The sequence below is a fragment of the Streptomyces sp. NPDC037389 genome, from assembly GCF_040636475.1.
GTDB lineage: Bacteria > Actinomycetota > Actinomycetes > Streptomycetales > Streptomycetaceae > Streptomyces > Streptomyces hesseae.
This window is the reverse complement of the sequence record NZ_JBEZUS010000002.1, coordinates 1-56,110: the sequence shown is the minus strand read 5'-3', so window position 1 is coordinate 56,110 and position 56,110 is coordinate 1. Positions and strand designations below refer to the sequence as shown.

Annotated in this window: 48 protein-coding genes and 4 pseudogenes (1 of these 52 cut by a window edge); 25 read left to right on the top strand and 27 right to left on the bottom strand. The window is 71.5% G+C overall.

Features of this window, described 5'->3' with window-relative positions:
• The 4 genes from AB0E98_RS03815 to AB0E98_RS03800 form a co-directional block, all read left to right on the top strand.
• Positions 1–301 carry the 3' portion of a hypothetical protein gene (locus tag AB0E98_RS03815; protein ID WP_361698271.1) on the top strand. The gene continues 50 nt to the left of window position 1, outside the view, so only the last 301 of its 351 coding nucleotides appear in the window; its start codon lies off the left edge, out of view; it ends in the stop codon at positions 299–301.
• Positions 302–327: 26 nt separating this feature from the next.
• Positions 328–666, top strand: a complete 339-nt coding sequence (locus tag AB0E98_RS03810; protein ID WP_361698269.1) for a hypothetical protein — start codon at positions 328–330, stop codon at positions 664–666.
• Positions 667–841: 175 nt separating this feature from the next.
• Positions 842–1,015, top strand: coding sequence for a hypothetical protein (locus tag AB0E98_RS03805; RefSeq protein WP_361698267.1), 174 nt, complete (start codon positions 842–844; stop codon positions 1,013–1,015).
• An 89-nt stretch (positions 1,016–1,104) separates the two neighbouring features.
• Positions 1,105–1,980, top strand: a complete 876-nt coding sequence (locus AB0E98_RS03800) for an HEXXH motif-containing putative peptide modification protein (protein WP_361698265.1) — start codon at positions 1,105–1,107, stop codon at positions 1,978–1,980.
• 9 nt (positions 1,981–1,989) lie between these two features.
• Here the strand turns inward: AB0E98_RS03800 and AB0E98_RS03795 are convergent, their stop codons facing one another.
• The gene (locus AB0E98_RS03795) at positions 1,990–2,661 is read right to left on the bottom strand and encodes a pentapeptide repeat-containing protein (RefSeq protein WP_361698263.1); all 672 of its coding nucleotides are present in this window, start codon (positions 2,659–2,661) and stop codon (positions 1,990–1,992) included.
• A gap of 115 nt (positions 2,662–2,776) precedes the next feature.
• Complete coding sequence (locus tag AB0E98_RS03790; RefSeq protein WP_361699310.1) at positions 2,777–2,983, bottom strand: winged helix-turn-helix domain-containing protein; 207 nt, start codon at positions 2,981–2,983, stop codon at positions 2,777–2,779.
• A 176-nt stretch (positions 2,984–3,159) separates the two neighbouring features.
• Between AB0E98_RS03790 and AB0E98_RS03785 the strand changes: the two are divergent.
• Positions 3,160–4,212: pseudogene (locus AB0E98_RS03785) on the top strand (IS5 family transposase).
• 13 nt (positions 4,213–4,225) lie between these two features.
• Here AB0E98_RS03785 and AB0E98_RS03780 read toward each other — a convergent pair.
• Both AB0E98_RS03780 and AB0E98_RS03775 read right to left on the bottom strand, forming a co-directional pair.
• Positions 4,226–4,702: a GNAT family N-acetyltransferase gene (locus AB0E98_RS03780; RefSeq protein ID WP_361698261.1), complete on the bottom strand. Its 477-nt coding sequence runs from the start codon at positions 4,700–4,702 to the stop codon at positions 4,226–4,228.
• 220 nt (positions 4,703–4,922) lie between these two features.
• A complete protein-coding gene (locus AB0E98_RS03775) occupies positions 4,923–5,366 on the bottom strand; it encodes a phage tail protein (RefSeq protein ID WP_361698259.1) in 444 nt (147 codons plus the stop codon).
• A 433-nt stretch (positions 5,367–5,799) separates the two neighbouring features.
• On the opposite strand from AB0E98_RS03775, the gene AB0E98_RS03770 reads away from it, so the two are divergent.
• Complete coding sequence (locus AB0E98_RS03770) at positions 5,800–8,196, top strand: excinuclease ABC subunit UvrA (RefSeq protein WP_361698257.1); 2,397 nt, start codon at positions 5,800–5,802, stop codon at positions 8,194–8,196.
• Between the two features lie 59 nt (positions 8,197–8,255).
• The gene (locus AB0E98_RS03765) at positions 8,256–9,851 is read left to right on the top strand and encodes an FAD-dependent monooxygenase (protein WP_361698255.1); all 1,596 of its coding nucleotides are present in this window, start codon (positions 8,256–8,258) and stop codon (positions 9,849–9,851) included.
• A 36-nt stretch (positions 9,852–9,887) separates the two neighbouring features.
• Here the strand turns inward: AB0E98_RS03765 and AB0E98_RS03760 are convergent, their stop codons facing one another.
• From AB0E98_RS03760 to AB0E98_RS03740, 5 genes are read right to left on the bottom strand one after another with little or no spacing between them, the layout of a single operon-like run.
• Positions 9,888–10,247: a hypothetical protein gene (locus tag AB0E98_RS03760; RefSeq protein ID WP_361698253.1), complete on the bottom strand. Its 360-nt coding sequence runs from the start codon at positions 10,245–10,247 to the stop codon at positions 9,888–9,890.
• Positions 10,248–10,254: 7 nt separating this feature from the next.
• Positions 10,255–10,623, bottom strand: coding sequence for a hypothetical protein (locus tag AB0E98_RS03755; RefSeq protein WP_361698251.1), 369 nt, complete (start codon positions 10,621–10,623; stop codon positions 10,255–10,257).
• A 57-nt stretch (positions 10,624–10,680) separates the two neighbouring features.
• Entirely contained in the window at positions 10,681–11,040 is a 360-nt protein-coding gene (locus AB0E98_RS03750; protein ID WP_361698249.1) for a hypothetical protein, read from the bottom strand.
• A 34-nt stretch (positions 11,041–11,074) separates the two neighbouring features.
• On the bottom strand, positions 11,075–11,440 hold the full coding sequence (locus AB0E98_RS03745) for a hypothetical protein (RefSeq protein ID WP_361698247.1): 366 nt from the start codon (positions 11,438–11,440) through the stop codon (positions 11,075–11,077).
• Positions 11,431–11,790, bottom strand: coding sequence for a hypothetical protein (locus AB0E98_RS03740; RefSeq protein WP_361698245.1), 360 nt, complete (start codon positions 11,788–11,790; stop codon positions 11,431–11,433). The genes AB0E98_RS03745 and AB0E98_RS03740 overlap by 10 nt, the downstream gene beginning before the upstream one ends.
• Positions 11,791–11,958: 168 nt before the next feature.
• Here AB0E98_RS03740 and AB0E98_RS03735 point away from each other — a divergent pair, with 168 nt between their 5' ends.
• The 3 genes from AB0E98_RS03735 to AB0E98_RS03725 all read left to right on the top strand — a co-directional run bounded on the left by AB0E98_RS03735 (position 11,959) and on the right by AB0E98_RS03725 (position 16,996).
• The gene (locus tag AB0E98_RS03735; RefSeq protein WP_361698243.1) at positions 11,959–13,587 is read left to right on the top strand and encodes a helix-turn-helix domain-containing protein; all 1,629 of its coding nucleotides are present in this window, start codon (positions 11,959–11,961) and stop codon (positions 13,585–13,587) included.
• A gap of 249 nt (positions 13,588–13,836) precedes the next feature.
• Positions 13,837–15,288: an MFS transporter gene (locus AB0E98_RS03730; protein WP_361698241.1), complete on the top strand. Its 1,452-nt coding sequence runs from the start codon at positions 13,837–13,839 to the stop codon at positions 15,286–15,288.
• Positions 15,289–15,409: 121 nt separating this feature from the next.
• Complete coding sequence (locus AB0E98_RS03725) at positions 15,410–16,996, top strand: FAD-dependent oxidoreductase (protein WP_361698239.1); 1,587 nt, start codon at positions 15,410–15,412, stop codon at positions 16,994–16,996.
• 8 nt (positions 16,997–17,004) lie between these two features.
• Here the strand turns inward: AB0E98_RS03725 and AB0E98_RS03720 are convergent, their stop codons facing one another.
• Genes AB0E98_RS03720 through AB0E98_RS03710 form a run of 3 tightly spaced genes read right to left on the bottom strand, consistent with a single transcriptional unit; the run spans position 17,005 to position 23,119 of the window.
• Positions 17,005–18,252 (bottom strand): cytochrome P450, encoded by a 1,248-nt coding sequence (locus AB0E98_RS03720; protein WP_361698237.1) that lies wholly within the window; start codon positions 18,250–18,252, stop codon positions 17,005–17,007.
• Positions 18,249–21,596: a ferritin-like domain-containing protein gene (locus AB0E98_RS03715; RefSeq protein ID WP_361698235.1), complete on the bottom strand. Its 3,348-nt coding sequence runs from the start codon at positions 21,594–21,596 to the stop codon at positions 18,249–18,251. Before AB0E98_RS03715 ends, AB0E98_RS03720 begins: the two co-directional genes overlap by 4 nt.
• The gene (locus tag AB0E98_RS03710) at positions 21,596–23,119 is read right to left on the bottom strand and encodes an NAD(P)/FAD-dependent oxidoreductase (protein WP_361698233.1); all 1,524 of its coding nucleotides are present in this window, start codon (positions 23,117–23,119) and stop codon (positions 21,596–21,598) included. Before AB0E98_RS03710 ends, AB0E98_RS03715 begins: the two co-directional genes overlap by 1 nt.
• A gap of 385 nt (positions 23,120–23,504) precedes the next feature.
• Between AB0E98_RS03710 and AB0E98_RS03705 the strand changes: the two are divergent.
• The 3 genes and pseudogenes from AB0E98_RS03705 to AB0E98_RS03695 form a co-directional block, all read left to right on the top strand.
• Positions 23,505–24,323, top strand: a pseudogene (locus AB0E98_RS03705) (DMT family transporter); the annotation flags it as partial.
• Between the two features lie 343 nt (positions 24,324–24,666).
• Positions 24,667–25,167, top strand: a complete 501-nt coding sequence (locus tag AB0E98_RS03700) for an inorganic diphosphatase (protein WP_311609312.1) — start codon at positions 24,667–24,669, stop codon at positions 25,165–25,167.
• A 40-nt stretch (positions 25,168–25,207) separates the two neighbouring features.
• Positions 25,208–26,719, top strand: a complete 1,512-nt coding sequence (locus AB0E98_RS03695; protein ID WP_361698231.1) for a hypothetical protein — start codon at positions 25,208–25,210, stop codon at positions 26,717–26,719.
• 5 nt (positions 26,720–26,724) lie between these two features.
• Here the strand turns inward: AB0E98_RS03695 and AB0E98_RS03690 are convergent, their stop codons facing one another.
• Both AB0E98_RS03690 and AB0E98_RS03685 read right to left on the bottom strand, forming a co-directional pair.
• On the bottom strand, positions 26,725–27,132 hold the full coding sequence (locus AB0E98_RS03690) for an SsgA family sporulation/cell division regulator (RefSeq protein ID WP_361698229.1): 408 nt from the start codon (positions 27,130–27,132) through the stop codon (positions 26,725–26,727).
• Positions 27,133–27,360: 228 nt separating this feature from the next.
• Positions 27,361–28,569 (bottom strand): histidine kinase, encoded by a 1,209-nt coding sequence (locus AB0E98_RS03685; protein ID WP_361698227.1) that lies wholly within the window; start codon positions 28,567–28,569, stop codon positions 27,361–27,363.
• A gap of 166 nt (positions 28,570–28,735) precedes the next feature.
• Between AB0E98_RS03685 and AB0E98_RS03680 the strand changes: the two genes are divergently transcribed.
• On the top strand, positions 28,736–29,824 hold the full coding sequence (locus AB0E98_RS03680) for an oxidoreductase (RefSeq protein WP_361698225.1): 1,089 nt from the start codon (positions 28,736–28,738) through the stop codon (positions 29,822–29,824).
• Here AB0E98_RS03680 and AB0E98_RS03675 read toward each other — a convergent pair.
• A complete protein-coding gene (locus AB0E98_RS03675) occupies positions 29,821–30,120 on the bottom strand; it encodes a YciI family protein (protein WP_361698223.1) in 300 nt (99 codons plus the stop codon). The two genes, AB0E98_RS03680 and AB0E98_RS03675, sit on opposite strands and share 4 nt — an antisense overlap.
• Positions 30,121–30,200: 80 nt before the next feature.
• Here AB0E98_RS03675 and AB0E98_RS03670 point away from each other — a divergent pair, with 80 nt between their 5' ends.
• Complete coding sequence (locus AB0E98_RS03670; protein WP_361698221.1) at positions 30,201–30,902, top strand: endonuclease V; 702 nt, start codon at positions 30,201–30,203, stop codon at positions 30,900–30,902.
• 126 nt (positions 30,903–31,028) lie between these two features.
• Complete coding sequence (locus tag AB0E98_RS03665; RefSeq protein ID WP_361698219.1) at positions 31,029–32,612, top strand: hypothetical protein; 1,584 nt, start codon at positions 31,029–31,031, stop codon at positions 32,610–32,612.
• A gap of 69 nt (positions 32,613–32,681) precedes the next feature.
• Here the strand turns inward: AB0E98_RS03665 and AB0E98_RS03660 are convergent, their stop codons facing one another.
• The 3 genes from AB0E98_RS03660 to AB0E98_RS03650 form a co-directional block, all read right to left on the bottom strand.
• A complete protein-coding gene (locus AB0E98_RS03660) occupies positions 32,682–34,829 on the bottom strand; it encodes an alkyl sulfatase dimerization domain-containing protein (RefSeq protein WP_361698217.1) in 2,148 nt (715 codons plus the stop codon).
• 97 nt (positions 34,830–34,926) lie between these two features.
• The gene (locus AB0E98_RS03655; protein ID WP_361698215.1) at positions 34,927–35,124 is read right to left on the bottom strand and encodes a hypothetical protein; all 198 of its coding nucleotides are present in this window, start codon (positions 35,122–35,124) and stop codon (positions 34,927–34,929) included.
• Entirely contained in the window at positions 35,121–35,321 is a 201-nt protein-coding gene (locus AB0E98_RS03650; protein WP_361698213.1) for a hypothetical protein, read from the bottom strand. The genes AB0E98_RS03655 and AB0E98_RS03650 overlap by 4 nt, the downstream gene beginning before the upstream one ends.
• A 258-nt stretch (positions 35,322–35,579) precedes the next feature.
• Between AB0E98_RS03650 and AB0E98_RS03645 the strand changes: the two are divergent.
• The 3 genes and pseudogenes from AB0E98_RS03645 to AB0E98_RS03635 form a co-directional block, all read left to right on the top strand.
• A pseudogene (locus tag AB0E98_RS03645) lies at positions 35,580–36,179 on the top strand (DUF5753 domain-containing protein); the annotation flags it as partial.
• A gap of 82 nt (positions 36,180–36,261) precedes the next feature.
• Positions 36,262–36,489 carry a DUF397 domain-containing protein gene (locus AB0E98_RS03640; protein WP_361698211.1) on the top strand — a complete coding sequence of 76 codons (228 nt, stop codon included), beginning with the start codon at positions 36,262–36,264 and terminating at the stop codon, positions 36,487–36,489.
• 341 nt (positions 36,490–36,830) lie between these two features.
• Positions 36,831–37,646, top strand: a complete 816-nt coding sequence (locus AB0E98_RS03635) for a hypothetical protein (protein WP_361698209.1) — start codon at positions 36,831–36,833, stop codon at positions 37,644–37,646.
• Between the two features lie 33 nt (positions 37,647–37,679).
• On the opposite strand, the gene AB0E98_RS03630 is transcribed toward AB0E98_RS03635, so the two are convergent.
• Positions 37,680–38,261: an XRE family transcriptional regulator gene (locus AB0E98_RS03630; RefSeq protein ID WP_361698207.1), complete on the bottom strand. Its 582-nt coding sequence runs from the start codon at positions 38,259–38,261 to the stop codon at positions 37,680–37,682.
• A 98-nt stretch (positions 38,262–38,359) separates the two neighbouring features.
• Between AB0E98_RS03630 and AB0E98_RS03625 the strand changes: the two genes are divergently transcribed.
• Complete coding sequence (locus AB0E98_RS03625; RefSeq protein WP_361698205.1) at positions 38,360–39,169, top strand: aldolase; 810 nt, start codon at positions 38,360–38,362, stop codon at positions 39,167–39,169.
• Complete coding sequence (locus AB0E98_RS03620; protein ID WP_361698203.1) at positions 39,169–40,062, top strand: dihydrodipicolinate synthase family protein; 894 nt, start codon at positions 39,169–39,171, stop codon at positions 40,060–40,062. The genes AB0E98_RS03625 and AB0E98_RS03620 overlap by 1 nt, the downstream gene beginning before the upstream one ends.
• A gap of 10 nt (positions 40,063–40,072) precedes the next feature.
• Here AB0E98_RS03620 and AB0E98_RS03615 read toward each other — a convergent pair whose 3' ends face one another.
• Both AB0E98_RS03615 and AB0E98_RS03610 read right to left on the bottom strand, forming a co-directional pair.
• Positions 40,073–41,614, bottom strand: coding sequence for a carboxylesterase family protein (locus AB0E98_RS03615; RefSeq protein WP_361698201.1), 1,542 nt, complete (start codon positions 41,612–41,614; stop codon positions 40,073–40,075).
• A gap of 297 nt (positions 41,615–41,911) precedes the next feature.
• Complete coding sequence (locus tag AB0E98_RS03610; RefSeq protein ID WP_361698199.1) at positions 41,912–43,897, bottom strand: Xaa-Pro dipeptidyl-peptidase; 1,986 nt, start codon at positions 43,895–43,897, stop codon at positions 41,912–41,914.
• A gap of 168 nt (positions 43,898–44,065) precedes the next feature.
• Here AB0E98_RS03610 and AB0E98_RS03605 point away from each other — a divergent pair, with 168 nt between their 5' ends.
• Positions 44,066–45,604 (top strand): M1 family metallopeptidase, encoded by a 1,539-nt coding sequence (locus AB0E98_RS03605; protein WP_361698197.1) that lies wholly within the window; start codon positions 44,066–44,068, stop codon positions 45,602–45,604.
• 155 nt (positions 45,605–45,759) lie between these two features.
• Positions 45,760–46,494 (top strand): MerR family transcriptional regulator, encoded by a 735-nt coding sequence (locus AB0E98_RS03600; RefSeq protein ID WP_361698195.1) that lies wholly within the window; start codon positions 45,760–45,762, stop codon positions 46,492–46,494.
• A gap of 45 nt (positions 46,495–46,539) precedes the next feature.
• Here the strand turns inward: AB0E98_RS03600 and AB0E98_RS03595 are convergent, their stop codons facing one another.
• The 4 genes from AB0E98_RS03595 to AB0E98_RS03580 form a co-directional block, all read right to left on the bottom strand.
• Complete coding sequence (locus AB0E98_RS03595; RefSeq protein WP_361698193.1) at positions 46,540–48,732, bottom strand: 3-hydroxyacyl-CoA dehydrogenase NAD-binding domain-containing protein; 2,193 nt, start codon at positions 48,730–48,732, stop codon at positions 46,540–46,542.
• A gap of 142 nt (positions 48,733–48,874) precedes the next feature.
• Positions 48,875–50,089: an acetyl-CoA C-acetyltransferase gene (locus AB0E98_RS03590; protein WP_361698191.1), complete on the bottom strand. Its 1,215-nt coding sequence runs from the start codon at positions 50,087–50,089 to the stop codon at positions 48,875–48,877.
• A gap of 48 nt (positions 50,090–50,137) precedes the next feature.
• The gene (locus AB0E98_RS03585; protein WP_361698189.1) at positions 50,138–51,280 is read right to left on the bottom strand and encodes an acyl-CoA dehydrogenase family protein; all 1,143 of its coding nucleotides are present in this window, start codon (positions 51,278–51,280) and stop codon (positions 50,138–50,140) included.
• Positions 51,277–52,485: a CaiB/BaiF CoA-transferase family protein gene (locus AB0E98_RS03580; RefSeq protein WP_361698187.1), complete on the bottom strand. Its 1,209-nt coding sequence runs from the start codon at positions 52,483–52,485 to the stop codon at positions 51,277–51,279. The genes AB0E98_RS03585 and AB0E98_RS03580 overlap by 4 nt, the downstream gene beginning before the upstream one ends.
• A 180-nt stretch (positions 52,486–52,665) precedes the next feature.
• Here AB0E98_RS03580 and AB0E98_RS03575 point away from each other — a divergent pair, with 180 nt between their 5' ends.
• Entirely contained in the window at positions 52,666–54,213 is a 1,548-nt protein-coding gene (locus AB0E98_RS03575; RefSeq protein ID WP_361698185.1) for an alpha/beta hydrolase, read from the top strand.
• 7 nt (positions 54,214–54,220) lie between these two features.
• On the opposite strand, the gene AB0E98_RS03570 is transcribed toward AB0E98_RS03575, so the two are convergent.
• Entirely contained in the window at positions 54,221–54,589 is a 369-nt protein-coding gene (locus AB0E98_RS03570; RefSeq protein ID WP_361698183.1) for an MmcQ/YjbR family DNA-binding protein, read from the bottom strand.
• A gap of 108 nt (positions 54,590–54,697) precedes the next feature.
• Positions 54,698–55,987: a M1 family metallopeptidase gene (locus AB0E98_RS03565; RefSeq protein ID WP_361698181.1), complete on the bottom strand. Its 1,290-nt coding sequence runs from the start codon at positions 55,985–55,987 to the stop codon at positions 54,698–54,700.
• 6 nt (positions 55,988–55,993) lie between these two features.
• Between AB0E98_RS03565 and AB0E98_RS03560 the strand changes: the two are divergent.
• Positions 55,994–56,110, top strand: a pseudogene (locus tag AB0E98_RS03560) (non-canonical purine NTP pyrophosphatase); the annotation flags it as partial.

Sequence of the window (56,110 nt, the reverse complement as noted above, 5' to 3'; positions counted from 1 at the left end):
TACGGCGTGCACCGTCCTTGGCCTCACACCACTGGATCCCCTGGCCACGCACCGGAAGATCGTCAACTACATGCGCAAAGTGGTGAAGCTCGACCTGGCGTACATGGGCCTGTGCCGGCTCCTCGAGAGGCGCACCCTCCACCAGGGCGCACCCCTGACCACTTCGTCGCTGCGGCACTCCTCTGAGGCCGATGTGATGGGCCGGCGTGTCTTCGTCACCAGTTTCGGAGGGATCACCGAGCAGCACCGTTATGGGTCGGCCACAACGTCGGTCCAGAGGGCCGCCGAAGCCAAGCGGTAGCAGAACGCGCCGTGAGGAAGCCTAGGGTGCGTGACGGCCTGGTGAGACAGCCGCGCCTGATCGGACGGCGGCGCCCCCGCGAGCCGCTGTCGAACTACGAGCGCAACATGCAGAGGATCCTCTTCCCGCCTCGGCCGACACTCGGTCAGCAATTGCGACGGGCCGCATACGCGATCGAAGAAGCCTGGCACCGCCATGTGCGGAACCGGGAGCTGTACCGGCGGCTCGACAGCCTTCGCGCCCCGCACCAGGCGACATGTTGGCCTGAGCAGTACACCCCCGAGTTCGCTGAGCGCGGCCTACAGCGCCTCAAGGAAGCCGTGGCTCGTCGAGAGAAAGCCCGAGAGGACTTCCGCTCGCCGTAAGGACAGCCCAGCCAGCCCCCCAAAAAGCTCCGCCTCGCCGGATGGCCACGGGTGACGTGCCTCTTACATATCCCCCGGCAGAAGCGGGAATCGCGCCCGTCCGGTCGTATGAAGGTACGGATTTGCGATCAGACGGGTCAGCAAGTGCGTCACCCCAACAGATGAGGAGAGCACGATGAGTGAAATCCTGGCCCAGGCGGCCACCTCCAGCGGAGCCTTGACCGACCTCGTGTCGGCCGTCCAGGCCGACCCGGCCGACGTGGCGTCCGCCGTTCGTCAGCGCATCGAGGCGTCCCAGCAGTCCGGGCACGTCGTGATGATGGGCGGCTGGACCGACTCCAACCAGTAGTCGGCCCGCTCCCCGCTGAGTCCCAGTGCGCCCGGAGTGGTATTGCCGCTCCGGGCGCACGTCATTAACCCGCACGGAAGGAAGAGGCCATGCATCTGCTCAACGTGGGCCATCTCTACGAGAGCACCGCCCGCTTCGCCCACGCGATTAACGGCAGGTACCCCAACGGCGCGGATGACCTTCGCAACGCGTACGTGGCAGCGATCAACACCCTCCGCCCCGAAGCGCTCCCGGCCAAGCCCGAAGGATTCGCCATCTCCTACGAAGATGGCGGGTGGGCCGCTCACTGCCGGGACAACGGTGTCTTCGCGAACATCGTGGGCCCGTCGACCCCGTCGGCTGGCCCGACCCGCGAAGCCTGGGACAGCTCCATCCGGGAGGCCGTAGAGCTCATCCGCGGCATTCACCCGGACCTCGCCCGACTGGTCGACCTCGTAGTGACCGACGTCGTCGTGTTCAACAGCGGCGTGGACGGCGGGGGGAGCGCCAACAGGATGCCCGGCGTGGTACTCATGAGCCCGGCCGCCAACTGGCAGGTCCTGGACTACGCCATGTGCCTCGTGCACGAAGGCCTACACACCGCCCTCTTCATCCTGGACGCGGTCAACCGCATGTTCAGGCTCCCGCCCGAGACCCTCGAAGAGGAGCAGTACCGGGCCCTATCCGCCGTCAAGATCGGGCAGAAACGCCCGCTGCACGCTGCCTTCCACGCGGCGGCCGCCGCTGTGCCGCTCATGTTCATGGAGTACAGCCAGGGCAAGAACGACCTCGTGCTCAAGTACACGGCCTCACTCCGCGACGCCTGCGAGGACATGCAGACCTTGCGCGAGGTCTGCACGCCGTACAGTCAGATGCTGCTGGACGAGATGTCCGCGTGGGCCAAGACGGACCCGATCGATCTCGACCAGGTGGCCCACGCCCTCAGCAGCTCCGGCTTCGCGGGCTACCGGCCGGCCGCCGCCTGAGCGGATTCGTCACTCGAAGATCAGCCCGGCTTCACGTGCAAGGCTCAGGGCGAGTTCCATGGACCCCGGGCCTTGCACGACCGCGCCCTTCAGGCTCGCGGAGCCTCCCACGTCGATCAGAGTGCAGTTCTCGAAGCGGACACTCCCCACCTGCACGTTGGCGAACTGTGCACCCGTGAGGTCGCAGCGTTCGAAGAGCACGTTGTGCAGATGCGCACCCTGGAAGTCCACCCCGGGCATTTTGCAGTCGGTGAATCGGACCGCATACACCTTCGACTGCCGGAACATCGCGGGACCGCTCGGGCAGTTCTCAAAGTGAACGTCGCGCAGGGTTGCCGAGCGCCAGGACGAGCCAGTGATCCGGCTCCCGGTGACGCGGCATCGGATGAGGGACACATCGAGCCCGCGGAACTGAGCGAAGTCACAGGTATCGAACTCGGCATCGGAAATCTGGCTGTTACGAAGTTCAGTGCCCGTGAACCGGGAGCCCTCGAACCGGCACCCTTCCATCTCCACGGCTTCGGCAGACAGGCCAGCGAAGACCGTACCGACGTATCGGACGCCCTTGATGATCGCGTCGTCTTTCAGCGCGTCAGGCGCCTCGTTCGCCGACCGGAGAGAGCTCGCCAGTCTGGGCTTCTCCGGGTTCTTGACGCGAACGACCCGCTGGCCCTGGCTCATGACACGCGTCATCAACGTGATCCGCTCTCTCGGGGGTGCCCCGAGTCTAGGGACCCCGCACCTCGACGGGCGGCTACTTGCAGGACCCGAACGGGGGAGTCCGCGGGTTGCGCCCCTATTCGTCCGTTGCCTCACGGTCCTTCACGTACGTTCCCCGCTTCGGAACCGTGTAGACGTACCCCAGGTCGCGCGGATGTGCGACGGCGTTCGGCGCAGTGTTGCGGGCCACGCCGTACTGCTGAACGAGTTCGTTTTCGGACGGGAGTGGACTGCCCGGCGTCAGCAAGCCGGCCTCGATGTCCTGGATCAGATACGCCGCGATCTGCCGACAGGGCGGATGCTGTACCTCAGCCCCGACACGGCGATCACGCCCGCAAGGGCCTGGACCGCACGGGAGCAGGTATGAGATGCCCCCGCTGCGGTGCCGCGCTGGAGAGGTACGTCGAGCGCGCTAGGGCCTGTGCGGAGTCGTGATCGGCGTGTCGGTAGAACATTCGTGTGGTGAGACGCGAGCTGAGCGATGACGAGTGGGTGTTGGTGGAGCCGTTGCTGCCGATAGGCGAGTACGGGCCGTATCCCCACCGGTTACGGGACCAGTTCGAGGGCGTGATCTGGCGGTTTCGTACCGGGAGCCAGTGGCGGGAGATGCCGGAGGAGTTCGGGTCCTGGTCCACGGTCTACGTCCGGTTCCGTCAATGGCGCGATGCCGGGGGTGTTCCAGGCCCTGATGGAGGGCATGACCGCCGAGGCCGCGCGGCGCGGGCAGAGGTGGACCTGTCGCTGGTCAGCGTGGACTCCACGACCGTCCCTGCGCATCACGACGCGGCGGGCGCACGGGTGGGTGAGGACGTCCTGACCGCCCTGGAGAACGCCGCCGAGCAGTCAAAGGGGGCCGCAGAAAGGCACAAAAGGTTCAAGACGGTGCGGAAGTCGCTGGTGCGGCCGACCCCGCTCGCGCCGAGCGGCGCCGGGTCCGTCGACGGCGCCGCGCGCGGCTGCAGGCTGCCGCCCTCGGGCGCTCGCGGGGCGGGCTGACCAGCAAGATTCATCTCTTCGCGGACCGCAGGTGCCGCCCGCTGTCGTTCGTGTTGACCGCGGGGCAGGCAGCGGACAGCCCGCAGTTCGTCCCCGTCGTGCGCAAGATCCGCGTGCGCGGGTCCGTAGGCCGTCCCCGCACCCGGCCCGACGCGGTCGCGGGCGACAAGACATCCCACGCGGATAAGTGTCAAGCTGTCGCTGTAGTTAGCCCGCGTACATACTCGTCCCGCCGCAACCGAGCCCACCTGCGCCAACGCGGCATCAAGGCGGTGATCCCGGAGAAGAAGGACCAGGCCGCCAACCGGAAGAGGAAGGGATCCGGGGGCGGTCGGCCCGTCAGCCACGACGCCGACCTCTACAAAGAGAGGAAATACCGTCGAGCGCCTGATCAACAAGCTCAAGGCCTGGCGCGGCATCGCCACCCGCTACGACAAGACCCCCGAGAGCTACCTCGCAGCACTCCACCTCCGCGGCGCGATCATCTGGCTCCGCAGTCTCCGGTCCGCATGGTGACACGCGACCGCTCCTAAAGCGCGAGCTTGAACCCTTCATGGCTGCGTGCGAATCCCAGTGCGGCATAGAAGCGGTGTGCGGCCTCACGCTGCTTGTTACTGGTCAGCTGCACCAGCGCGCAGCCACGCGAGCGTGCTCTCGTGATCGCGTGCGCCATCAAGGTCCGGCCGAGCCCGTCCGCACGCCGGTCCGCGCGGATTCGCACCGCCTCGACCAGGGCGCGCTCGGCACCGCCCTTGCCAAGTCCCGGAATGTAAGTCGCCTGCAGGCACCCCACCACCGTGCCGCCGTCCTCCACCAGGACCAGCATCTCGTTGCGTGGGTCCGTGTCGATCGCCACGAAGGCGCGCTCATACGCCTCCGTCACCACAACGGTCGCCGGGTCTACCACCTGGTCTTCGTCGGCGAGCAGGGCCAGTACCGCAGGCAGGTCGGCACGGGTCGCGGGACGCAGGGTATGAGCAGGCAGAGGCTCAGTGACAGCAGACATGGCTCAGACCCTAACCGGCCTCTCATCGGCGGACTTCAGCCCCATCCCGTGATCACGACTCCGCACAGGCCCTAGCGGCCCCGGCATCGTGATCAAGTCGCGGCACACCTGCCCCGCCCCTACCTCGAGGCCCTCCACAAACTGAAGAACTGCGCACACAGCCCCCCGCCGGCCTAGCCAGCGGGGGTTTCTTTGCGATCACGGCACAGGAGGGCAGTGACTACTTGTCGACGGTCATGTCTTCATAGACGATCGTGATCTTCTCGATCGACGGGTCGGTGTTGCCCGCCTGCATGGCCGGCCCCTCCCACGACGAGGCCCAAGCGTTAAGCAGGGTGAAGCGAAGAACCGGCTTCTTCGCCCCGTCAAGCGCCGAAATCGAGATGTTCGCCCGCTCAGGGTCGGCACCCTGCTGAGCTGCCGTCTGGGTGACCCAGTCGATCCACTGCTTGGAAGCATCCGTGGGCCGGGACAAGGTGAGGTCGGGGAGCTGCCTGTTGCCGGGGAGCCTCCCGGTGAGGAGCTTTCCCGATGGTGTGACTGACTGTGCGTCGGGGGCATCCTGTCCAAACGGCAGGCCCTCGACTGCCTGATAGGTCGCTACCCTGAACTTGCCCAGTTCCACGGCAAAGACGTCCGTCCGGATCGGGTCACCGACAGCCATGCGAGCTCCTCTCAGTCGCACACCCCGCACCGCGGTCCAGGCCACCGAGGCCCAGGCGCGAGGTGCCTCTCCGCCTCCAGTCGCAGGAGGTTCCCCCCTCCGCCCCAGCGCCATGCACCAAGCGTGGATACGGACCACGAACGGGCGACGCGTCTTGGCGGCGGTCGTTCCAGACGAGGATCGCGCGCTGGCGCCCACGTGACCAGCGCGTGACCAGTAGCCCCCAGGAGTATCCGGAAACACGCAGGAAAAACCAGGCGTCATGGGCGGCAGCCAAGCCCCTTCAAGCTGATGTTTCCGCAGGTCAGATGGCATGCGGGCTGGTGCCCGAGAGGAGAGTTCAAGTCCCCCTCGGACACAATGAAAACCCCAGCTGAGCTGGGGTTTTTCTGTTTTCCTGGTACGGACGGGACGTCTGACGGAGGGAAACACGATGGCCAGGGCCAAGAGGACGGACACGCGGGCGCCCGCTCCGCACGTCGCCGACAGTCACGATCTGATCCGTGTGTACGGAGCGCGCGAGAACAATCTCAAGGACGTCGGCATCGAGATCCCCAAGCGCCGGCTGACCGTGTTCACCGGTGTCTCCGGCTCGGGGAAGAGCTCGCTGGTGTTCGACACGATCGCCGCGGAGTCGCAGCGGCTGATCAATGAGACCTACAGCGCCTTCGTCCAGGGCTTCATGCCCACCCCGGCGCGGCCCGAGGTCGACGTCCTCGACGGGCTGACCACCGTGATCGGCGTCGACCAGCAGCGGATGGGCGGCGACCCCCGTTCCACGGTGGGGACCGCCACCGACGCCAACGCGATGCTGCGCATCCTCTTCAGCCGGCTCGGGAAGCCGCACATCGGGCCGCCCAGCGCGTACGCCTTCAACGTGCCCTCGGTGCGGGCGAGTGGGGCGATCACGGTGGAGCGCGGGGCCAGGAAGGCGGTGAAGGCGACGTTCAGTCGCACCGGCGGTATGTGTCCGCGCTGCGAGGGCCGGGGTGCGGTCACCGATCTGGACCTCACCCAGCTCTACGACGACTCCAAGTCGCTTTCCGAGGGCGCGTTGACCGTCCCCGGTTACAAGGCGGGCGGCTGGAATCACCGGCTCTACAGCGAGTCGGGTTTCTACGACGCGGACAAGCCGATCCGCGAGTACACCAAGCGGGAGCTGCACGACTTCCTCCACCGCGAGCCGACCAGAATGAAGATCGCGGGTATCAACATGACCTACGAGGGGCTGATCCCGAGGATCCAGAAGTCGATGCTCGCCAAGGACCGGGAGGGGATGCAGCCGCACATCCGGGAGTTCGTGGACCGGGCGGTCACCTTCACCACCTGCCCCGACTGCGACGGCACCCGGCTGAGCGAGGGGGCCCGGTCGTCGAAGGTCGCGGGGATCAGCATCGCCGACGCGTGCGCGATGCAGATCAGCGACCTGGCCGAGTGGGCACGCGGCCTCGACGAGCCGTCGGTGGGGCCGCTGCTCGGCAAGCTTCGGCACAGCCTCGACGCGTTCTCGGAGATCGGCCTGGGCTATCTCGCGCTCGACCGGCCGGCGGGCACCCTGTCGGGCGGCGAGGCGCAGCGCGTCAAGATGATCCGCCATCTCGGCTCCTCGCTCACCGATGTCACCTATGTCTTCGACGAGCCCACCACGGGCCTGCACCCCCATGACATCCGGCGGATGAACGACCTGCTGCTGCGGCTGCGCGACAAGGGCAACACGGTGCTCGTCGTGGAGCACGAGCCGGAGACGATCGCGATCGCCGACCACGTCGTCGACCTCGGCCCCGGCGCCGGTACGGAGGGCGGCACCGTCTGCTTCGAGGGCACCGTCGAGGGGCTGCGAGCCGGCGGCACCATCACCGGCCGGCACCTCGACGACCGGACCGCCGTCAAGGAGACGGTACGCAAGCCCACGGGTACGTTGCCGGTGCGCGGCGCTACGGCGCACAACCTGCGCGGTGTCGACGTCGATATCCCGCTCGGGGTGCTCGTCGCCGTCACCGGCGTCGCCGGCTCCGGCAAGAGCTCGCTCGTGCACGGGTCCATCCCGGCCTCGGAGGGTGTGGTGTCGGTCGACCAGACGCCCATCCGGGGCTCGCGGCGCAGCAACCCGGCCACGTACACCGGGCTGCTCGACCCGATCCGCAAGGCGTTCGCGAAGGCCAATGACGTCAAGCCCGCGCTGTTCAGCGCCAACTCCGAGGGCGCCTGCCCCACCTGCAACGGCGCCGGCGTCGTCTACACCGATCTGGCGATGATGGCGGGCGTCGCCACCACCTGCGAGGACTGCGAGGGCAAGCGGTTCCAGGCGTCGGTGCTGGAGCACCACCTCGGCGGCCGCGACATCAGCGAGGTGCTCGCGATGCCGGTGACCGAGGCCGAGGAGTTCTTCGGCTCCGGTGAGGCGCGCACCCCCGCCGCGCACCGGATCCTCCGGCGGCTGGCCGATGTCGGGCTCGGCTACCTCAGCCTCGGCCAGCCGCTGACCACGCTGTCCGGCGGTGAGCGGCAGCGGCTGAAGCTGGCCACCCATATGGCCGACAAGGGCGGCGGCCGATCCGTCTTCGTACTCGACGAACCGACCACCGGACTGCACCTCGCCGACGTCGAGCAGCTGCTCGGCCTGCTCGACCGCCTCGTCGACTCCGGCAAATCGGTGATCGTCGTCGAGCATCACCAGGCGGTCATGGCGCACGCCGACTGGATCATCGACCTCGGCCCCGGCGCCGGCCACGACGGCGGCCGGATCGTCTTCGAGGGCACCCCAGCCGACCTCGTCGCCGCCCGCTCCACCCTCACCGGCGAGCACCTCGCGGCCTACGCCGGCGCCTGACCGGCACGCCGTGTCGTCGCGGCGGGCCGCCCGGCGCGGATGAGCGGATGATGGGTCCCATGGCGGACGCCGAGGTAGCCGAGGTACCGGTACTGATCGTCGGCGGTGGGCCGGTCGGGCTCACCGCCCGGGCGCTCCTGGAGCACTGGGGCGTACGGACCCTGCTCGTCGAGAAACGCGGCGAGCTGTCGCCCTTCCCCCGGTCCCGGCTGGTCAACGTGCGCTCGATGGAGATCTTCCGCGGGCTCGGGCTCGCCGGCGCGATCGTGGCCGCCGGGTTCGCGCCGGAGTACGGCCGCGTCCGCTTCCGCGACACCCTCCACGACCGCGACTTCGCGACGGCGGCGATGGCCGGGGTCGACGCCCCGGTCCCCGAGAGCCCCGTGACCGGCGTGCTCACTTCCCAGGACCGCCTCGAACCCACGCTGCTCGCGGCTGCGGACGCGGCGGACGCGCCGGTGCGGTTCGGGACCGAGCTCGTCGATCTGACCGAAGAGGCCGACGGCGTCGTGGCTTCGCTCGTCGACCGCGGCGTCGGTGCGGAGACCCGCGTCCGGGCCCGTTACGTCCTCGCCGCCGACGGCGCGAACTCCACCGTCCGGCAACGGCTGGGCATCGGCACCGCCGGCCCCGGGGCGATGGGGGACTTCACCACCGTCGTCTTCGACGCCGACCTCGACCGCTGGTGCGCCCGGCGGCCGGCCGGCGTCTACTTCACCACGCACGGGATGTTCGCCCCGCTCTACCCCGAAGGGGGCTGGGCCTGGTTCGTCCCCACTCCCGAGGACGCCGCGAGCGCCGACTGGCCCGGCCTCGTCTCACGCGCCCTCGGTCCCGGCGCCGATGAACGCGTCGACGTGTCGCGGGTCCAGCACTGGGTGATGAACGCGTTCGTCGCCGAACGCTTCCGCCACGGCCGGATCCTGCTGGCCGGCGACGCCGCGCACGCGGTGCCCATCACGGGCGGCCTGGGCATGAACGCAGGCCTGTCCGACGCGCACAACCTGTGCTGGAAACTGGCCGGCGTGCTCAACGGATGGGCCGGACCCGGCCTGTTGGAGACGTACGAGGCGGAACGGCACCCCGTCGCCCACCGGACGCTCCAGCAGGCGGTGGCCAACACCCAGCTCATGCTCCGGGTGCAAAAACGCCGCCGCGAGCAGATCCGGGCCGGTGAAGCGGCGTCGGACCGGGTCGAACTTCCCTGGTCGGACCGTTACTTCGCCCAGCTCGGCCTCGTGCTCGGCGTCACGTACCGTTCCGGCGCGGTCCTCGCCGACAGCGGCGGTACGGACTCCGACGGCGGCGGTACGGACTCCGACAGCCGTACGGACTACCTCCCCACCGCCGAGCCGGGCCGCCGCCTGCCGCACCTGTGGCTCACGGAGCATCGCTCCACTCTCGACGCGTGCGGTGAGTGGTTCACGCTCCTGACCCCGGACCCCGCCCGCTGGGTGCGCCGGACCGCCGCGCCGTGGCCGTTGCGCGTCGAGCCCCTTCCCGACGAGCACACCGACGCGTGCGGCCTCGGCCCGTACGGAGCGCTGCTCGTCCGGCCCGACGGCCACATCGCCGCCCGCTGGCACGACCGCCCACCGGGCGACTCCGCCCTCCACAACGCCCTCGCCGCCGTCACCGGTTCGGTACCGGGATGACGGCGGCGAGGGCGTTGTGGCTGTGATGCGGCGCGGTCAGTCGCCGATGGCGGTCCAGTCGTCGCCGTCCTGGATGGCCGGGACGGCGGGGCTGGCGCTCCAGTTGACCTTGCCGGTGCAGCCCTTGCCCGAGTAGGCCTTGATGTAGATCTGGCCCTGCCACCACCAGTCGCGGAGCTTGTTGACGGTGTCGGGGGTGTTGAAGCAGTGCTCGACGATCACGTCGTCCTGGTTGTGGCCGCGGACGTATATCGAGTTCGCGATGTGCTTGTTGTCGTGGAACTCGATCTGCTGGCCGCCGGATCCGGCGAACGCCGTGCCGCTCGCGATCGCCACCCCCGCGATGCCGATCGCTGCCGTCGTGGTGACCTTGCGCAGAAGGCTTCGGGTGCTCATCGTCGCATCAGCCCTTGATGTGGTCGCTGACGCCGTAGTAGTCGCTGCCCCACTGCGCGGGGATGTCGACGTTACGGCTCCAGGTGGCGGGGCCCTTGCAGCCCTTGCTCCCGTAGGAGACGAGGGTGACCTTGCCCTTCCACCACCAGCCGGTGAGAGGGGTGTCGTAGGCCGGGGTGTCCCAGCAGCCCGCCGCGATCTGCCCGTTCTGGTTGGTGCCGTAGACCCAGACGGACTCGGCGATGTGGTTCTTGTCGAAGAACTCGATCTGCTGGCCGTTGGACCCGGCGGCCGCGGTGCCGGCCGCACCGGCCACACCGGCGACGGCGAGGGCGAGCGCACCGGCGCTCTTGGCCATCCTGCTCTTGAGCTTCATGTCTGCGTGCTGTCCTTGTCTGTGGCGGAGCGTGTGTCAGAGCGTGTGGGGGTGCCGTCAGTCGGCGATGTAGAACCAGTCGTCGCTCTGGGACGTGGGGACCTTCGGCTGCCGGTCCGGCTGCCACAGCAGGTCGCCGCAGCCGCCGTCGCCGTATCCCTTGATGTCGAGTCGGCCCTTCCACCACCAGCCACCCAGGTTGGTGTCCCCGCCCTGGGCGACGGGGAAGCAGTGGGAGACGTACTGGCCGTTCTGGTTGAGGCCCGCGATCCGGACGGAGGCCACGCCCGCCCGGTCGTGGAAGGTGATCTGCTGGCCGTTGCCGCCGGCCCAGGCCGGGCCGGTGAGCGCGGCGACCGCGCCGGTGGCCAGGACGGTGGCGGTGAGGCCCTTGACGATCGTGTTCTTGATGGTCATCGGTGAGCGTTCTTTCCCCGTGTCGATCGGTGTTCTAGTCGGTGATCTCGTACCAGTCGTCCGGCTGCCGCGCCGGTATCTCGTGGATCCCCTGGAAGACGACCTCACCGCTGCACTGCGCGCCGGTGTAGTCGATGACCTCCACGTCGTCCTTCCACCACCAGCCGGTGAGCCGGGTGTCGGAACCGGGGACCACGGAGAAGCAGTGGGAGACCCAGCCGCCCTTCTGGTTGTGGCCCACGAGCTTCACGGACCGGACGTCCCCACGCCGGTCGATGAAGTGGACCTGCTGCCCGTTGCTCCCGGCGAAGGCCGGTGCCGGTACGGCACAGGCGAGCGCGACGGCGGTGAGCAGACCGGCGGCCGCCACCGGGACGGCCCTGCCCGGCGTCAGTCCCATACGTGGTACCAGTCCTCGGACTGCGACACCGGCACGGTCAGGCCGAAGCCGTCCACGTGGGAGCCGGTGCAGCCGGAACCGCCGAAGCGGTCGAAGGTGACGTCGCCCTTCCACCACCAGCCGGCGAACCAGTTCCCGGAGCCGGGGGTGTCGAAGCACCTGGCGACCCGGGCACCGCTCTGATTGGTGCCGGAGACCCGTACCGAACGGGTGTGGTTGTCACCGGACTTGTGGTAGACGATCTGCTGCCCGTTCGTCCCGGCCCAAGCGGTGCCGCCGGTGGCGATGCCACCGCCGACCGCGAGCGCGACGGCGCCCGCCGTCACCATCGCCTTTCTGGCCCAGCCCATGCTGATGTCCTGTTCTGAGAAGGAGGTGGGGTTTCCGTCGCAGAATCTATGGCGATGCCCCGGCCCGGGCCGGGTTCTCCCCGCACAGTGAAGCCGTCGTTCCGGTGCCGGAACGCACAGTGTCCGAGGCCCCCGGTACGCTGCGAGCGGATCTACTGGGGGGTAGTCATGCAGGTCCTGACACAGGGGACGCAGGGGATACAGGGGACATCCGCGCCGGACCGCCGGGCGCACCGGGCCGAGGACGTGCTGGCCATGCAGCGGTCGGCCCACAGGGGCGGCACCCGGTCCGTGCTGAGCTGGCTGGCGGCGCGCACACGGGCGCAGATTTTCCTGGTCGGCGTGGACGGGACGATCCTCGCCTCCTGCGGCACCGGCACCGCCACCGGCACCGGCGCTGTGGAGGGGGAGCGGGCGGCCGAACTGGCCCGGCGCGGTACGAAGGAGCTCGTCTCCCGGGGCCTGGGCTCCCTCGTCGTCGACGACTTGGAGCACACGGGGCTGATCTACTCCCTGGACTGCGCACGACGGACCGCCGCCCCGGCCCTCGCCGCCGTCCTGGCCGGGCCCGGCCCCGACGGCCTGCCGCAACTGCTCGCGGACGCCTCCGCGACCCTGGGCACGTGCTGGCAGGCCGAGGACAACGAACGCCGGCGGAACCGGCTGGAGCTCGTCGAGGCGTACAACCGGGAGGCCGTCCTCCACCTGCTGATGAACGGTCAGGTCTCCGCCGCCCGCCAGATCGCCGGTGTCCTGCGGCCGGCCCTGCCCGATGTGGTGCGCTTCCTCGTCGTCGAGTGCCCGTCCCGGCTGCGCCCGGATCTGGCGCGCCGGTGCGCCGGGCTGATACCGGGGGCGTGGGTGGTGCCGTGCCCCGTCCACGCCGACCACCTCCTCGTCCTGGCCCCGGTCGCGACCGGGGAGCCCGCCGGGGAGCCCGTGGCCCTCGCCGCGGCGGTCGCCCGGGTGACCGGCGGCCATCCGGTGGGCGTGAGCGAGGCGGTGCCCTTGCGGGAGACGGCCACCGCGTACGGGCAGGCATTCCACGCCCTGGCCGCCGCGCGCGGCCGTGCCCAGCGGTACGCCACGTTCGCGTGCCGCCCCGACCCGGTCCTGGTGATCGGGCCGGCGGTGGCGGCCTGGGCGGAGGGGCTGCTCGCACCCCTGCGCGGGCACTCTCCCCGGCGTCCCCAGGACCCCGGCGGCGCGGAACTCGTGGCCACGGCCGCCTCATGGCTGGCCTTCTCCGCGCGGGCGACCGCCCACCTCAAGATCCACCGGAACACCCTGTCGGCCCGGCTCCGGCAGACCGGGCAGCTGCTCGCCCTCGACCTCGACCGGCTCGCCGGCCAGTCGGTCCTGGCGCTCGCCCTCCGCGCGGAACGCCTCTCCGCGGCCTGCCGCCCGGGGCCCATGGCCCACGACGGCGCGAAGGGCGGGGCAGAGGGCGGGGCGGCGTCGCTCTCCCTCGACGACCTCCTGGCCCGCCCCACCACCGTCGCGTGGGCCCACGGCCTGCTCCGGCCCGTACGAACGGCGCCACCCGGCGCCGCCCTCGCCCACACGCTGGACGTCTGGCTGCGCAACGACGCCCGCCTCGGGCCCACGGCCATCGAGCTGGCGCTGTCGCCCACCGCCGTCCGCAAGCGGCTCACCCGTATCGAGGACCTCCTGGAGCGCTCCCTGCTGCGTTCCCCCAGCGACCGCCACGAGCTGTGGCTGGCCGCCCGCGCCCTGGACCTCGCGGAAGCCGGGACCACACCCGCCCCCACTCCCACCCCGGCCCGCCCGGCCTGATCATCACGCCCAGGCCGCTCCGGCCGCCGCCCTACGGCCGACCGGCCGGAACGGCCGGTTCGGTCGGCATGTACCCTTATAGCGCGCCCGGCTGTCCGCGGCCCCGAGGAAACCCCAGCTCAGCTGGGGTTTTTCTATTTTTGGGGACACTTTGCGGCAGCCGGTCCGGTCGTGTCCGAGGTCGCCCGTCCCCGCCGTCTGCCACACACTGGTCGCGGTCGAGCCTTGAACGAATTGGTACGCCGAAGCATGAACGTTTCTCACACTGATCACCCCACCGGGGGCCAGGCCGACGTCGCCTGGGACGGTCACCGTCCCGTGCGCGTGGGAGTGCTGGTCACCGCACTCCTGGCCGCCTGCGTCGCCTTCCAGCTCAACGCGAGCATGCTCAGCCCCGCGCTGAAGAGCATCGAGGACAGCCTCCACGCCAGCTCCGCGGAGATCGGCCTCACCCAGACGGCCTTCTTCACCTCGGCGGCGCTGTTCTCGCTGTTCCTGCCCCGGCTCGGCGACGTCATCGGACGGCGCAAGGTGCTCGCGGGGATGCTGGTGCTGATGGCCGTCGGCTGTGTGGTCGCCGCGCTGGCCGAGAGCGTTCCCATGCTGTTCGTCGGCCGGCTCATCCAGGGCGCGTCCGGGCCGACCGTGCCGCTGTGCCTGATCATGCTGCGGATGGAGGTCACCGAGCCCAAGCGCTACGGCACCCTCCTGGGCGCGATCACCGCCGTCAACGGCGGCATCGCCGGCGTCGACTCCCTGGCCGGCGGATACCTCGCCGACAACCACGGCTTCCAGTCCGTCTTCTGGGCCATGGCCGTCGTGGCCGTCATCGCCGCCGCCCTCGTCGCCACCCTGACCCGCGAGACCAAGGTCCCCTCCGCGCACTCGATGGACTGGCCGGGCGTCGCCTTCCTCGTCGTCTCGGTCGGGTCGCTGCTCATCGCCCTCAACGAGGCCGGCAAGCTCGACGCGGCGAACTGGGGCCTGGTCGGCGGGCTCGTCGTGCTCTCCGCGATCGCCTTCGCCCTGTTCTGGCGGACCGAGGACCGCACCCGCCACCCGCTGGTCGCCACGCGCCACCTCAAGCAGCGCGGCACCTGGGCGACCCTGCTGACCACAGTGCTCACCATGACCGGCGTGTTCGCCGTCATGAACGGCCTGATCCCCGCCTTCGCCCAGGACGCCAAGGCCGGCCTCGGCATGAGCGCCGAGGCCTCCGCCTGGTGGACCCTGACGCCCTACGCGCTGGCCGGCCTGGCCATGGGCCCGGTCGCGGGCCGGCTGGCCGCCACCTACGGCTACGGGCGGATCCTGCGCCTGGGCCTGGTCGGCGCCGCCGCCTCCGTCATCCTGATGATCTTCACCATCCCGGCCCACTCGCGCGTCCTGCTGCTGGTGACCTCGGTCCTCGTCGGCATCACCTACGCGGGCGTGGCCAACATCGTCCTCAACGGCCTGGGCATCGTGCTGTCGCCCAAGGACAACCCGGGCTTCCTGCCCGGCCTGAACGCGGGCGCCTTCAACCTCGGCGCGGGACTGAGCTTCGCGCTGCTCTACGCGGTCAAGACCGCAGCCATGCCCAGTGACCCGGCATCGGCCGGCGGCTATGTCACCAGCATGATCGCCGGCGTGGTCATCATGGCCGCCGCCCTCGGCACGTCCTTCCTGATCCCCAAGCCCGTGGAGGCGGAGGCGCACTGAGGCGTACCGGCGCCCGTACCGCCGTCGAACGGGCGCCCGAACGGGCCAATGCCCCCTGTCCGTCCCATTGAAGCCTCCCCCTCGCATCCCCGACCATGAAGGGCGAGCGATGGGGAGGCCCATGAGCCGCTTCTGCCGGGACGTCGTGATCATCGGGGCCGGGCCCACCGGCCTGGCCCTGGCCGTGGCCCTGCGCCAGTACGGGCTGGGCGTGACCGTCCTGGAGAAGGAGCCCGGCACAAAACGGCAGGTGCGAGCCAGCGTCGTCTGGCAGCGGGCGCTGGAGGTCCTGCGCGACCTCGGCTGCGCGGACCGCTTCCTGGAGCAGGGGCTGCCCCTGCGCCAGGCGGTCTTCCACGTCCGGGGACGGGAGATCGGGCGGCACACCATGACCGTGCCCGGGACGGCCTTCCCACAGCCCCTGTCCATCGAGCAGATCGCCATCGAGGCGCTGCTGGCCGAGCGCCTCGCCGAGCTCGGCACCGAGGTCCGCTGGAACAGCGAGGCGGTCGCCGTACGCCCCGGCGAACGCGCCGCCCAAGTGGACGTACGCGGGCCCGACGGGACGGTGGAGACCCTCGACTGCCGCTGGGTCGTGGGGTGCGAGGGCGCGCACAGCGTCGTCCGCAGAACGCTGGGCCTCCTCTTCGAGGGCGAGCGCCGCACCGGCCTCCAGGCCGTGCAGATCAACGCCCGGCCCCGGTGGGCCCACCCCTACGCCCCGGACACCACGTACTTCTTCATCGAGCGGCGCGCGAGCCTCATCGTCTCGCCGCGCCCGGGCGGCGGGTACCGCTTCTTCTGCTTCCGTGACGACCCCGACCCCGGGAATACCGCGCCGCCCGACGTCGAGGAGATGCGCGAGCTGGTCGCCCGGGCCACCCACGACCCGGACATCCGCCTGGTGCCCACCGAACCGGAGTGGTTCAACCGGGCCCGCTTCCACGACCGCGTCGCGGCCACCTTCCGCGTGGGCCCGGCCCTCCTCGCCGGCGACAGCGCCCATCTGTGGGCCCCCATCGGCGGGCGCGGCCTCAACACCGGGTTGCGCGGGATCCACAACCTCGCCTGGAAACTCGCCGCCGTCCACCAGGGGCACGCCCACGACGCGCTGCTCGACACCTACACCGCCGAGCAGCGCGCCATCGCCCAGGAAGTGATGCGGCAGATGCGGCACAACGTCCTGGAGCTGCCGCCCTCCGTCCCCACCCTCACCGCGATGCGGCTCCTCGGCCCCGTCCTCCTCCGGAGCGAGGCCTTCAACCGGCAGGGACGCAACCTCCTCAGCGAACTCTTCCGCCACTACCGCACCGGCCCCCTCGCCGCCGACCGGGGCGGCCGCGGCGCCCTCCGCGCCGGCGACCGGCTGCCCGACCTGCCCGTCACCGAGAGCGGACGGCAGCGCAGGCTCCACGACCTGCTGTCCTACGACCGCTGGACGCTGCTGGTCGACGCGGCGGCCGGTGCGGCCACCGGCACGGTGCCGGGGACAACCGACACGGCCGAGCTGCGCCGCACGCTTGATCGCTACGCGCTGCGGGCGGAGGTCCTTGGCATCCGGGCGGGGAAGGGTGCGGCGGAGGGGCCCGCGCCGGGGACGTTGTTGCTCGTCCGGCCGGACGGGCATATCGGGCTGCGCGCCCGGGCGGGGGATGTCCGGGCGCTCGACGCGTATCTGAACCGGTGGTTCAGCCGCCGCACGGGCTGAGCGGTTCGTCACCCGCGCGCCGGTGGGGGCTTGTCGCGCAGTTCCCCGCGCCCCTTACGGGGCGCCCCCGTTCGTACCATCATCCTCTCCGGGCCGTGGAAGATCAGGTCGTCCGCGTAGCGGACCGGCTCCTCCGCCGGGGACAGGCCCGGCAGCCTCAGTAGTTCGGTCAGGCCGATCTCCGCCTCGGCTCGTGCCAGCGGCGCGCCCACGCAGTAGTGGATGCCCATGCCGAAGCCGGTGTGCCGGAGCGCGTCGCGGCGGATGTCGAGCCGGTCGGCGTCGGGGAAGCGCCCGGCGTCCCGGTTGGCCGAGCCCAGCACCAGGACGACCTTCTCGCCCCGGCGCACGCCGTGCCCCGCGATCTCGTCGTCCTCCTTGGCCCACCGGCTGATCATCTGTACGGGGGAGTCGTAGCGCACCAGTTCCTCCACCGCGCCCGGCAACAGCCCCGGATCCGACCGCAGTGCCGCGAGTTGCTCCGGGTGGGAGAAGAGGGCCAGGAGCCCCTTGGCCACCAGATTGGTGGTCGTCTCGTGGCCCGCCGTCAGCAGATGGATGCAGGTGCCCACCAGGACGTCGTCCCCCAGCGGAATGCTCTCCTCGGCCGCCAGCATCGCCGCGATCAGGTCCGCCGCGTTGGGGCTGCGCCCCGCCCGCCGCCCGGCCAGCTCGGCCCGGAAGTACCCGGCGAGCTCCCGCGCGGCCGCCTCGGCCACGGCGAACCCGTCGGACCGGCGGGCCGCCCGGGAGCTGGTCGCCTGCTGGAGGTCCACGGCCCGCTCGCGGAACCAGGGGCGGTCCGTCCGTGGCACCCCCAGCAGTTCGCTGATCACCAGGATCGGGAAGGGCGCGGCGAAGCCCGCCACCAGATCGGCGGGGTCCGCCGCCGCGAGCTCCCCGGTGAGCTCCGCCGCCAGCCGCCGGATCCGGGGGCGCAGGGCCTCCACGATGCGGGGCGTGAAGCTCTTCGCGACCAGCGCCCGCACCCGGGTGTGCTCCGGCGGGTCCATGAAGACCAGCCAGTTGGTGACCGTCCGCCGCAGGTGCGGGCACTCTTCGGGCAGCGCTGCGGGCAGGGCGCCCCGGCCGTGGAGCCGGCTGGTGAGCACCCGGGCCACGTCGGCGTGGCGGAAGAGGTACCAGGTGTCGCCGGAGCGGTGGACGGGGTCGAGCTCCCGGTAGGGCCGGTAGGACGCGTAGGGGTCCGCCGGATCGACGTCCTCCGGTCGGAACGGGGGCAGTATTCGGCTCATGACGCTCCTCCTCCGTCGCGGCGGACGTTCCGGCGGAAGAAGTCGGCGTGGAAGGCCGCCATCTCGCCGACCTGGGACGGCACCGGCTGGCATTTGCGGGCCGCCGCCGCGAGGTGGTCGAGGCGCAGCGCCAGCGAGCGGCGCGCCACGTCGGGACGGGGGACGAAGGCGGGCGGGGTGTCCAGTTCGAACGTCGGCCCGGCGGTGCGGCCGCGGCGGCCGGACTCCATGGTGACCAGCAGCTCCGCCAGCGGGCGCATCATGCCGGTCATCACGTCGATGGAGGCGTTCATCAGCTTCGAGCGGCGCAGGCTGCCGTCGGGGCTCTCGCCGAAGTGCTGGACCATCAGCTGGAGCATCACGTGGTACGAGCGGTTGAACAGCAGCGCCACCGCGCGTGCCTCCTCGTCCGCGATCGGGTCCTTCGCCGCGTCGCCCACGCCCAGCGTGGGGTTGCGCAGCACCGGGTAGGCCGGGCTCCAGGGCAGCAGCCGCCCGTAGGGGCCGGGGACCCGCTCGGTGGTCAGGGCCTCGCCGATCCGCAGGAAGCTCTGGAAGTGCGAGGAGTCCGACGGCCCGGCGTCGCCCAGGGCGCCGCCCTCGCCCTGCTCGGTGATGAAGTCCACGGCGAACAGGGCGCTGGAGAGGTCGTCGACCTCCAGTTGGTAGTCGGGGTGGGTGGTGTTGACCGATTCGCGCATGAACACGTGGTGTTCGCCGCCGCCGCGCCCCTTCTCGACGAGGAAGAGGTCCGGGACGCGGCGCAGCCCTTCCCGGATGCCCGCGTACAGCTCGCTCACCGAGTTCCAGGTGAAGCCGAGCGGCCGGAGGGGCCCGGGCCGGGCGCCGTTCTCGCGGCGCACCTCGGGGGTGAGCCCGGCCGGCTGCTCGATGGCGATGTAGCGCTGCACGCTGCCGACGCTCAGCCCCTCCAGGGCGAAGTCCAGCGGTACGGGGAGTTCGGCGTTGAGCGTGCCGAAGTCGATGTCCGGGATGTGGAAGGGCTCGCCCATGGCCGTGATGATGTTGTTGACCAGCAGGAAGTGGATCATCTCCTCGCGGGCCACGTTCAGCAGGGTGCCCCGGATCCCGTCGTCGACGGTGGCGCCGCCGTGCCCGCAGGCGAGTTCCAGCTGTTCCGCCGTCCACTGTCCGCGCCGTACGTACTCCCGCCCGGCGCCGTGCGTGGGCACCGAGAACGCCGCGTAGAGGTACTGGAGCATCACCGCGAGCTCCAGTGCGGCAGCCTGCTTGAGGACGGTCCACAGCTCGCCGCGCGTGGTGATGGCGGGCTCGGTCACGGGGATCGCCGGGGAGGTCAGCGGCGGGCGCGGCCGTTCCTGCTGGTTGCGCAGATAGGCCAGCAGGAGGCGGGCCTTGGGGTCGGTCAGGTCGCGGGTGGGCGGCATGTAGTACGTCCTGGCCTTGTTGCGCGGGTCGCACATCTGCCAGGCCAGCTCGGCGTAGGTCTCCACCTTGCAGCGGTCGGCGAGGCTGAAGACGTCGGAGCGCATGAAGGTGGAGATGTGCTCGTAGAACGCGAAGACCTCGCGGTGGAGCAGGGTGAAGTCGACGTCCTCGCGGGGGACGTCGTCCAGGTGCCAGTCGTCGGGCAGGACGCGGACGGACAGGCTGCCCGCGCCCGCCCAGTAGCCGAGGGCGTCCTCGTCGTCGTAGGCCGTCCAGGCGGAGCCCTCGGCGGTGGGGTCGGCGGCGGGCCGGTCGGCGGGGTCGGCGGTCAGCAGGACCCGGCAGGTGCCCGCCCGCTCGCCGCGCAGCGTGAGCAGGCCCCGGCCCCTCTCGTCGGTCTCCACGGCGCACTCGGCGGTGAAGCCGTCGTCCCCGCCGCGCATCCCGAGGTGGACCACGTCCCCGCAGCGCGCCCCGGCGCCGCCCGCGACGGGGTCGGCGGGCAGGGCGCGCGGGTTGGAGTACTGGCGCGCGTGGACGGTCCCGGCGTTCGCCGCGCGGCCGCGGACGAACACGCGCAGCGGGATCTCGACGGAGTGGTCGCGGTCGTGCGCCCGGTCGCGGTGATGGAGCGTCACCAGGGGCTCGTCGCTCTGGACGTTGACCTCCCGTTCGGCGAGCAGCACCGTCGGCTCCCCGCTCCCGGCCCCGTTCCCGGTGGCGGCCCGCACCAGGCACAGGGCCTCGTCCGGGGCCGCCTCCCAGCCCGTCTCGGCGGGCACGGTGACGATGCCGGAGGTGAGCTCCCCGTCGTACGACCCGGCGGGCAGACGGGCGAGGAGCCGGCCGGAGCGGGCCGAGCGCAGCTCCAGGTCGCCGGCGTCCAGCGGCGGGCCGAGCCGGTGCAGCGGGCCCGGACCGGCCTCGGGGGCCCGGCCGGTGAGCGGCACGGCGGAGACCATGTTGAACGCGGCCCGGCCGCGGCCGACGTCCACCGTCATGTGGTGGAGCGGGCCGCCCGCCCCCGGGAGGGGGGCGAGCAGCCGGCCTGCGGGATAGCCGCGCATCTCGTCGGCGTGCCAGGGCGCGATCGTCCCCCGCACCCGCCACAGGGCCGGTGTGTCGGGGGCGAGCGGCGAGGTCACGTCGTCCAGCGCGAACTGGACGACGAGGCCGTCCGCCCCGCCGCCCGTCACCGCCTCGCGCAGCGCGCGCACGACGGGGGAGAGCCGGACGTCCGGCAGCCAGCCCAGCCCGTCCGCCCCCTCCTCGGGGGTGACGACGAACTGGTGGACGGCGCAGTAGCCCAGCTCCCGGGCGAGCGCGTGCTCGCCCGGGTCCAGGACGCGGCGGAAGTCCACCCAGCGCGGCGGCTGGAAGCCCTCGACCGCGTTGCTGAGCATGTAGCCGTCGTCGTGCGAACGGCCCAGGCGCCCCAGGCCGAACCGGCCGATCATCAGGGCGGTGGTCCACCGGGAGGCCGGGTCGAGGTCGAAGACCCGGGCCCGGTTGACGGTCGTGCGCAGGTACTCGTTGTAGTGGCCCCACACGTCGACGCTGCGGCCGACGACCGGGTCGGTGGTGACCGGCGGGGCGCCGGCCGGCGCGTCCGGGCCCTCTACGGAGACGATCCGGGCGTCCAGCAGGAAGTGGCCGTTGCCGTCGAAGTGCCGGCCCTTGGCCGCGCTGAAGACGTCCCCGCCGAAGGCGCCCTCCGCCGCCGGGCAGGGGCGCCCGGCGGCGTCGAAGTGCGGCCCGAGCCGCTGGAGGTGGTCGTGGTACTCGGCGGCCGGCCGGTCGGCCGGGAAGGGCCGGCCGTCGCCGGTGAGGGCGCGGTTGGTGGCCAGGTCGACGAGCCCGTTGCGCGGGCCCGTGGGCAGTTTGGTCGTCGCGGTGCCGGCGAAGTGCAGCCGGGGCAGATCGAAGACGCTCATCACAGGGCTCCCGCGGGGTTGGCCCGGCCGGAGACGGCCGTGCGGCGGCGGTCGGTGGCGAAGTCCGTCACCTGTGCGACGGCCCGGAGGGCGGACTCGATCGATCCGTCGATCCAGGCGGGCGACGTCGAGCAGTGCTCGCCCGCGAAGAACAGCCGGTGCGCCGGGCGGCCGGCGCGCAGCAGCTCCTCCTCGACCTCGCCGGGGCTCTTGCCCCAGCGCACGGCGCAGCCGGCCTGCCAGCGGGAGTCCCCCCAGGCCACGCTCACGGCCTCCAGCACCATGCCGGGCGAGAGCAGCTCGGGATGGGCCACGCTGAGCTCGTCCAGCACCAGGCGGTGCCGGCGGCAGGCCGACATCCGGCCCAGCTTCCGGGCCTCGTCCCCGATGGTGTAGCTGGCCAGCAGGGTGGCGCCGCGCCCCGGTTCGCCGTCGACGGGCGGGTAGTAGGTCTGGCGGATCCGCCCTCCGGTGAAGGAGGCGCCGCCCTGGATGCCGCTCTCCCTCCAGAACGGCGTGCGGCAGAGGAAGGCCACCTTGGTGGCGGGGCAGTACTGCACGTCGCGCAGTACGGCCAGCTTGTCGGCGTCGAGGCCGCTGAGCCGCATCCGCCGTACGGCGGGGAACGGCGCGGTGCACACGACGAGGTCCGAGCGCTTGACGACCGTCCGTCCGTCCGCCTTGACCTGGAGCAGGACGGCGTCGTCGCGGACGTCGACCGCGGTCACCCGGTGGCCGAGGGCCACCGTGCCCCGGAGGCGGCCCGCCAGACGGCAGGTCAGCTGGTCCATGCCGCCGTGCAGCCGCAGCAGGTCGGGGCTGGTCTCGGTGAGGATGTCGTCGAGGAAGCTGTTGAGCCGTCCGCTGCATCCGGCGCGGATGCCCGGGTACGCGGCGAAGAACGCGTGGAGGTCGACGCGGTCCAGCGCCGATCCGCGTATGTGCTCGGTGATGTCGAGGTGGTCGACCATGTCGAGCAGTTGGCGGTGGAGGTCCGCGCGGAGCGCGTCCCGCAGGTCCGGGGGCGCGATGGCGTCGACGATGGCCGTCAGCCAGGTGCCGAAGATGATCGTGCCCGTCGAGTACCGGTGGTCCGGGCGTTGCCGGGCGAGCTCGGCGCGGAAGTCCTCGCGGAGCGGGCGGGCGGCGTCCCGGATGCGAATGAAGCCGTTCCGGGTGTGGAGATAGGCGTTCTCCTCGGAGAGGAGTGTGTCGAAGGTGCGGAGTTTGTCGTCCAGCCCCATCTTTCGAATGTATTCGAGAGTGTGGCGGTGGTGGGCCGGAATGCGCATGGCGCCGAGCTCCACGGACGGTGCGCCGGGGCCCGGGCCGAACCGGTGGGTGAGGATGCGGCCACCGATGCGGTTGTTTCCTTCGAGGACCTCGACGCGATAGCCGAGGCGCTCCAGTTCGTAGGCGGTCACCAGGCCGGAGACACCGGCGCCGATGACGGTGACGTGGCGCCCCCGCTGTTCGAATTTATCGAATGCGTGGGCATGCCAGACTGTGGAGTTCGCGGACATTGGTGGTTCCCCCCGTTAATGCCGTGCTTTCCCCGTTCGGGCACCCGTACAAATTTCATACGGAGCCGTCAGAACGCAATGGTATTTGAGGACGCCCGAAATCCGGCAGCGGATTTTTCCCCGGCGTCGACGAAATCGTAGACACCGTACGGAGAAATGCGGCCGGGGATGGTCCGGAGATCCCATGGGTCATGCGCTCGCCCTGCCGGACGTGATCGACGCGGGCCCCACGACGCCCGGCAACCCCTCGGATCATCCGGCCGTACTCCCAGCGGAGTACCGAAAAGCCCGTACTCAAGTACGACGACGCGGGCGCCCGGAACAGGCATCGTGGAGGCATGGAGCACGAGGTGACGGGCCGGAGAGCCGGGAGCGGGGGTGGCGGGTGAGCGCGCTCGCCGTGGCGGTGCTGCTGTGCCTGGTGTCCGCCGTCTGCTACGCCGGAGCGGCCATCGCTCAGGAGCGCGTCGCCGCCACCGGCCCCGGCGGGGGGTACGCGCCGCTGCGGCGCGCGGGCTGGTGGGGTGCGGTGGCCCTCACCACCCTCGGCGCCGGGCTGCACGTGGTGGCCCTGGCCTACGGTCCGCTGAGTCTCGTTCAGCCGCTGGGCGCGCTGACGATCGTCTTCGCCCTGCCGATGGCCGCGCTGTTCGCCCGCCGCCCCGTCGGCGCGGCGGGCCGGCGCGGCGCGCTCCTCGCCACGGTGGGGCTGGCGGGGCTGCTGAGCCTCACCGGGACGCCGCACGGTGACACCCTCGACCGCGCGGAACGCCCCTTGCTCGCCGTCGTGGCCCTCGCCGCCGTCACGCTGGCGGCCCTCGGCGCCCGCCGGCTGCGCCACCCGGGCGCCCGGGGCGTCGTGCTGGCCGCCGCGGCGGGCACGGCGTTCGGCATGGCGTCGGTCTTCACCAAGGCCGTCGCCGAGGACTGGACGACGCGTGGCGTCGGCATCCCGGCCCTGCTGCCGGGCCTCGCCGCGATCGCGGTCCTCGCCCTGGCCGGAATGCTGTTGTCCCAGGCCTCCTACCGAGGCGCGGGCCTCGCCGCCCCCCTGGCGACCCTCACCGTCGTCAACCCCGTGGTCGCCGCGGCCGTCGGCGTCGCCGAACTCGGCGAGGTCTTCCGCTACGGGGCCACGGGTGCCCTCTTGGCGGCCGTGGCGGGTGCGGTGGCGGCGACGGGGGTGGTGACGCTGACGCTCCAGGACGCGAAGCCGAAGCGTCCTGCGGACAGCTTCACCCTGCCCCGGGCGCGCCGCCCCGACCGTGGCCTCGTCCCGGCCGGCGCGGACCCCGACCAGGGCTGACGCCTGGAGGGTGCCCCGGTCCCGCCCTTTCACCGCTTCCCAGGGGGCTGCGCCCCCTGGCACCCCCGGTTTGCGGGCAGGCGTTCCGCAGGGCTGGGGGCACCTCCCAGCGGTAGCCGGGGGAGGGGCGGGAACAAACCGCCCACCGGGCCGCACCGTGCGACGGCGAACGCCCCGTGGCGCGCGAAGCACGGAACGCGCCACCATGGTGCCCTCGCCGAACCCCTCCGGAGGAGAGCCCGTGGATTTCGATGTCGTCGTGGAGATCCCCCAAGGCAGCCGCAACAAGTACGAGATGGACCACGAGACCGGCCGCATCCGCCTCGACCGGATGCTGTTCACCTCCACCCGCTATCCCGCCGACTACGGCTACATCGACGAGACCCTCGGCGCCGACGGCGAGCCCCTCGACGCGCTCGTGCTCGCCGGGGATCCCACCTTCCCCGGCATAGTCATCCGGTGTCGTGCGATCGGGATGTTCCGGATGCGGGACGAACAGGGCGAGGACGACAAGGTGTTGTGCGTGCCCTCCGGTGACCCCCGGCACGAGCACGTGCGCGACCTCCGGCATCTGCCCGAGTTCGACCGGCTGGAGATCCAGCACTTCTTCGAGGTCTACAAGGAGCTCGAGCCGGGCAAGTCCGCCGAGGCCGCCTGCTGGGCGGGCCGGGTCGCCGCCGAGGCCGAGATCAGCGCCGCCCGCGCCCGGGCCAAGGCGGCCGGGGCCGGCTCGCCCTGGTAACCGAGCCAAGGGCGGCGGCGATGCGGTAGAAGAAGGGGGCATGGCCACCACCGACCGGCGCGCCGAGCCCGCTTCCGCCGCTTCCGCCGCCATGGAGGGAAACGGTCCGCACCACGACGTACGCCTGGCGACGGTCGCCGTCTCCTTCGCCGTACTGCAACTGTGCTACGCCGTCGCCCATATGGACCTCGGCTGGGACGAAAGCGTCTACCTCTCTCAGGTGGACCCCCGCAACCCCGCCGCCTTCTTCAGCGCCCCGCGCTCACGAGGCATCAGTTTCCTCGTCGCACCCGTCATCGCCCTCACCCCCTCCGTCCCCGTACTGAGGGTCACGCTGGTACTGCTCTCCTCGCTCGCGCTGTTCGCCGCGTTCCGGGTGTGGGAGCCGCTGCTGGGCAAGGGGCGCGTCGCGCTCGCCGCGCTGCTCTTCGCCGGACTGTGGATCACCGTGCTCTACGGCCCGGAGGCCATGCCCAACCTCTGGCTGGCACTGGCCGCCGTCGCCGCCGTCGGCTGGTTCCTGCGCGCCCGCCGCGACGCCCCCGGCCCGCGCCGGGCCCGTACGGGTCTCGCCGTCGCCCTCGCCGCCGCCGCGCTCCTGCGCGCCCCCGACGCCGTCTGGCTCGCCCTGCCCCTGCTCGCCGCCTGCGCCGGACTGAGGGCCTGGCGGACGCCCGGCACCACCGCCGCCGTCCTCGGCGGGCTCGCGGCCGGCGGCGCGCAGTGGGCGGTCGAGGCGTACACGCGCTTCGGCGGCATCGGCCGGCGGCTCGCCCTCTCCAGCGACACCGAGGGCGGCATGGGCGCCCACCTCGGCGCCGGCCTCCGCGCCTCCTACCGCACCCTCAACGGCCCCCAGCTCTGCCGCCCCTGCCGTATCGCGGGCCCCTCCATCACCCACTCCCTGTGGTGGCTGCTGCTCCCCGTCCTCATCGCGGCCGCCTGCGCCCTCGCGCTGCGCGCCCGCCACCGGCAGCCGGAGGCGGCCGCCGCCACCCTTCTGCCCGTCGTCTGCGCCCTGGCCCTGGCCGCGCCCTATCTGCTCCTGCTCGACTACGCGGCGCCCCGCTTCCTGCTGCCCGTCTACGCGCTGCTCGCGCTCCCCGTCGCCGCTCTCGCCGTGCACGCCGTACGGGCCTCGGGGGCGGCCGGCGGCCGACGGGCCCGGCTCGGTACCGTCGCCCTGCTGTGTGCCGTCCTCGCCGCCCACCTCGCCGTGCAGACCGAGGAGCTCCGGGTGAACACCGCCGACGCGCGCGACACCACCGTCCGCTACCGCCGGGCCGCCAATGAACTCGGCCGCCTCGGTGTCACGGCCCCCTGCCTCGTCACCGGCCCCCGGGCCCAGCCCATCGCCTACGAGGCGGGCTGCGCCTCCGCCCAGACCATGGGCAACAACCTCTCCCACACCACCGACGACATCGTCCGCACCGCCACCCGGATCCCCACCGCGCTGCTGTACGACACGCGTCACCCCTACCTCCCCCCGTACGCGCGCCGGTGGCACTCCCACCCGCTGCCGGGCACCGACTGGCTCGCGTACGTCCCCTGACGTGCTCAGGCCAGCAGGGCGGCCAGGTCGCTGTCCACGTCGAGGTGCCCGGCCTCGGCGCCCGCCGGCACCTGGGCGTAGGTGTGCGCCAGGAAGGCCCGCAGCTCCGGGGTGTCGACCTGCACCATGGCCACCCCCTCCAGCGCGTGGAACTCCAGCACCGTGCGGTGCGGTCCGCACGGCCACACCCGTACGTCCCCGCCGCCCGCCGAGCGCAGCAGGCCCCGGGCCAGCAGCTCCCGGGCGAAGGCCCACTCGACCTCGTCGCCGTCGAGGGAGGCCGTGGGCGGGAAGACGACGCGCACGGCGAACGGATCGGCGCTCTCGTAGCGCAGGAGCGCGGGCACCGTCCGGGAAGGCGGAGCCGACGCGATGATGCGTGCCTGGACAGCCTGTTCGATGACAGTGGACAATGCCGGCTCCCTTGCGTTGGTTTCCCGGTGGTGCGCTTCCGTGCCGTTGTGACTTCCTCTGCTTTACACAGTGAGACGGCGGAACGATCGTGGTCGTGCACATGAATCAAGCGTGAGCTGCGTCACGGCCCTTGAAAAAGAAGACATTTGTCATTGATGGCAATGAACTTCAAGGAATACGGCCAAGGATGGGCGGACCCGGACCACCCCGAGCCGTATCCGGTCCCCTCACAGCCGCGCCGGCAGGACCGCCAGCAGCTCCCATCCCCCGTCCGGCACGGGCCCGGCCGTCAGCGAGCCGCCTATGGCGTCCGCGCGCTCGCCGACGCCCACGAGCCCGAGCCCCCCGCTGTCCTCCGGCGCGCGGGGCGCGGAAGGCGTGCGCGCCGGCCCGCCGTCGTCCCGCACGGACACGAACAACCGCTCCCCGGAGCGCCGCAGCGACACCCCCACGGCGGAGGCGTCCGGGCTGTGCTTCGCCACATTGGCCAGGCCCTCGCCGACGATGCGGTGGACGGAGGCGCCCAGTCCGGGGGCCAGCCCCTCGTCGAAGCGGGGGTCGACGCTCAGCGTGACCCGCGCCTGCGGGTGCACCTCGCGGAACGCCGCCACCAGCTCGGCCGTACGGTCCAGCCCGGGCAGCGGATCGCGGTGCGCCTGGTCCTGCTGGAGCACCTTCAGCAGCCGCCGGGCCGTCGTCATGGCCTCGTCACCGGCCTCCTGGATGTCGCGCAGCGACGCGGCGACCCGCTCGTCGTCCGCCAGCGACCCGGTGGCCTTGGCCAGCAGGGTCATCGCGGCCACGTGGTGGGCGACGCAGTCGTGCAGCTCGCCCGCCAGCTCCAGCCGCTCGGCCTCGCGCGCGGCGGCCACCGCCCGGGCGCGCTCGGCGTCCCGGCAGCGCAGGCACAGCCCCAGCGCCGTCACCCCGGCTACGACCAGGGCGTACGCGACGACAGTGGTGCTCAGCGCGTCCGCGTCCCGCACCGGCGCCGCGAGGACCCCGGCGGCCAGCGCGATCCCCAGCGGCACGGCCGGCCGTACCGGGGTGCGCCAGGCGACCGCGCCCAGCAGCGCCAGCAGGGCGGCGCTCTCGGTGATCCCCCAGACCGGCATGGGCTGCCCCGCCGTCAGCAGATAGCCGGTCGCCGACCACGACACGGCCACGGCCGCCGCCGCCCGCCCGGCCAGCGCCGCCCAGGGCAGCAGGCAGGCCGCCACCAGCAGTCCGGCCAGCCACACCACCAGATGCGCGTGGTGCCCGCCGGAGTACTCCGGATGCCCGGCACCCCTGCTCAGCACCCGGCCCTCCAGGATCCACAGCCCGCCGAGCCCGGCCACCAGCCAGCCCCGGCCCCGGACCGGCGTACGTACGGCCACGCGGGACGAGCCGGGGGAGGACAGGGGGCGCGGCGACGGCAGGGGGATCTGTGTCATCGCTCCACGCTAGGCACGGCGCCCCCGGCCCCGGATCGCCCGTGCGGCCACCGGTCACCGGCCAAAAGGATGAAACTTTGACGTTCTCGTCGCCGTGGACGCCGTCATGGACCTTGTCATGGACGGTTCCGCCGCGCCTCCGCTAGCTTCCCGCCCCATGAGACGCATGGGAAAGACCTTACGGACCCTGCTCACCGGGGCCTGCGGAGCCGCCCTCGCCCTGGGCGCGAGCGCACCGGCGCGGGCCGCCGCCCCCGACCGTCCTATGGCCTGGGAACTCAAGAGCACCGGCACCGACGCCCGCTTCCGGGGCCTCGCCGCCGTCAGCCGCGCCACCGCCTGGGCAGCGGGCACCAAGGGCACCGTCCTGCTCACCCGGGACGGCGGCACCACCTGGCGAGATGTCTCCCCGCCCGGGGAGCGCGGGCTGGAGTTCCGCGACATCGAGGCCTTCGACGCCCGGAACGCCGTCGTCCTCGCCATCGGCGAAGGCGAGGCATCAAGAATCCTGCGGACGGAAGACGGCGGCACCACCTGGACGGAGGCCTTCCGCAACACCGACCCCAAGGCCTTCTACGACTGCGTGACCTTCTTCGACCGCCGCCACGGCCTCGCGCTCGGCGACCCCGTCGACGGCAGGTTCCGCCTCCTGGCCACGGACGACGGCGGCCGCGCCTGGCGACCCCTGCCCACCGCCGGACTGCCCGCCGCCCTGAGCGGCGAGGCGGCCTTCGCCGCGAGCGGCCAGTGCGTGGTCGGCTCCGGCCCCCGCGACGCCTGGATCGCCACCGGCGGCGCGACCGTCTCCCGCGTCCTGCACTCCACCGACCGGGGCCGCACCTGGACCGCCACCGAGGCGCCCCTGCCTGCGGGCGACGCCGCCCGCGGCGTCTTCGGCCTCGCCTTCCGCGACCGCTCCCACGGCCTGGCCGTCGGCGGTGACTACCGCGCCGGCCGGCCGTCGCCCCGGGCCGCCGCCGCCAGCGGCAACGGCGGCAGGACCTGGCACGTCGCCACCGCGCCCCCGGCCGCCTACCGCTCCGGGGTCGCCTGGCTCCCGCACACCCGCACCACGGCCCTCGCCGTAGGCCCCACCGGCAGCGACTTCACCACCGACGGCGGCCGCACCTGGCGCACCTTCGACACCGGCTCGTACGACACGGTCGACTGCGTCCCCGCCGCCACGCCTGGCGCGGGGTGCTGGGCGGCGGGGGAGAAGGGACGGATAGCCCGGCTGGTGCTCCGGAAGGATTAGGAGGGCAGCTCCTGGCGGTACGGCTCCATGGCCTGGGACGTCTTCGTCGGGATGAACTCGGTGACGGTGTACTCGGCCACGCCGGCCACCGTGAACGGGTCGCTGCGCGTGATCTCCTCGATCTTCGCCCGGTCCTCGCCCACCGCGAGGATGATCCCGCCGTCGCGCGGCACCTTGCGGCCGGAGGCGATGAAGACGCCCGTCTCGTAGTGGGCCTCCAGCCAGGCCACGTGCTCCGCCAGAGCGGCGTCGATGCGCTCGATGGGAGCGATGTAGGTAAGTTCCAGTACGAACATGATCGACAGGCTACGCCCAGCCGCCCGGGACGGCACCCCCGCCCCGGTGGCGGGGTGCCCTCCCGGTACCGTGGGCCACCATGATCGACGCACCCCGCCCCCTGCCCACCGGCTGGCCGACGAACGAGGCGGAAGCGACCGCCGTGCAGGACGAGTTGCGCGGTCGGGTGATCCTCGACGAGCCGGGCCCGGAGCCGGGTGCTCCGCTGATCGCGGTGGGTGTGGACGTCGCGTACGACGACGAGCGGGACGTCGTCGTCGCGGCGGCCGTGGCGCTCGACGCCGCGACTTTCGATGTCGTCGAGGAGGCGACGGCCGTGGGCCGGGTCGCCTTCCCCTACGTACCGGGGCTGCTCGCCTTCCGGGAGATCCCCACCGTCCTCGCGGTCCTCGACCGCCTCACGGTCACCCCCGGCCTCGTTGTCTGCGACGGCTACGGCCTGGCCCACCCCCGCCGCTTCGGCCTCGCCAGCCACCTCGGCGTCCTGACGGGCCTGCCCACGATCGGCGTCGCGAAGAACCCCTTCACGTTCACGTACGACGCGCCGGGTGCGGAGCGCGGCGACACCTCCCCCCTGCTGGACGGCACGGAGGAGGTGGGCCGGGCCCTGCGCACCCAGCGGGGCGTCAAGCCCGTCTTCGTCTCGGTCGGCCACCGGGTGAGCCTCGATCACGCCTGCGCGTGGTCGCTGGCGCTGTCCCCGCGTTTCCGCCTCCCGGAGACCACCCGCGCGGCCGACTCGCTCTGCCGGCGGGCGCTGGGGGCGGAGGGAACCGGCTGAGAGGTGCCGGGTGAGAGGTGCTGGGCCACTTCCCCGTGAACTCCCGTGTTTCACTCCGATTTCATCAGCCCCTGCAAACTCAGGAGTGACGACTGGCGATTGCACGGACTCACCACGGAAGGTCACATGTCTAGACACCTCAAGGGCCTCAGACGCGTCAGACGCCTCATATCGGCCCCGGTCCTCGCCCTGCTCATGGTCACCTCCGGCGTCGTCGCCACCGCCACCACGGCGCAGGCCGCGGACGCCGATTCCTGGACGTTCACCAACACCGACGGCACCCTCAACGCTACGGGCAACAACGACGGAAACCAGATCTCCGTCACCCCCGACGGCACCAACTACAGGAACTGGCGGCTGATCAAGCTCGGCGCCCCCGGCACGTTCAACATCGCCAGCACCTCCTCCGGGAAGTGCATCTACGCCACCCAGCCCGCCGTACAGCAGTCCTGTGGCAAGGACGGCGAGCAGTGGAACTTCCGCCCTGTCGACGGGAAGCCCAACACGTTCGGCGTCGTCCGCCGCGACGAGCGCAGCGGCACCGAGTGGTGCATGGACAACCGGGGTGGCCTCCACCTGTGGGGGATCCTCGCCCAGCCCAACGTCTGCAACGGCAGCGCGAGCCAGGAATGGACGGTCCCCGCGTCGAAGGCGGCCGAGGCGAGGAAGCTCGCTCTCGACTTCTACTCCGACCTGTGCGCGAAGAAGACCTCCACCTGCTCGTGGACGCAGAAGTCCGAAGGGCAGCCCGAAGTCCTGCCGCGTCAGCCCGCTTCGTCGGTCTGGTACAACGACACCAGCGGCAGCATGAAGCAGGTCTTCACCACGATCTACCACTCCGGCTGGGCGCAGTCGTACTCCGCGGGCGTGTCGACCTCCGTCGGTGTCACCACCCCGGTCCAGGCGATGATCTCCAGCCAGCTCACCGCGACGCAGACCTACCAGTCCGACGAGAGCACCGTGAACGGCATCGCGATCGACGTCCCGGCCAAGAACTACGGTTGGGTCGACTTCGCCGCCATCGGCAAGAAGGTCACCGGCACGTGGACCTTCGACACCGACAACCAGCCGTGGACCACCGACGCGAGCGTGACCGTCCCCGTCATCAACTCGGCGGCCGGCTCCACGATGTACGTCGCCCGCACCAGCGCGACCCCGCCGGGCACCAGCGCCGGCACCGGCAGCCCCGACGTCAAGCCCGCCGCTCTCGCGAAGACCGCGACGGCCACCGTGGACGTGCCCGAAGGCGGCAAGCTGACCGCCTACAAGGGCGGTGTCCAGGTCGACGCCGCCGACGGCAGCACGATCGCGGCGGTACAGCCCGGAACCGTCACGGACACCAACGGTACGAGCCACAAGGTCAGTCTCGCGGTGGACGGCAACACCGTCACCCAGACCATCGAAGGCGTCACCGGTGACACCGTCACCGGCACGATCACGCCCCCGACCTTCTCCCTGGGCAGCGGCACTCCCGCCGCCGCGATGAAGACCGTGAAGACGATGACGGCGGCGAAGTCCCTCATGGCCGCTCCCGCCGCCAGCAGCAGCGACGAGCACGACAAGTGCATGGCCATGAAAATCGGCGGCAGCATCGTCAAGGGCGGTGCCTTGGGCGCCTTGACAGGTGGCCCCGAAGGACTTGCCATCGGTATGATGACCGGCGCGTTCAAGGGCATCGCCAAGGGCGTCGTAGAGTGCAGAAACAAGTGACCTGACCACCTGAACGAAGCGTCCCCCTGCCTGAGATCGGCAGGGGGACACTGTGTTTTTCGGCGCGCCCTAGTTGCCGGACTTGCTCGGCCGGGGGGTGACGATGGGGAAGACCACGTCGGGGAAGGTCAGATAGCCGAAGACCGTGTCGGGTGCGGACAGGTCACCCTCGACCGTGATGCCGTGGCCGACGGCGTTGTCGAAGTGCTCGGTGAACCGGGGCCCGGCGAGCACCAGCTCGTCGAGCATCTCGCGGCTGAGGGAGATCCTCGCCTCGGTCACCTTGGTCCCGTTGCCGGACAGGTCGGCCATGACGTCCTCGCCGGCCACGTACACCAGCACTCCGTTGCGCAGGGTCGTCGTACACGTCTCGGGCACCCGGGCGGGCGGCTGCTCGGGCTTCGTGCCGGAGCCCTGCCCGCCGTGGGTGACGGTCCAGCGCAGCACGATGGGCCCGGTCTGCTCCGCACCGGCCCTGGGGCCGTCGACGCTCTTGGCCATCGAGGTGAAGAACTGTTCCAGGGTCACGCTGTGCACCAAGTCCGAGGCACCGCTCACCTGGGGCTTCTGTGCGTGGCCCATGCGGAGTTCGTCGGCACCGGAGAGGTAGAAGTTGCGCCAGGGGCCGTTCTCGGCGCCGTAGCCGAGCTGGGTCATGACCTCGGCCTGGAGGGCCTTGGCCTGCTGGAGGACCTCCGGCGGGACCCGGTAGCCGTCGGGGTCGCCGGAGGCGAAGATGACGTGATTGAGCAGCTCGGTGGCCCAGCGGTAGTCGGGCTCGGCCGACTCGACCGCCCGCCGCGCGATGTCCACGACGGCCTCGGGCCCGCCCATGGCCTCCAGGTACTTCACCCCGGCCTCGGTCGGAGGGAGGTTCCACAGGTGGGCCGGGTTGCCGTCGAACCAGCCCATGTAGCGCTGGTAGACGGCCTTGAAGTTGTGGCTGAGGGAGCCGTAGAAGCCCTGGGTATACCAGAGGTCGGCGAGCTTGGGAGGCAGCTCCTGGAGCTTCTCCGCGATCTCGATGCCCGTGTACCCGGCGTTGATCAGCCGCAGGGCCTGGTCGTTGAGGTAGCCGTACATGTCCCGCTGGTTGCCGAGGTATTCGAGGATCTCCGCGTTGCCCCAGCGCGGCCAGTGGTGGGAGGCGAACTCGATGTCGGTGTACGGGCCGAACGCCTGGATCGCCTCGGTGAGGTACGTCGACCAGGCGTGCGCGTCGCGGACCTGGGCGCCGCGCAGGCTCAAGATGTTATGGAGGTTGTGGGTGGCGTTCTCCGCCATGCACAGCGTGCGGATCTCGGGGAAGTAGAAGTTCATCTCCGCCGGGGCCTCGGTGCCCGGCGTGAGCTGGAAGATCATGGTGACGCCGTCGATCTTCCGGGCGTACAGACCCTTCCGCCACGGGATCACGTAGTCGTCCGACCACTCCTCGCGTGGGGTGGCCGGGCCCTCGCCGACGCTGTGGGTGGGCGGGATGAGCGTCACCTCACCCGTGGAGGAGGTCAGCCCCAGCCCGGTGCCGACCTGCCCCTGCGGCCCCTTGCCCAGACCGGCCGCGTACATGTACTCGGCGCGCCGGGCCATGGCCGGGCCCGCGTACACGTTCTCGCTGATGGCGTGCTCAAGGAAGCCGGTGGGTGCGTAGACGGGCAAGGTCGAGGGCGCCTCGGCGCCGCCGAAGAGGCCCCGGGAGCCGCCGAAGTGGTCGACGTGGCTGTGCGTATAGATCAGCGCGGAGACGGGCCGCTGGTCGCCGGTCTGCGTGCGGTACAGGCTGAGCGCGGCCTCGGCGGTCTCGAACGACACCAGCGGGTCGATGACGACCGGGCCCGTGTCGCCGTCGATGATCGTCATGTTGGAGAGGTCGTAGCCGCGCACCTGGTAGATCTGCCGGGCGTCGCCCTCGTTCGTCACCCTGAACAGGCCCGCGATGGCCGTGAGCTGACCCTGCCGCCACAGCTTGGGGTTGACGGTGTCCGGGGCCGGGGCGGTCGGGTCGTCGGTGAGGAAGTCGTAGCCGGAGAAGGTCCACACCACCTTCGCCGGGTCCGTACGGGACGTGATGACCGGCAGGTCGGCGGGCGGCGGGGCGATGCGGTTGCGAAGTGCGTTGCCGAGTTCCGCCCCGCTCGACGCCGGCAGGCCGCCGGCGACCGCGCGGTTCTTGTTCGCGACGAACGGGGAGGGCTCGATGGGCTCCAAGGCGCCGGGCATACGACGGTCTCCTGTGGGGTCGTGTGGTCGCGCCACTGGCCTGTGCCAGGGACGCGACCACGCTAGGAATCCCGTGGAGCGGGCCGCAAGGTGGCGATCAAGCCAGGGAGTTCACCGGATGGCCTGGGTGCGCCTGGGCCCGGTGGGCCTTCTCCGCCGCCTCGTACTGCGCGAGGGCCATCGGGTCGCACCGCTCCTTGGCTCCGGCCTTCGCGCGGGCGAAGAGCGCGCATCGCGGGCATGGCGCGCCGGACGTTCCGGGCGCCCCGCCGGTGTGGGGGAGAGGGATCGTCACCGGACACCTGCCGCGCGCTTCTCGACGGGGGTGGCCAGCCGCAGCGCGACGGGGCCGGCGTCCCACTCGCGCCCGCCGCGCGGCGGGCGGAGCTGAGCGCGGCCGCCTTCGGTGGCCATGAGGCGGCCGAGCCGGTTGAGACGGGTGTCGATCAGCCATACGCCGGGGCGGTAGGTGATCGCCGTCGGTGTTGTCATTTGTTTGAACCTCCGTGTGTTCCACGCTGGTTGAGCGGGAATTAAGTCGAGGCTCAGACTCCACCCGTGACATGTGGCTGACCAGACAGTTTGGCATTCCAGGAAGCTCTGGAATGCAGGGGATTGAACGCGTGAACGAGGAAGAGGCGGTCGAAACGCCCGCGGTGATGTTCGGCAAGGAGATCAAGCACGCCCGCGAAGCACGCCGGGTGGACGCAGACCCAGCTGGCCGACAAGCTGTGGTGTCGGCAACCGTACGTGAGCAAGGTCGAGAGCGGCCAGCAGCTCGCGTCGCCGCAGTTTGCGGAGATGTGCGACCAGGTGTTCGGTACGCCGGGTGTCTACGCGCGGATGCGGCAACGGACGGCGGATGCGGGGAATCCAGCATGGATGCTCCCGTATCTCCAGCTGGAGCGCCAAGCGGCTGGCGTCTGCGACTACTCGCCCGTGCTGGTTGCGGGGATCTTGCAGACACCCGAGTACGCCGAAGCCGTCTACCGATCGGTCCGCCCGGGTGACTCCGCACCTCGCATCAAGCAGTGCGTCGAAGACCGCATGCGACGCCGCGAAGTGTTCGACGCGCCCAACCCGCCGTCCTTCTGGGTCATCCTTCAAGAGGCCGTGTTGTGGTCCGGTCTGGGTGGAGCTGACGTTATGTGGAGGCAACTCCAACACTTGGTGGCGGTGTCCGAGCATCCGAACATCACGGTTCAGATGCTCCCCTTCGGCGGCATGCCAGCGAGGGGAACGCCGTTTATCTTGCTGAGGCAGCAGGACGGGACCGAAGTCCTGTACGCGGAGAGCTACGTGCGGGGGCAAGTGCATGACTCGCCGGAAGTAGTCGACGAAGCGCGCGCGACGTATGAGCGGCTACGCGCCAATGCCCTGTCCCTGCCGGATTCTCTCTGTCTCATCCGGCACGTTATGGAGGCATACGCTCATGAGCACCACCCTCGACCTCTCCCACGCGATATGGGTGAAGTCCAGCTACAGCGATGGGAACGGCGGAACGTGCGTCGAATGGGCCCCCGCACTCGTCCCTACCGGCGTCGTTCCCGTCCGGGACAGTAAGCGGTGCCCTGACGGGCCCGTGCTCGCCCTGCCCGCCGCCTCCTGGTCCGCGTTCGTGACGGGAGTCAAGGACAGGGCGCGGCGGCCCGCCGTGTAGTCCCACGGCACCCCGGTGCGCCCTGTCGAGCGCTCGCGCACCCGTGGGCGGGCGTATCAGCTGACGCATGGAAGGGCAGCCTCCGCAGGTGTAACGCGGCGATCGCCGCCATCTCCAAGGAGGCCAGCCATCAACAGTATCCGTCGTGTCATTGCCGCTGCCGCAGCAGGTGTCGCGCTCGCTCTCGCCGGTGTGGCCATGGCCGCACCGGCCCACGCCGACGGTCCGGTGCAGCAGATCATCTGCGGAGCCCTCGGTGACGTCAGCGACCAGGTCGTTCCCCCGGTGTGTGACAACTAGCCCGGCGGGAGACCATAGCGTTGAGGTCGTTTCGCACGCTCGTGGCCGGGCCGGTCGTCGTGGGGCTGGTGGTCGGCGCGCTGTCGGCGCCCGGGCCCGCTGTCGCGGGCCCGTCACGGGCGCCAAAGCCGGTCAGAAAGGTCTTCGACAAGCCCGGCACGGGCATCGTGTTCAATGTGCCGGCCGGTGTCACCACGATCACCGTCGAACTGGTCGGGGGTGGGGGTGCGGGCGGGGCCGGGCTTGCGGCGACCAGTGACTCCACGACCGCCTGGGGCGGAAATGGCGGAGGAGGCGGGGCCAGTGTCCGCTGCCGGTTCCCCGCGCCGCCGAGGGACGAGAAGACAGGGAAGTACCCGCTGCTCGTCAAAGTAGGCAGTGGCGGTTACGGGTTCACCGACGATGACGGCGGACTGGCAGGGGAATCCTCCATTGGCAATACTGCCGTGGGTCCGCAACGGATGACCTTCCGCGCAAAGGCCCAGGGTGGCTACGGCGGCCAGTCGGCAGCACACCGTGGGCAGCCGCCCCGGCTTCCCGCCACCAACAAGGGCGGGCAAGTGGCGAGGTGCATTACGTCGAGCTCTGGAAGGTCCGATGATGCGGGCGATCCGGCGGCAACGTTGGCCACGGCCGCGGGTGGTGACGGGAGCCCCGGAACGTCCGGCGCCGGCAACAAGGCCGGACTGGGCGGAGCGGGAGGCCAGGCCGTCAACGTGCCCGACGGTTGCCCCAAGGGCCGCACCGGCCTGGGCTCGCACGGAGGCAAGGGCAATTGGGTGGGCAACACCGCCCGCGCCAAGGCCGCGAACGGTCACAACGGCTGCGTCGTCGTGACCTACACCCCCGGGCAGTAAACCCCCGGGCGGCGCCCACCCCGCACCCGCACCTCAAGGGAGGTGCGGGTGCGGCGTCTCCGGTGCGTCGTGGTCGTCGCAGACCATCAGGAGCAGTGCCGCTCGCTCCGCGCTCAGGGAGCGTGCCTTGTGCGGGACGGTGGCCTTGAAGTAGACGGAGTCGCCCGGGCCCAGCTCGACGGAGCGTGAGGGGAAGAGGAGTTCCGCCCGTCCCGTGTGGACGAAGAGGAATTCCTCGCCCGGGTGGTCCCGGAAGGGCACCCCGTCCGCGTCGTGCGGCGGATACAGCATGAATGGTGTCATCCGTTTCGTGCTGGCCTGGAGGGCGATGCCCTCGTAGTGGGAGCCGGGCTCCTGCTCGGGGGTGAGGAGGCTGCGTTCCCCGGCCCGGGTCACCGTGACATCCGTCAGCTGCTCGGCCTCCGTGAACAGGCTGTCGAGGTGGACGTCCAGGGCTCGGGCGAGGGCGGCGGCGACGGCGATGGAGGGCGTGCTCTGGCCCCGTTCGACCTTCGACAGATAGCTCTTGGTGACGCCGGCGCGCTCGGCGAGGACCTCCAGGGTCATCAGCCGTTCCTTGCGTAGCTGCCGCACCCGATTGATCACCGTGCTCATCTCCCTCTCGACCGGTGGAAATCCTAGTACGCCCCTCTTCCCGCATGACACTTTGTGTCATATCGTGATCGAGGTTTCCCGAGATTGGAGCACCGCACATGGCAACGACCCTGCGCGACACGAAGGGATCCCTCGTCGAGCGCGCCCAGCGGCAGATGCGCGAGCACTTCGGCGAATCCGCTCTGACCACCCGCCAGAAACTGGCCCTCACCTGCCGCATCCTGTTCGACGGCGGCCACGACTCGGGGCTCGCCGGGCAGATCACCGCCCGCGCCGAGGCCCCGGGCACGTACTACACCCAGCGGCTCGGGCTCGGCTTCGACGAGATCACCGAGGACAACCTCCTGCTGGTGGACGAGGACCTCAACGTTCTCGAAGGCGACGGCATGGCCAACCCGGCCAACCGCTTCCACTCCTGGATCTACCGGGCCCGCGAGGACGTGAACTGCATCGTCCACACCCACTCCCTCCACACCTCCGCCCTCGCCATGCTCGAAGTCCCCCTGGTGATCTCCCAGATGGACACCACCCCCCTCTACGACGACTGCGCCTTCCTGAAGGACTGGCCCGGTGTGCCCGTCGGCAACGAGGAGGGTGAGATCATCACCACCGCCCTTGGCCCGAAGCGGGCCATTCTCCTCGCCCATCACGGCCAGCTCGTCACAGGCGCGAGTGTGGAGGAAGCATGCAACCTGGGGATGCTCATCGAGCGCGCCGCCCGGCTCCAGCTGCTGGCGATGGCCGCCGGCACCGTCCGGCCCCTGCCGCACGAGCTCGCCAAAGAGGCGCACGACTGGACATCCGCCGACCGGCGCAGCCAGGCGAACTTCGCGTACTACGCGCGTCGCGCGCTGCGCAACCACCCCGACTGCCTCACCACCGGAACGACCGAAGGGAAGGCCCTGTGATGTCCGTACCGCCGCCGCTCGCCGGGATCATCGCGTACCCCGTCACCCCGTTCTCCCCGGAAACGGGGGAGCTGGACCTCGAAGCCCTGCGCCGGCTGACCGCCGATCTGGTGGACGCGGGCAGCCACGCCGTCGCGCCGCTGGGCAGCACCGGCGAGAGCGCCTATCTGACGGACGCCGAGTGGGACGCCGTCTGCGCGACCACCCTGGAGACCGTGGCCGCCCGGGTTCCGACGCTGGTCGGCGTCTCGCACTGGAGCACGGAGACGACCGTGCGCCGGGCCCGGACGGCCGCTCGCCACGGCGCGAGCGCGATCATGGTGCTGGCCCAGACGTACTGGAAGCTGACCCCGGACGAGCTCCGCCACCACTTCACCACCGTCGCGGCGGCCACCGACCTCCCCGTGATGCTCTACAACAACCCGGGCACGAGTGGCGTCGATCTGTCACCCGAGACGATCGTCGCGCTCGCCGAGAAGATCCCGAACCTGACGATGGTGAAGGAGAGTTCGGGGCAGGTCGCACGCTTCCGCGAGATCCTGGAGCGATCCGAGGGCGCCCTGTCCGTCTACAACGGCAGCAATCCGGTCGCCCTCGACGCGTTCCGCTCCGGAGCCGTCGGCTGGTGCACGGCGGCGCCCTGCCTGCTGCCCCGCCGCTGCCTGGACCTCTACGAGGCCTCCCGGGCCGGCGACGCGCCGTCGGCCGACGCGCTGCTGGCCGAGCTGCTGCCCCTGCTGAAGTTCATCGTCGGCCACGGACTGCCCCGCGCGGTCAAGGCCGGACTGGACCTCCAGGGCCGCCCCGTGGGCCCGCCCCGCCCACCCTTGCTGCCGCTGCCCGCCGGGGAGCGGGAGGAACTCCGCGCACTCCTGGGCGCGCTGGGCGCCTGAGCGGGGACGGCTATCCGTTGATCAGCGGCAGTGCCGGGAAGGTGTGGTCCTGCCAGAGGAGGCGGGAGGTCTCCTCGGGATAGGCGATGACGGCCGGTCGTGTGTCGAAGATCCGTGTGAGGCGCCGCTCGGCGTCGTACGCGGGCCAGCCGGGGTCGCCGTGGGCGGCGAAGGCCGTCCACGCGGCGCGCATGGACGCGGACAGCTCCTCCGCGGCGGGGGAGGGGCTCTCGCCGAAGAGCGCGGCGGGCCCGCCGCTGTCCAGATTGCCGAACACGAGAGGGACGTCGAGGCCGTGACAGGCGCCGAGGGCACCGCCCATTCCCGGCGCGGGCCAGGTCAGCTCGTACACATGGGCGCGTCCGCCGCCGCTGATCCGCGCCTCGGCGAGGTGGAGGCTCGGCATGCGGAACAGCCAGTCCGAGTGGATCAGTTCGTACAGCTTCTCCGGGCCCGCGTCCGGGAAGCCGTCACCGTACCGGCGCGCGCCGTCGGGGCCGGGGGCGAAGAGCCGGAGAGCGGTCGCCGCCTGCTCGTCCGTCACCCGGCCGAGCGTGCCGTCGAGTGCGCCGAACAGCCGCTGCTCGTCCCGGGTGTGCCCGACCAGAAGGCCGACGTCCCGGCCCGCGCCCTCGGCAAGCGCCTGCCAGGGGGTGACGGGCAGGACATCGCCGTCGACGACGGGCGAGAACGGGATCGACCTGCACGCAGGCCGGCCCCAGCGTTCCGCGAACGACGCCAACTTGGCGGCGACCGCGTCACCGGCGGCGGACAGGCGGTAGGGGTCCACGTCCGACAGATCGGCCACGGTGGGTCGCAGCCCCAGCTCGGCCGCGCAGGTGGCGGCGATGTCGGCGGCGAGGGCGGGTGAGAAGAACGTTCCCTGCACGCTCTGCGCGACCGCCCGGCGGAAGAGCCCGGCCGCACGTGGCATCGCCAGCAGCGCGGCGACCGACCCCGCCCCCGCCGACTGGCCGAAGACCGTGACCCGGTCCGGGGCACCGCCGAACGCCCGGATGTTGTCGCGCACCCACTCCAGTGCGGCCACCTGATCGAGCAGGCCCCGGTTGGCGGGTGCCCCGTCGATGGACACGAAGCCCTCGATGCCCACGCGGTAGTTGAACGTCACCACGACGACGCCGCCGTCCCGCGCGAGGCGGGCCCCGTCGTACTCCGGGAGACGTGCCGTGCCGAAGCTGTAGCCGCCGCCGTGGATCCACACCATCACGGGAAGTCCCGTTCCCGGGTACGGCTCGGGCGACCAGACGTTGACCGTCAGCCAGTCGGTGCCCGCCGCGTCCCGCGCCAGCGCGTCCATGCCGAAGAAACCGGCCTGCGGAGGTGGCGGCCCGTACGACACGGCCGTGCGCACGCCGTCCCAGCCCTTCACCGGCTGCGGCGCGGCGAACCGGAGCGCGTCCACCGGCGGTTCGGCGAACGGGACGCCACGGAAGACAGCCACGTCCCCTTCCGTACGGCCGCGCAGCACCCCGGCCGCTGTGCGGACCTCGGGCTCGGAGTCCGTCGGTGGTCCGGACGCGGGAATTGTCATCGCAGTCCCTTCCCGTGCGGGGAGAACGCGGTCAGGGATGCCGCGCCGACAGCACGCCATCATCCCGCCGGGCCGGGGTGGGGGCCAGCGAATTACGGACCGGGGCGTCAGCGACTGGAAGTACTTCCAGCCGCCGCATCTCGACAGGTAGGAGCCGTTCCGTTCACAAATCCGGGCCCGTTGGATGGCGGAGGGGAACGGCCCCTCCGCATCCTCCTCTGGTTGTTTCCAGGCGAGGACCTTAACTTTCACCTCTCGGTGAAATGGACCGCCTGAACCGGACAACCGCCCCCAGGGCTACGGCCGGTGCGTCAGCTCCGGCACCCGCAGCCCGTGCGGCGGCGCCACGGGAGCGACGCCCGCCGGGACATCACCCCGCGTCGCCCGTACGAACGCCGCCGCGCCGCCCACCAGCGGCAGCTGGGCCGACGCCCGGTGGAGGTCCACCGTCACGCGCGGCGTCGTGCTCGCCGGGACGATCAGGCCCGCGTCCGTGCCGGCCACGATCAGGGCCAGGCGGTGGCCCGCCGGGACGACGTGGTCGGTGGCGGCGAGGTCGAGGGTGATGGTGTAGGGCTTGCCGGGGGTCAGGGGACGGCCCTGGGCGAGGTTCGCGTAGTGGCCCAGGTCGGCCCAGCCGCGGCTGAGGACCGTGTGGCCGACCGAGGTCCGGTCCGCCGCCGTCCGCTTGAAGCAGCCGGTGTCGGCCGGCGTCCCGGCCCCCCAGCAGTCGCTGTCCGGGAGGGTGAGGATGCCCTCCCCGTCCCCCGCGTAGTTGCGGATCGTGGCCGGGCCGAGGTCGACGAGGACGGCGGAGAGGTGCGCCGAGGACGTCGACGGCGTGACCGTCAGCCGGACCGTCGAGGAGCCTGCCAGTCGCAGGTCCTGGGAGAGCGGGCGGGTGACGAAGCCCGCCTTGTCGCCGGTGGGCGTGTCGATCTTCGTCGCCCAGTCGGTCTCACTCAGCTTCGGGTCGTCCGTGAACTCCGCCGTCGCGCCGCGCGGAGCCGGGTCCGCGCCCAGCGTGCCCACACCGGGCACCGCGCCCGTACCCGGCCGCAGGACGGCCGTGCGCGTCCCGGTCGGCGGCCAGACGCGGTCGGTGGACCACTGGTCGGGGGCCCGCTCGACGTCGGCCATCGGCTCGCGCTCGACGCCGTTGTCGTAGCCGAGGAGGTAGTGGTCGAACCAGCGGTGGAGGGTGGTCACCCACGTCTCACGGCGGAGGTCGAACGGGTCGACGTGGCCCGCCTGGGAGAGCCACACCTTCCGCTCGACGCCGTGCGCGGCGAGCGCGTCCCACCACTGGCCGAAGTGCTTGGAGCGGACGTTGAGGTCCTGCATGCCGTGCACGGCGAAGACGCTGGCGCGCACCTTGCCGGCGTCCTTCACGTAGTCGCGCTCGCTCCACAGCCGCGTCCAGTCGCCGGTGCGGGGCGCGCCCTCGACGAGTTCGCGCTGGACGGCCTGGCAGCGGCCGCGCGCCTCGGGGCTCTCGATGCCGTCGGCCAGGCCGTCGGGGCCGCCGTCGTAGAGGGCGGCGCCCTTGGCGAAGTAGTAGTCGTACCAGGAGCTGATGGCCCCGATGGGGACGATCGTCTTGAGGCCCTTGACGCCGGTGGCGGCGACGGCGTTGGCGATCGTGCCGTCGTAGCTCTTGCCGATCATGCCCACCGCGCCGGTGGTCCAGTCGGCCGTGACGGCGGTGGTCCCCGTACGTGTGGAGTAGCCGCGGGCGCGGCCGTTCAGCCAGTCGACGACGGCCTTGGCGGACTGGACGTCGGAGCGGCCGCCGATGTCCACGCAGCCATCGGAACGGTTGGTTCCGGTGAGGTCGACCAGGGCGACGGCATAGCCGCGCGGGACGAAGTAGTTGTCGTAGAACAGGGGGAACTGGGACGGGTTCCCCTGGGCGTCGTACGTCTTCTTCTGGCTCTCGTTGCCGCGTCCGCAGCAGGAGTAGTACGGGCTGGCGTCCATGACGACCGGCACCTTGCGGCCCCGCTCGGCGGCCTCGCGGGGGCGGACGATGTCGACGGCCACCCGGTCGGAGCGGCCGTCGCGGTCGCCGTCGACGCGGATGTCCACCCACACGGACTCGCGGACGGCCCGGTCGTAGGAGTAGACGGGTCTGCTCTCGCCCGTTGGTTTCCCGCCGTTCGCCGAGGTCGCGGCGAGCGCCGGGGTCGGCAGGAGCACGGCCAGCAGGGCGATCAGGGCCGTCAGGGCCGTGGGAAGGGATTTCGTCCAGGGAACGCGGGAGTTCCGCGTGCGTATCGGCATGGTGCGGACGGTAGCGCGGGAAAACCGCTGTGCAGAAGGGGGTTTGCGGGGTCTACGGTGTCACCGGTGTGTCGATCACATGACAGAAACCACCATGGACATACCCGCCCCGCCAATGAGTACATAGGCTGCGATTGATCTCTCGCCCCCTACGAGTTGGAGTGCCTCGTGCGTCACAGACTGATCGTTCCGGCCGCGGCCGCCGCCTCCCTGCTGCTGGCGATCCCGGCATCGGCGGCCGAGCCCACGCCGGGCGCTCCGGGCGTCGGCGACTCGTACTACCCGACGGCCGGGAACGGCGGTTATCACGTCTCCCATTACGACCTCCGGCTGAAGTACCAGCCGCAGACGGACAAGCTGGAGGGCACGGCCACCCTCACCGCCACCACCACCCAGGCGCTGTCCCGCTTCAACCTGGACTTCGCCCTGGACGTGAGCGAGGTGACGGTCAACGGCAAGCCGACCTTCTTCGCCAAGTCGGGCGACCACGAGCTGGAGATCACTCCCTCCGCGCCGCTGCCCGAGGGCAAGCAGATCACCGTCGTGGTCCGCTACAGCGGCACCCCCTCGCAGGTGAAGATCGGCGGGTACTCCGCCTGGCAGCGCACCCCCGACGGCGCGGTCGTGGCCAACGAGCCGGAGGCCGCGGCCTGGTGGTTCCCCAGCAACGACCACCCGCGCGACAAGGCCACCTACGACATCTCCATCGCGGTGCCGGACGGCCTCCAGACCGTCAGCAACGGCGAGCTCAAGTCGCAGTCGTCCAAGCTGGGCTGGACTCGCTACAACTGGCGCGCCACCAAGCCGCAGGCCTCGTACCTGACGACGCTGGCCATCGGCAAGTTCGACATCACCACCGACAAGACGGCGGACGGCCTTCCGGTCCTCAACGCCTACAGCAAGGACCTGGGCGACAACCTCGCCCCGGCCAAGGCCAGCGTCGAGCGCTCCGCCGAGATCATCGAGTGGGAGAGCAAGATCTTCGGCCCGTACCCGTTCAACGCGATCGGCGGCTACGTCCCGAACGTCAAGACGGGCTACGCGCTGGAGACCCAGACCCGCCCGTACTACAGCCCCTCCGGCTTCGCCAACGGCGCCAACACCTCCCTCGTCGTGCACGAGCTCGCCCACCAGTGGTTCGGCGACAACGTGTCGGTGAAGAACTGGCGCGACATCTGGGTCAACGAGGGCTTCGCCACCTACGCGCAGTGGCTGTGGTCGGACAAGGAGGGCGAGGGCACCACGCAGGAGCTCGCCGACTACGCCTACGACGGCATCCCGGCCGACAACGCCTTCTGGAAGGTCAAGCCGGGCGACCCGGGCGCCGACAACCAGTTCCACGCCGCCGTCTACCAGCGTGGCGCGATCGCCCTCCAGGCGCTCCGCAACAACGTCGGCGACAAGGTGTTCTTCGCCATCCTCAAGGGCTGGCAGACCGACAACAAGTTCGGCAACGGCTCGGTGCAGGACTTCGTGGCGTACGCCGAGAAGGCCTCCGGCAAGCAGCTGAAGAGCCTCTTCGACACCTGGCTCTTCACGGACGGCAAGCCGAGCGCCGCCGTCGCCGCCAAGGACGGCATCGGCAAGGCCGGCAAGGCCGCCCCCAAGGCCGCCAAGTCCGGCAAGTCGCTCGCGGCGCCGGCCAAGGCCGCCGAGCCCAAGTCCTGGAAGAAGATCCAGGCAGCGCAGAACGGCCACCAGCACTGATCCACCCGTACCGCAATGGCACAGGGCCCGTCGTCACGGACGACGGGCCCTGTGCCGTTCGTACGGCCGGGGCTTTCGCGGCAGTGGTGGCACAGCAATACTGTTGAACCCGCAGGGCGCAGGACGCGAGGGCGCGACAGAGAGCGAGGCACCACATGGCCACCGGGACCGAGGAACCCTCCCTCACCGTCGACGAGTTGGCCGCGCGTGCCGGCGTCACCGTCCGGACGGTCCGCTTCTACAGCACCCGGGGCCTGCTGCCCCCGCCCGAGATAGGCCCCCGCCGCGTCGGACGCTACGGCTCCGGCCACCTGTCCCGGCTCGCGCTGATCGAGGAACTCCAGCACCAGGGCCTCACGCTCGCCGCCATCGAGCGCTATCTCCACCGCCTCCCGCCGGACCTGAACGCCCACGACCTGGCCCTGCACCGCGCCCTCGTGGCCTCCTGGGCCCCGGATCGCGCGGAGGAGGCGACCCGGGAGCAGCTGGAGCGCCGGGCGGGCCGGCCGCTGACCGAGGACGACCTCGACCGGCTGGCCGCCATGAACGTCCTGGAGCGCGGGGAGGGCCTTCCGCCGTCGACGTACAAGGTCGACCCGACCATCCTCCACCTGGGCGTCCGGCTGCTCGACGTCCCCGTCTCACTGGAGACGCTGCGCCAGGCCAGGGCCGTGGTCCTGGAGCACACACGAGCGACGGCCAAGGAGCTGACGCGTCTCTTCCAGTCGCAGGTGTGGGGACCGTACCGGCGGCGGGAGAACGACCCGGACCAGGTGGAGTCGATGCGCCAGCTGTCCGCGCACATGCAGCCACTGGTGGTGCAGGCCCTGGTCACGGCATTTCAGCGGTCCATGCACGAGGAGCTGAAGGCGACGTTCGCGGACGAGTGACAGCCGGGTGCCCCCAGGGGGCACCCGACCCGCCGCCCGGCACGCCTAGGCGTCCGTGAAGGTCTCGCCCTTCTCCGCCTTCTCCACCAGCAGCGCGGGCGGCGCGAACCGCTCGCCGTACGCCTCCTGGAGCTCGCGGGCGCGGGCCAGGAAGCCCGGCAGCCCGCCCTCGTAGCCGTTGACGTACTGGAGGGCGCCGCCGGTCCAGCCGGGGAAGCCGATGCCCATCACCGAGCCGATGTTGGCGTCGGCGACCGACGTCAGCACGCCTTCCTCCAGACAGCGGACGGTGTCCAGGGCCTCGGAGAAGAGCATCCGCTCCACCATGTCGGCGAAGGGGATCCCGGCCTCCGGCCCGGCGTCCGCCCCGGTGTCCGGTCGGCCGAAGTGCTCCGCCAGCCCCGGCCACAGCCCGGCGCGCTCGCCGTCCACGTAGTCGTAGAACCCGGCGCCGCCGCTCCGGCCGGTGCGCCCGAACTCCTCCACCATCCGGTCGATGACCGCGTCGGCCGGGTGCGGCGCCCACGTGCCACCGGTTTCCTCCACGGCTCGCCGGGTCTCCTCGCGGATTTTGCGGGGCAGAGTGAGGGTCAGCTCGTCCATCAGCGAGAGCACCTTCGCCGGGTAGCCCGCCTGGGCCGCCGCCTGCTCGACGGACGCGGCGGGGAGGCCCTCGCCGATCATCGCCACGCCCTCGTTGATGAACCGGCCGATGACGCGCGAGGTGAAGAAGCCCCGGGAGTCGTTGACGACGATGGGCGTCTTGCGGATCCGCCGGACCAGGTCGAAGGCGCGGGCCAGGGCCTCGTCGCCGGTGCGCTCACCCTTGATGATCTCCACCAGCGGCATCTTGTCGACGGGCGAGAAGAAGTGCAGCCCGACGAAGTCGACGGGCCGATCCACGCCCTCCGCGAGCAGGGTGATGGGCAGCGTGGAGGTGTTGGAGCACAGCAGCGCGTCGGGGGCGACGACCTGCTGGATCTCCTGGAAGACCTTGTGCTTGAGCGCCGGGTCCTCGAAGACCGCCTCGATGACGACATCGCAGCCCGCGAGGTCGGCGACGCCGGCGGTGGGGGTGATCCGGGCGAGCACCGCGTCCCGCTCGGCCTCGGTCGTCCGGCCCCTGGCCACGGCCTTGTCGAGGATGCGCTGCGAGTACGCCTTGCCCTTGGCGGCGTTCTCGGCGGAGACGTCCTTGAGGACGACGTCGAGGCCGGCCTTGGCGCAGGCGTAGGCGATGCCCGCGCCCATCATGCCCGCTCCGAGGACGGCGACCTTGCCGACGGTGCGCGGGGCGATGCCCTGCGGGCGGCTGCGGCCGGAGTTGACGGCCTGGAGATCGAAGAAGAACGCCTGGATCATGTTCTTGGCGGTCTGCCCGGTGACCAGCTCGGTGAAGTAACGGGCCTCGATGACCTGCGCGGTCTCGAAGTCGACCTGCGAGCCCTCGACGGCGGCCGCGAGGATGTCGCGGGGCGCGGGGTAGGGGGCGCCGCCGGTCTGCTTGCGCAGGGTGGCGGGGAAGGCGGGGAGGTTCGCGGCGAAGCGCGGGCTGGCGGGGGTGCCGCCGGGGATCTTGTAGCCCTTCTCGTCCCAGGGCTGACGGGAGTCGGGGTGGGCGTCGATGAAGGCGCGGGCCTTGGCCAGCAGGTCCTCGGGGTCGGAGGCGACCTCGTGGATCAGGCCCGCCTCCAGGGCGCGGCGGGGGTCGTACCGGGTGCCCTGGAGCAGGACCTTGAGGAGGGCGTCGGTGATGCCGAGCAGCCGTACGGTACGGGCGACGCCGCCGCCTCCCGGCAGCAGGCCGAGAGTGACCTCGGGCAGGCCGATCTTCGTGCCGGGCGCGTCGAGGGCGACGCGGTGGTGGCAGGCGAGGGCGATCTCGTAACCGCCGCCGAGGGCGGCGCCGTTGATCGCGGCGACGACGGGGACGCCGAGGGTCTCGATGCGGCGCAGGTCGCGTTTGACGGCCATGCCGGCGTCGAAGACGCGTCGGGCGTCGGCGGGAGTGGCCTTGATCAGCTCGCGGAGGTCGCCGCCCGCGAAGAAGGTCTTCTTCGCGGAGGCGAAGATCACGCCGCGGATCTCCGCCTTCTCGGCCTCCAGGCGGTCGGCGACCGCGGTGAGGGAGGCCTTGAAGGCGTCGTTCATGGTGTTGGCGGACTGGGCGGGGTCGTTGAGGGTGAGGGTGACGACATTGTCCGCGTCGCGGTCGTAGCGGATGGTGGTTTCGGTCATTGTTCGGGTCTCCGTGGTGTGTGGTGGCCGATGGTTGTGGGGCCCCGGTCCCGCCCCTTCACCGTTTCCTGGGGCTCCGCCCCAGACCCCGGTCCTCAAGCTCCCCCAGCTACCGCTGGGAGGTGCCCCCAGGGGCGGAAATTCACACCCGTTCCACCACCGTCGCGATCCCCATCCCGCCCCCGACGCACAGCGTGATCAGCCCGTACCGTCCGTCCCGCCGCTCCAGCTCGTCGACGACCGTGCCGAGCAGCATCGCGCCCGTCGCCCCCAGCGGATGCCCGAGCGCGATGGCGCCGCCGTTGACGTTGACCTTCTCCAGGTCCGCGCCCATTTCCTCCACGAATCGCAGCACGACCGCCGCGAACGCCTCGTTGACCTCGATCAGGTCCATGTCGTCGATGGTCAGCCCCGCCTTGGCGAGCGCCTTGCGCGTGGCGGGGGCCGGGCCGGTGAGCATGATGGTCGGCTCGGAGCCGGAGACGGCGGCCGAGACGATACGGGCCCGGGGCCGCAGTCCGTAGCGCTCGCCGACCTCGCGGTTGCCGATGGCCACGAGCGACGCGCCGTCGACGATGCCCGAGGAGTTGCCCGCGTGGTGGACGTGGTCGATCTTCTCCACCCAGTGGTACTTCTGGAGGGCCACCGCATCGAAGCCGCCCTGCTCGCCCAGGGCCGCGAAGGAGGGCCTGAGGGCGGCGAGGGAGTCGACCGTGGTGCCGGGGCGGGGATGCTCGTCGCGGTCGAGGACGACGAGGCCGTTGCGGTCGCGTACGGGCACCACGGAACGGTCGAAGCGGCCGTCCTTCCACGCGGCGGCGGCCAGCTCCTGCGACCGCGCGGCGAAGGCGTCCACGTCACGGCGGGAGAAGCCGCCGAGCGTGGCGATCAGGTCGGCGCCGATGCCCTGGGGCACGAAGTCGACGTCCAGGTTGGTCATCGGGTCCGCGAACCACGCGCCGCCGTCGGAGGCGATGGGCACCCGCGACATCGACTCCACACCGCCCGCGAGGACCAGGTCCTCCCAGCCGGAGCGGACCTTGGCGGCGGCGAGGTTGACGGCCTCCAGGCCCGAGGCGCAGAAGCGGTTCTCCTGGACGCCCGCCACGGTGTCGGGCAGCCCGGCGGCGATGGCGGCGATCCGGGCGATGTCGGAGCCCTGGTCGCCGATGGGGCTGACGACGCCGAGCACGATGTCGTCGATCGCGGCGGGGTCGAGGTCCGGGAAGCGCCGCCGGAGCTCGTGGATCAGCCCGACGACGAGGTCGATGGGCTTGGTGCCGTGGAGGGCGCCATTGGCCTTGCCACGGCCGCGCGGGGTGCGGATCGCCTCGTAAACGTACGCTTCGGTGCTCAAGGGCGTGGGCCTTTCAGGGGGTTGGGGAGGGTCGGGGAGGGGAAGGGGTCAGGAGAGCAGGGAGCGGCCGATGATCTCCTTCATGATCTCGGTCGTACCGCCGTAGATCGTCTGGATCCGCCCGTCGGTGAACGCCTTCGCCACCGGGAACTCGGCCATGTAGCCGTACCCGCCGTGCAGTTGCAGACACCGGTCGGCGACGCGCTTCTGGAGCTCGGTCGCCCACCACTTGGCCATGGAGGCGTGGACGGCGTCGAGCTCGCCCCGGTCGTGGTCGGTGACACAGCGGTCGATGAAGGTGCGGGTGACCGCGCACTCGGTGGCCATCTCGGCGATCTCGAAGCGGATGTGCTGGAGCCCGGCCAGCGGCCGGCCGAACGCCTCGCGCTCCTTGACGTAGCGGGTGGTGATCTCCAGCAGGTGCTCGGCCGCGGCGATCGCGGAGACGGCGATGCTCAGCCGCTCCTGCGGCAGATTGGCCATCAGATGGCCGAACGCGCCCTGCGGTTCGCCCAGCAGGTTCTCCTTGGGGACGCGGACGTCGTCGAAGAACAGCTCGGCGGTGTCCTGCGCCTTCTGCCCGATCTTGTCGAGGTTGCGGCCGCGCTCGAAGCCCGGCATGCCCCGCTCGACGACCAGCAGGCTCAGCCCCCTGGCGCCGCCCTCCGGCGTCGTCCGGGCCACGACGACGACCAGGTCGGCGAGGATGCCGTTGGAGATGAACGTCTTGGCGCCGTTGAGCAGCCAGTGGTCGCCGCGGTCCTCGGCGGTGGTGCGGATGCCCTGGAGGTCGGAGCCCGCGCCGGGCTCGGTCATGGCGATGGCGCTGATCGTCTCGCCCGAGCAGAACCCCGGCAGCCAGCGCCGCTTCTGCTCCTCGGTCGCCAGGCCCGCCAGATACGGGCCGACCATGTCGTTGTGGAGCTGGACGGCGAGGCCGGCCGCGCCGGCGCGGGCGAACTCCTCGGAGAGCACGGCGCTGTAGCGGAAGTCCGGATTGCCCCCGCCGCCGTACTCCTCGGGCACGGCGAGGCCCAGCAGCCCCTGACGCCCGGCGGCCCGCCAGGCGTCACGGGAGACGATGCCGTCCTTCTCCCACCGCTCCTGGTGCGGGGCCACCTCCTTGGCGAGGAAGGTGCGCACGGTCTCGCGGAAGGCTTCGTGGTCGGCGGTGAAGAGCTGACGCTTCATCGGTTCTGACTGCCTTTCTCTGCCGCGCCGGCGCCCGGCGCGTGCGGTTCGTGCCGTTCGACGTACCGTTCGGCCTGCCGTCCGAGACCGGGGACGTCCCAGTCACGGGCCACCTCGGCGGTGTCCGCCCCCGGCCGCGCGGGCGGCCGGCGCACGGAGCCGGGGGTGGCGGAGAAACGGGGGGCGGGCGCGGGCTGGGTGATGCCGCCGTGGCCGGTGAAGGTGGCGCGCGCGGCGAGGTGCGGGTGGTTCGGTGCCTCGCGCAACGACAGGACGGGCGCCACGCAGGCGTCCGAGCCTTCGAAAACCTCCGTCCACTCCGCACGGGAGCGCTGCCGGAAGCGCTCGGCGATGGCGGCGCGCAGCTCGCCCCAGCGGGCGGGGTCCTCTCGGGGAGGTACTTCCTGGTCGAGGCCGAGGAGGCGGGTGAACTCGGCGTAGAAGCGCGGCTCGAGCGCGCCCACCGCCATGTACCCGCCGTCGGCCGTCTCGTACGTGCCGTAGAAGGGCACCCCGCCGTCGAGGAGGTTGGCGCCGCGCCGGTCCTGCCAGCGGCCGGCCGCGAGCATGCCGTGGAGCATCACGGTGAGATGGGCGGTGCCGTCGACGATCGCGGCGTCCACGACCTGCCCCGGGCCGCCGGCGCGGACGTGCTGGAGGGCGGCGAGGACCCCGATGACCAGGTAGAGGGAGCCGCCCGCGTAGTCGCCGAGGAGATTGGCGGCGGCGTAGGGCGGGCCGTCGGCGGGCCCGGTCAGACCCAGGGCACCCGTGACGGCGATATAGCCGATGTCGTGCCCGGCGCTGGGCGCGAGCGGCCCGTCCTGGCCCCAGCCGGTCATCCGCCCGTAGACGAGCGCGGGATTGCGGGCCAGCGCGGCGTCGGGACCCACGCCCAGGCGTTCGGCGACGCCGGGGCGGTAGCCCTCGATCAGGACGTCCGCGCGGGCGGCCAGGTCGAGGACGGTACGCGCGCCGTCCTCGGACTTGAGGTCCACGAGGACGGAGCGTTTGTTGCGGTTGGTGATGTCGTGGGCCGGATCGATGGCCAGCCCGGGCCCACCGGGCCGCTCGACACGCACCACGTCGGCGCCGAGATCGCCGAGAAGCATGGCGGCGAACGGGCCGGGCCCGATGCCCGCCAGCTCGACCACCCGCACTCCGGCGAGCGGCCCGCTCACTGCCGTCCCTGTCCCGTCATCCATACGGCCCCCACGTCCTTGTGACACAACCGCTGTAACACTCGTGATGTTAAGAACGTGTTCTACCGACCACAAGGGTCTTGCGGACCGTCCGTGCGGGTTCGCCGGTAGGGATACCCCCACTGGGGGTGGGGGGACAGTCGTAATGAGTGGGAACGGCTGTTCCGCCTAGCGTCTGACGGTGTGAGATATCCACGGAACTCCATCATCGGCCTCGCCCTCGCCGCCTGCCTCGGCTCGGCCCCCACCGCGACGGCCGCCGCGGCCCCCACCGCCTCCGAACCCGGGGCCGGGCTCGACCGTTACTACGACCAGAGCCTGGGCTGGGGCCGCTGCGCCAAGGGTCCGGGCGACACTGTGGGCGTCGGCCTGGACAAGGCCGGTGCGCAGTGCGCGGACGTCGTCGTGCCGCTCGACTACGCCGACCCGCGGGGCCGTACGCTCACCGTCGCGTTATCCCGGCTCAAGGCCACCGACACCCGCCACCGCATCGGCTCGATCCTGCTCAACAACGGCGGTCCCGGAGGCTCCGCCGTCGAGTCCCCGCCCGAGTTCCGCGCGTGGATGAAGAAGGCGGGCCCGCGGTACGACATCGTCGGCTTCGACCCGCGCTTCGTCGGTCGGAGCACCCCGCTGGACTGCGGCTGGCCGGTCGGCACCAATCTCTTCTCGGCCGGTCTCGGCCGGGCGGGCTTCGAGCGGCAGGTCGCTCTCCAGAAGGACCTGGCCGCCAAGTGCCGTGCCACCGACGCCTCCGTGCTGCCGCACGTCACCACGCGCAACACGGCCCGTGACATGGATGTCATCCGCGGTGCGCTCGGCGAGAGGAAGATCTCCTACTTCGGCTACTCGTACGGCACCTACCTGGGCACCGTCTACACCCAGATGTTCCCCGGACGCACCGACCGCGTGGTCCTCGACGGGGCCGTCGACCCGCGCGAGTTCGGCCCCCGGCTGCTCCGGAAGGCCGTCGGCGCGAACGAGCGGGCGCTCGCCGACTGGGCCGGATGGGCCGCCGCCCGCGACGAGACGTACGGCCTCGGGCGTACTCGTGCCCAGGTACTCGCGACTGTCGACCGCGTCATCAGGGCGTCCGCGCGCGGTCCGCTGACCGTCGGCACCGCCCCGGAGGTCTTCCGGCTGGACGACACCCATATCCCGTTCATCCTGCTCGCCGGGCTCGACAGCGACACCGATGTGTCCCGGGCGGCGCTCGGCGAGCAGGTGTCCGTGCTGAACAAGGCCGCGGCCGGGCGACCGACCCGGCTGTCGCCCCAGTTCGCGGGGATCCTGCGGCTCGCGACGACCGGCGAGCAGTCGCCCCACGGCAGCGTGCAGTCCGCGGTCATCTGCGGGGACCGGGCGGCCCCGCGCGACCCCGAGGTCTACTGGCGGGACATCGAGCGCGGCCGCGCCGCGTACCCGCGCTTCGGCGCGCTGGTCGACAACATCGGCCCGTGCGCGTTCTGGGACCGGCCCCGGGAGGAACCCACCCAGGTGACCCAGGACGCCAAGGCGCTGATCGTGTCGGCCACCGGTGACCCGCGCACGCCGCACAAGGGCGCCGTCGCCCTCCACGGAATGCTGCCGAGCTCCAAGCTGCTCACCCTGGAGGGCGCCAACCGGCACGCGATTTACGGCCTTTACCAGAACGCGTGTGTCGACGACAAGGTCAACGACTACCTCGCCACCGGCGAGTTGCCCTCACGCGACCAGAGCTGTTCCAAGTAGATCGACGTCAGTCCGTGTCGAGCTCGGCTACGAGCCGCTTGGGGGCGATGGTCCGGTAGCTCTCCTCCACCCAGTCGCGGAGCAGCTCGACGGGTACGTCGGTGCCGGTCAGCGGGATGGTCACCCAGCCCGAGCGGCCCAGCCCGTAGCCCATGGGCGCGGCGCCGGGGACGGTGAGGGCGTGGCCGTGGGACGCCTCGTCCATGAGCTTGAGACCGATGCCGGCGGACTCGGCGTCCCCCTCGGCGCCGAGGAAGACGAAGATCTTCTTGTTGACCTTGACGACCGCGCTCTCGTCCCAGGGGAAGTCCTCGAAGGCACCGGGAAGGGAGAGGGCGAACGTGCGGACGCGGTCGCGGACTTTGAGGGTGGGCATGGGGTGGTGCCTCCGGGAGTCGCTGGGGGTCTGTGGGATCTGCAGGGTCTGTGGGGTCTGTGGGGAGATGATCCCCGATCCCGCCCCTTCCCGTCTCCCGGGGCCCACTCACGCCGGGAAGGCCGGCAACCGCTTGTCGTAGAGCCAGGGGTGGAGCACCGTGCCCAGCTCACGGCCCGTCACCCGCTCGGCGTGGGCCAGGAACATGTCCGTGTCCGCGCTGCCTCCCCGGTGGGTGTCGTGCCACGTGCGCAGGACGCGGAAGAAGTCGTCGTCCCCCACGGCCAGCCGCAGCGCGTGGAGCGTGCAGGCCCCCCGGACGTACACCCGGTCGTCGAAGAGGCTGCGCCGGCCCGGGTCGGCGATGCGGAGGTTCTGGCGGCGGCCGGAGAGGTCCTGCCACGCCTGCCGGGCCAGGGTGTCGGCGTCGTCCTCGCCGAGGTGTTCCGACCACAGCCACTCCGCGTACGTGGCGAAGCCCTCGTTGAGCCAGATGTGCCGCCAGTCGGCGAGGCCGACGCTGTTGCCGTACCACTGGTGGGCGATCTCGTGGGCCACGAGCGTCTCCCAGCCGCGCCGCCCGTCCATGTGGTTGCCGCCGAAGACGGACAGCGTCTGGTTCTCCACCGGCGCCGCCAGCTCCGCGTCGACGACGACCGCCCCGTAGGACTCGAAGGGGTAGTCGCCGAAGAGCCCGGCGAAGGCGCGCAGCATCTCCGGCTGGCGGGCCAGGTCGTGGCGGGCCCGTTCGGCCAGGTGGGGCGGGTAGGAGTTGCGGACGCCGCCGCGCTCCTCGTGGGTGAAGCGGCCGGTGTAGAGGGCGGCGAGGTAGGAGGACATGGGGCCGGGGTGGTGGTACGTCCAGCGCTCCGTGGCGCCGTCGCCCACGGGCACGTGCTCGCGCAGCGTGCCGTTGGCCAGGGCGTGGTGGCCCCGGGGCACGGTGACGGTGAAGGTGTAGGCGGCCTTGTCGTCGGGGCGGTCGTTGCAGGGGAACCAGGAGGGGGCGCCCACGGGCTGGGAGGCGACGAGCGTCCCGTCGTGGTCGTCGCCGGTGCGGTCCCAGCCGACGCCGCCGAAGGGCGTGGTGACGGGCTTCGGCCGGCCCGCGTAGCGGATGTCGAGGACGAACGGCCGCCCGGGCACGAGGGCCCGGGCGGCGGTCAGGAGGAGCTTGCCGTCGCGGCGGTGGACCGCGACGGGCTCCCCGTCGAGGTGCGCCGAGCTCACCGCCAGCCGGGCCAGGTCCAGCGCCACCACGCGCGTACGGTCGTTGGCGACCGCGTGGATCCGGGCGTGGCCGTCCAGCCAGGCCCGGCCTGGGTCGTAGCCCAGCCGGAGGTCGTAGGCGAGGGTGCGGTGGCCGTGGGAGCCGTGCCGGGGGAAGTAGCCTGGCACGTCGGCGGTGCGGCGGGCATCGGGTCGTACCCGATCCTCCAGCCGCTGGGCGAGACGCGCACGTGCGCGGAGCTGACGGCGGAGGAGAAGAACGCGATCAGCCACCGGGGGAAGGCGTTCCGG

What these genes read in the sequence shown, in the direction of transcription:
- AB0E98_RS03805 (WP_361698267.1), top strand. Translation starts at nt 842, where the DNA reads ATGAGTGAAATCCTGGCCCAGGCGGCCACCTCCAGCGGAGCCTTGACC.
- AB0E98_RS03800 (WP_361698265.1), top strand. Translation starts at nt 1,105, where the DNA reads ATGCATCTGCTCAACGTGGGCCATCTCTACGAGAGCACCGCCCGCTTC.
- AB0E98_RS03795 (WP_361698263.1), bottom strand. Translation starts at nt 2,661, where the DNA reads ATGAGCCAGGGCCAGCGGGTCGTTCGCGTCAAGAACCCGGAGAAGCCC.
- AB0E98_RS03780 (WP_361698261.1), bottom strand. Translation starts at nt 4,702, where the DNA reads ATGTCTGCTGTCACTGAGCCTCTGCCTGCTCATACCCTGCGTCCCGCG.
- AB0E98_RS03775 (WP_361698259.1), bottom strand. Translation starts at nt 5,366, where the DNA reads ATGGCTGTCGGTGACCCGATCCGGACGGACGTCTTTGCCGTGGAACTG.
- AB0E98_RS03770 (WP_361698257.1), top strand. Translation starts at nt 5,800, where the DNA reads ATGGCCAGGGCCAAGAGGACGGACACGCGGGCGCCCGCTCCGCACGTC.
- AB0E98_RS03765 (WP_361698255.1), top strand. Translation starts at nt 8,256, where the DNA reads ATGGCGGACGCCGAGGTAGCCGAGGTACCGGTACTGATCGTCGGCGGT.
- AB0E98_RS03760 (WP_361698253.1), bottom strand. Translation starts at nt 10,247, where the DNA reads ATGAGCACCCGAAGCCTTCTGCGCAAGGTCACCACGACGGCAGCGATC.
- AB0E98_RS03755 (WP_361698251.1), bottom strand. Translation starts at nt 10,623, where the DNA reads ATGAAGCTCAAGAGCAGGATGGCCAAGAGCGCCGGTGCGCTCGCCCTC.
- AB0E98_RS03750 (WP_361698249.1), bottom strand. Translation starts at nt 11,040, where the DNA reads ATGACCATCAAGAACACGATCGTCAAGGGCCTCACCGCCACCGTCCTG.
- AB0E98_RS03745 (WP_361698247.1), bottom strand. Translation starts at nt 11,440, where the DNA reads ATGGGACTGACGCCGGGCAGGGCCGTCCCGGTGGCGGCCGCCGGTCTG.
- AB0E98_RS03740 (WP_361698245.1), bottom strand. Translation starts at nt 11,790, where the DNA reads ATGGGCTGGGCCAGAAAGGCGATGGTGACGGCGGGCGCCGTCGCGCTC.
- AB0E98_RS03735 (WP_361698243.1), top strand. Translation starts at nt 11,959, where the DNA reads ATGCAGGTCCTGACACAGGGGACGCAGGGGATACAGGGGACATCCGCG.
- AB0E98_RS03730 (WP_361698241.1), top strand. Translation starts at nt 13,837, where the DNA reads ATGAACGTTTCTCACACTGATCACCCCACCGGGGGCCAGGCCGACGTC.
- AB0E98_RS03725 (WP_361698239.1), top strand. Translation starts at nt 15,410, where the DNA reads ATGAGCCGCTTCTGCCGGGACGTCGTGATCATCGGGGCCGGGCCCACC.
- AB0E98_RS03720 (WP_361698237.1), bottom strand. Translation starts at nt 18,252, where the DNA reads ATGAGCCGAATACTGCCCCCGTTCCGACCGGAGGACGTCGATCCGGCG.
- AB0E98_RS03715 (WP_361698235.1), bottom strand. Translation starts at nt 21,596, where the DNA reads ATGAGCGTCTTCGATCTGCCCCGGCTGCACTTCGCCGGCACCGCGACG.
- AB0E98_RS03710 (WP_361698233.1), bottom strand. Translation starts at nt 23,119, where the DNA reads ATGTCCGCGAACTCCACAGTCTGGCATGCCCACGCATTCGATAAATTC.
- AB0E98_RS03695 (WP_361698231.1), top strand. Translation starts at nt 25,208, where the DNA reads ATGGCCACCACCGACCGGCGCGCCGAGCCCGCTTCCGCCGCTTCCGCC.
- AB0E98_RS03685 (WP_361698227.1), bottom strand. Translation starts at nt 28,569, where the DNA reads ATGACACAGATCCCCCTGCCGTCGCCGCGCCCCCTGTCCTCCCCCGGC.
- AB0E98_RS03680 (WP_361698225.1), top strand. Translation starts at nt 28,736, where the DNA reads ATGGGAAAGACCTTACGGACCCTGCTCACCGGGGCCTGCGGAGCCGCC.
- AB0E98_RS03675 (WP_361698223.1), bottom strand. Translation starts at nt 30,120, where the DNA reads ATGTTCGTACTGGAACTTACCTACATCGCTCCCATCGAGCGCATCGAC.
- AB0E98_RS03670 (WP_361698221.1), top strand. Translation starts at nt 30,201, where the DNA reads ATGATCGACGCACCCCGCCCCCTGCCCACCGGCTGGCCGACGAACGAG.
- AB0E98_RS03665 (WP_361698219.1), top strand. Translation starts at nt 31,029, where the DNA reads ATGTCTAGACACCTCAAGGGCCTCAGACGCGTCAGACGCCTCATATCG.
- AB0E98_RS03660 (WP_361698217.1), bottom strand. Translation starts at nt 34,829, where the DNA reads ATGCCCGGCGCCTTGGAGCCCATCGAGCCCTCCCCGTTCGTCGCGAAC.
- AB0E98_RS03650 (WP_361698213.1), bottom strand. Translation starts at nt 35,321, where the DNA reads ATGACAACACCGACGGCGATCACCTACCGCCCCGGCGTATGGCTGATC.
- AB0E98_RS03640 (WP_361698211.1), top strand. Translation starts at nt 36,262, where the DNA reads ATGAGCACCACCCTCGACCTCTCCCACGCGATATGGGTGAAGTCCAGC.
- AB0E98_RS03630 (WP_361698207.1), bottom strand. Translation starts at nt 38,261, where the DNA reads ATGAGCACGGTGATCAATCGGGTGCGGCAGCTACGCAAGGAACGGCTG.
- AB0E98_RS03625 (WP_361698205.1), top strand. Translation starts at nt 38,360, where the DNA reads ATGGCAACGACCCTGCGCGACACGAAGGGATCCCTCGTCGAGCGCGCC.
- AB0E98_RS03620 (WP_361698203.1), top strand. Translation starts at nt 39,169, where the DNA reads ATGTCCGTACCGCCGCCGCTCGCCGGGATCATCGCGTACCCCGTCACC.
- AB0E98_RS03615 (WP_361698201.1), bottom strand. Translation starts at nt 41,614, where the DNA reads ATGACAATTCCCGCGTCCGGACCACCGACGGACTCCGAGCCCGAGGTC.
- AB0E98_RS03610 (WP_361698199.1), bottom strand. Translation starts at nt 43,897, where the DNA reads ATGCCGATACGCACGCGGAACTCCCGCGTTCCCTGGACGAAATCCCTT.
- AB0E98_RS03600 (WP_361698195.1), top strand. Translation starts at nt 45,760, where the DNA reads ATGGCCACCGGGACCGAGGAACCCTCCCTCACCGTCGACGAGTTGGCC.
- AB0E98_RS03595 (WP_361698193.1), bottom strand. Translation starts at nt 48,732, where the DNA reads ATGACCGAAACCACCATCCGCTACGACCGCGACGCGGACAATGTCGTC.
- AB0E98_RS03585 (WP_361698189.1), bottom strand. Translation starts at nt 51,280, where the DNA reads ATGAAGCGTCAGCTCTTCACCGCCGACCACGAAGCCTTCCGCGAGACC.
- AB0E98_RS03580 (WP_361698187.1), bottom strand. Translation starts at nt 52,485, where the DNA reads ATGGATGACGGGACAGGGACGGCAGTGAGCGGGCCGCTCGCCGGAGTG.
- AB0E98_RS03570 (WP_361698183.1), bottom strand. Translation starts at nt 54,589, where the DNA reads ATGCCCACCCTCAAAGTCCGCGACCGCGTCCGCACGTTCGCCCTCTCC.